The 57,184-nt window shown below is 66.9% G+C and carries 52 protein-coding genes and 1 other RNA gene (2 of these 53 running past the window's edge); 33 read left to right on the top strand and 20 right to left on the bottom strand.

What is annotated here, in order from left to right:
* Window positions 1-568: the 3' portion of an SDR family NAD(P)-dependent oxidoreductase gene (locus ACIA12_RS17170; RefSeq protein ID WP_396367951.1), read on the top strand. Its footprint begins 164 nt before the window's first position; only the last 568 of its 732 coding nucleotides appear in the window; its start codon lies off the left edge, out of view; its stop codon occupies window positions 566-568.
* Here the strand turns inward: ACIA12_RS17170 and ACIA12_RS17165 are convergent.
* On the bottom strand, window positions 565-1,395 hold the full coding sequence (locus tag ACIA12_RS17165; RefSeq protein ID WP_396367950.1) for an NAD(P)H-binding protein: 831 nt from the start codon (window positions 1,393-1,395) through the stop codon (window positions 565-567). The genes ACIA12_RS17170 and ACIA12_RS17165 overlap by 4 nt on opposite strands.
* A gap of 69 nt (window positions 1,396-1,464) precedes the next feature.
* Between ACIA12_RS17165 and ACIA12_RS17160 the strand changes: the two genes are divergently transcribed.
* The 3 genes from ACIA12_RS17160 to ACIA12_RS17150 are packed head-to-tail and all read left to right on the top strand — an operon-like array spanning window position 1,465 to window position 4,046.
* Complete coding sequence (locus ACIA12_RS17160) at window positions 1,465-2,094, top strand: TetR/AcrR family transcriptional regulator (protein WP_396367949.1); 630 nt, start codon at window positions 1,465-1,467, stop codon at window positions 2,092-2,094.
* Window positions 2,095-2,134: 40 nt separating this feature from the next.
* The gene (prfB, locus tag ACIA12_RS17155) at window positions 2,135-3,256 is read left to right on the top strand and encodes a peptide chain release factor 2 (RefSeq protein WP_343980093.1); all 1,122 of its coding nucleotides are present in this window, start codon (window positions 2,135-2,137) and stop codon (window positions 3,254-3,256) included.
* A 4-nt stretch (window positions 3,257-3,260) separates the two neighbouring features.
* Window positions 3,261-4,046 (top strand): pentapeptide repeat-containing protein, encoded by a 786-nt coding sequence (locus ACIA12_RS17150; protein ID WP_396367948.1) that lies wholly within the window; start codon window positions 3,261-3,263, stop codon window positions 4,044-4,046.
* Here ACIA12_RS17150 and ACIA12_RS17145 read toward each other — a convergent pair.
* Entirely contained in the window at window positions 4,039-5,466 is a 1,428-nt protein-coding gene (locus tag ACIA12_RS17145; RefSeq protein WP_396367947.1) for an MFS transporter, read from the bottom strand. The two genes, ACIA12_RS17150 and ACIA12_RS17145, sit on opposite strands and share 8 nt — an antisense overlap.
* Before the next feature lie 113 nt (window positions 5,467-5,579).
* Between ACIA12_RS17145 and ACIA12_RS17140 the strand changes: the two genes are divergently transcribed.
* Window positions 5,580-6,434 carry a helix-turn-helix transcriptional regulator gene (locus tag ACIA12_RS17140; protein ID WP_396367946.1) on the top strand — a complete coding sequence of 285 codons (855 nt, stop codon included), beginning with the start codon at window positions 5,580-5,582 and terminating at the stop codon, window positions 6,432-6,434.
* Window positions 6,435-6,484: 50 nt separating this feature from the next.
* On the opposite strand, the gene ACIA12_RS17135 is transcribed toward ACIA12_RS17140, so the two are convergent.
* Window positions 6,485-8,470 carry a cellulase family glycosylhydrolase gene (locus ACIA12_RS17135; RefSeq protein ID WP_396367945.1) on the bottom strand — a complete coding sequence of 662 codons (1,986 nt, stop codon included), beginning with the start codon at window positions 8,468-8,470 and terminating at the stop codon, window positions 6,485-6,487.
* Window positions 8,471-8,657: 187 nt separating this feature from the next.
* Window positions 8,658-9,566, bottom strand: coding sequence for a LysR family transcriptional regulator (locus tag ACIA12_RS17130; protein ID WP_396367944.1), 909 nt, complete (start codon window positions 9,564-9,566; stop codon window positions 8,658-8,660).
* 74 nt (window positions 9,567-9,640) lie between these two features.
* Between ACIA12_RS17130 and ACIA12_RS17125 the strand changes: the two genes are divergently transcribed.
* Window positions 9,641-10,555: an EamA family transporter gene (locus ACIA12_RS17125; RefSeq protein ID WP_396367943.1), complete on the top strand. Its 915-nt coding sequence runs from the start codon at window positions 9,641-9,643 to the stop codon at window positions 10,553-10,555.
* On the opposite strand, the gene ACIA12_RS17120 is transcribed toward ACIA12_RS17125, so the two are convergent.
* The 3 genes from ACIA12_RS17120 to ACIA12_RS17110 are packed head-to-tail and all read right to left on the bottom strand — an operon-like array spanning window position 10,497 to window position 12,843.
* Window positions 10,497-11,063, bottom strand: coding sequence for an NADAR family protein (locus ACIA12_RS17120; RefSeq protein WP_396367942.1), 567 nt, complete (start codon window positions 11,061-11,063; stop codon window positions 10,497-10,499). The two genes, ACIA12_RS17125 and ACIA12_RS17120, sit on opposite strands and share 59 nt — an antisense overlap.
* Window positions 11,060-11,767, bottom strand: coding sequence for a TIGR03943 family putative permease subunit (locus tag ACIA12_RS17115; RefSeq protein WP_396367941.1), 708 nt, complete (start codon window positions 11,765-11,767; stop codon window positions 11,060-11,062). The genes ACIA12_RS17120 and ACIA12_RS17115 overlap by 4 nt, the downstream gene beginning before the upstream one ends.
* Entirely contained in the window at window positions 11,764-12,843 is a 1,080-nt protein-coding gene (locus ACIA12_RS17110; protein ID WP_396367940.1) for a permease, read from the bottom strand. Before ACIA12_RS17110 ends, ACIA12_RS17115 begins: the two co-directional genes overlap by 4 nt.
* Window positions 12,844-13,192: 349 nt before the next feature.
* Here ACIA12_RS17110 and ACIA12_RS17105 point away from each other — a divergent pair, with 349 nt between their 5' ends.
* Window positions 13,193-14,350 (top strand): serpin family protein, encoded by a 1,158-nt coding sequence (locus ACIA12_RS17105; protein ID WP_396367939.1) that lies wholly within the window; start codon window positions 13,193-13,195, stop codon window positions 14,348-14,350.
* Here the strand turns inward: ACIA12_RS17105 and ACIA12_RS17100 are convergent.
* Both ACIA12_RS17100 and ACIA12_RS17095 read right to left on the bottom strand, forming a co-directional pair.
* On the bottom strand, window positions 14,329-14,877 hold the full coding sequence (locus ACIA12_RS17100; RefSeq protein WP_396367938.1) for a TetR/AcrR family transcriptional regulator: 549 nt from the start codon (window positions 14,875-14,877) through the stop codon (window positions 14,329-14,331). The two genes, ACIA12_RS17105 and ACIA12_RS17100, sit on opposite strands and share 22 nt — an antisense overlap.
* Window positions 14,874-15,293, bottom strand: a complete 420-nt coding sequence (locus tag ACIA12_RS17095) for an SRPBCC family protein (protein ID WP_396367937.1) — start codon at window positions 15,291-15,293, stop codon at window positions 14,874-14,876. The genes ACIA12_RS17100 and ACIA12_RS17095 overlap by 4 nt, the downstream gene beginning before the upstream one ends.
* Before the next feature lie 92 nt (window positions 15,294-15,385).
* Here ACIA12_RS17095 and ACIA12_RS17090 point away from each other — a divergent pair, with 92 nt between their 5' ends.
* The 8 genes from ACIA12_RS17090 to ACIA12_RS17055 all read left to right on the top strand — a co-directional run bounded on the left by ACIA12_RS17090 (window position 15,386) and on the right by ACIA12_RS17055 (window position 30,470).
* Window positions 15,386-15,571: a hypothetical protein gene (locus tag ACIA12_RS17090; RefSeq protein WP_396367936.1), complete on the top strand. Its 186-nt coding sequence runs from the start codon at window positions 15,386-15,388 to the stop codon at window positions 15,569-15,571.
* A 123-nt stretch (window positions 15,572-15,694) separates the two neighbouring features.
* On the top strand, window positions 15,695-16,561 hold the full coding sequence (locus ACIA12_RS17085) for a hypothetical protein (protein WP_396367934.1): 867 nt from the start codon (window positions 15,695-15,697) through the stop codon (window positions 16,559-16,561).
* A gap of 312 nt (window positions 16,562-16,873) precedes the next feature.
* Window positions 16,874-20,290: a LamG-like jellyroll fold domain-containing protein gene (locus ACIA12_RS17080; protein ID WP_396367933.1), complete on the top strand. Its 3,417-nt coding sequence runs from the start codon at window positions 16,874-16,876 to the stop codon at window positions 20,288-20,290.
* Window positions 20,291-20,376: 86 nt separating this feature from the next.
* Complete coding sequence (locus ACIA12_RS17075; RefSeq protein WP_396367932.1) at window positions 20,377-26,490, top strand: RHS repeat-associated core domain-containing protein; 6,114 nt, start codon at window positions 20,377-20,379, stop codon at window positions 26,488-26,490.
* Window positions 26,487-27,116, top strand: coding sequence for a hypothetical protein (locus ACIA12_RS17070; RefSeq protein WP_396367931.1), 630 nt, complete (start codon window positions 26,487-26,489; stop codon window positions 27,114-27,116). Before ACIA12_RS17075 ends, ACIA12_RS17070 begins: the two co-directional genes overlap by 4 nt.
* Before the next feature lie 87 nt (window positions 27,117-27,203).
* Window positions 27,204-28,046 (top strand): nitrilase-related carbon-nitrogen hydrolase, encoded by an 843-nt coding sequence (locus ACIA12_RS17065; protein ID WP_396367930.1) that lies wholly within the window; start codon window positions 27,204-27,206, stop codon window positions 28,044-28,046.
* 12 nt (window positions 28,047-28,058) lie between these two features.
* Entirely contained in the window at window positions 28,059-29,462 is a 1,404-nt protein-coding gene (gene hydA, locus ACIA12_RS17060) for a dihydropyrimidinase (RefSeq protein WP_396367929.1), read from the top strand.
* Window positions 29,463-29,477: 15 nt separating this feature from the next.
* Window positions 29,478-30,470: a TIGR03842 family LLM class F420-dependent oxidoreductase gene (locus ACIA12_RS17055; RefSeq protein WP_396367928.1), complete on the top strand. Its 993-nt coding sequence runs from the start codon at window positions 29,478-29,480 to the stop codon at window positions 30,468-30,470.
* 61 nt (window positions 30,471-30,531) lie between these two features.
* Here ACIA12_RS17055 and ACIA12_RS17050 read toward each other — a convergent pair whose 3' ends face one another.
* From ACIA12_RS17050 to ACIA12_RS17030, 5 genes are all read right to left on the bottom strand, one after another.
* Complete coding sequence (locus ACIA12_RS17050; protein ID WP_396367927.1) at window positions 30,532-31,902, bottom strand: polysaccharide deacetylase family protein; 1,371 nt, start codon at window positions 31,900-31,902, stop codon at window positions 30,532-30,534.
* Between the two features lie 109 nt (window positions 31,903-32,011).
* Entirely contained in the window at window positions 32,012-33,367 is a 1,356-nt protein-coding gene (locus ACIA12_RS17045) for an FAD-binding oxidoreductase (protein ID WP_396367926.1), read from the bottom strand.
* A 22-nt stretch (window positions 33,368-33,389) separates the two neighbouring features.
* Window positions 33,390-34,238, bottom strand: coding sequence for a carbohydrate ABC transporter permease (locus tag ACIA12_RS17040; RefSeq protein WP_396367925.1), 849 nt, complete (start codon window positions 34,236-34,238; stop codon window positions 33,390-33,392).
* A 1-nt stretch (window position 34,239) separates the two neighbouring features.
* On the bottom strand, window positions 34,240-35,160 hold the full coding sequence (locus ACIA12_RS17035) for a carbohydrate ABC transporter permease (RefSeq protein WP_396367924.1): 921 nt from the start codon (window positions 35,158-35,160) through the stop codon (window positions 34,240-34,242).
* Window positions 35,160-36,437 carry an ABC transporter substrate-binding protein gene (locus ACIA12_RS17030; RefSeq protein WP_396367923.1) on the bottom strand — a complete coding sequence of 426 codons (1,278 nt, stop codon included), beginning with the start codon at window positions 36,435-36,437 and terminating at the stop codon, window positions 35,160-35,162. The genes ACIA12_RS17035 and ACIA12_RS17030 overlap by 1 nt, the downstream gene beginning before the upstream one ends.
* Before the next feature lie 239 nt (window positions 36,438-36,676).
* On the opposite strand from ACIA12_RS17030, the gene ACIA12_RS17025 reads away from it, so the two are divergent.
* The 3 genes from ACIA12_RS17025 (at window position 36,677) to ACIA12_RS17015 (ending at window position 38,564) form a co-directional block, all read left to right on the top strand.
* Entirely contained in the window at window positions 36,677-37,858 is a 1,182-nt protein-coding gene (locus ACIA12_RS17025; RefSeq protein ID WP_396367922.1) for an MFS transporter, read from the top strand.
* A gap of 62 nt (window positions 37,859-37,920) precedes the next feature.
* Window positions 37,921-38,130 (top strand): type II toxin-antitoxin system VapB family antitoxin, encoded by a 210-nt coding sequence (locus ACIA12_RS17020; RefSeq protein ID WP_396367921.1) that lies wholly within the window; start codon window positions 37,921-37,923, stop codon window positions 38,128-38,130.
* Window positions 38,127-38,564, top strand: a complete 438-nt coding sequence (locus tag ACIA12_RS17015) for a PIN domain-containing protein (protein ID WP_396367920.1) — start codon at window positions 38,127-38,129, stop codon at window positions 38,562-38,564. The genes ACIA12_RS17020 and ACIA12_RS17015 overlap by 4 nt, the downstream gene beginning before the upstream one ends.
* A gap of 12 nt (window positions 38,565-38,576) precedes the next feature.
* Here ACIA12_RS17015 and ACIA12_RS17010 read toward each other — a convergent pair whose 3' ends face one another.
* Window positions 38,577-39,626 (bottom strand): carbohydrate kinase family protein, encoded by a 1,050-nt coding sequence (locus ACIA12_RS17010; RefSeq protein ID WP_396367919.1) that lies wholly within the window; start codon window positions 39,624-39,626, stop codon window positions 38,577-38,579.
* Between the two features lie 149 nt (window positions 39,627-39,775).
* Here ACIA12_RS17010 and ACIA12_RS17005 point away from each other — a divergent pair, with 149 nt between their 5' ends.
* The 10 genes from ACIA12_RS17005 to ACIA12_RS16960 all read left to right on the top strand — a co-directional run bounded on the left by ACIA12_RS17005 (window position 39,776) and on the right by ACIA12_RS16960 (window position 46,059).
* On the top strand, window positions 39,776-40,156 hold the full coding sequence (locus ACIA12_RS17005; RefSeq protein WP_396367918.1) for a hypothetical protein: 381 nt from the start codon (window positions 39,776-39,778) through the stop codon (window positions 40,154-40,156).
* A complete protein-coding gene (locus ACIA12_RS17000; protein ID WP_396367917.1) occupies window positions 40,149-40,310 on the top strand; it encodes a hypothetical protein in 162 nt (53 codons plus the stop codon). The genes ACIA12_RS17005 and ACIA12_RS17000 overlap by 8 nt, the downstream gene beginning before the upstream one ends.
* Before the next feature lie 197 nt (window positions 40,311-40,507).
* On the top strand, window positions 40,508-41,197 hold the full coding sequence (gene ftsE, locus ACIA12_RS16995) for a cell division ATP-binding protein FtsE (protein ID WP_328320325.1): 690 nt from the start codon (window positions 40,508-40,510) through the stop codon (window positions 41,195-41,197).
* 61 nt (window positions 41,198-41,258) lie between these two features.
* Complete coding sequence (gene ftsX / locus ACIA12_RS16990; RefSeq protein ID WP_343980180.1) at window positions 41,259-42,170, top strand: permease-like cell division protein FtsX; 912 nt, start codon at window positions 41,259-41,261, stop codon at window positions 42,168-42,170.
* A 57-nt stretch (window positions 42,171-42,227) separates the two neighbouring features.
* A complete protein-coding gene (locus tag ACIA12_RS16985) occupies window positions 42,228-43,673 on the top strand; it encodes a peptidoglycan DD-metalloendopeptidase family protein (RefSeq protein ID WP_396367916.1) in 1,446 nt (481 codons plus the stop codon).
* 21 nt (window positions 43,674-43,694) lie between these two features.
* Window positions 43,695-44,165 (top strand): SsrA-binding protein SmpB, encoded by a 471-nt coding sequence (gene smpB, locus ACIA12_RS16980; protein WP_396367915.1) that lies wholly within the window; start codon window positions 43,695-43,697, stop codon window positions 44,163-44,165.
* A 98-nt stretch (window positions 44,166-44,263) separates the two neighbouring features.
* Window positions 44,264-44,821: a DUF1707 and DUF4870 domain-containing protein gene (locus ACIA12_RS16975; RefSeq protein ID WP_396367914.1), complete on the top strand. Its 558-nt coding sequence runs from the start codon at window positions 44,264-44,266 to the stop codon at window positions 44,819-44,821.
* 83 nt (window positions 44,822-44,904) lie between these two features.
* Window positions 44,905-45,281: a transfer-messenger RNA gene (gene ssrA, locus ACIA12_RS16970) on the top strand.
* A 104-nt stretch (window positions 45,282-45,385) separates the two neighbouring features.
* On the top strand, window positions 45,386-45,820 hold the full coding sequence (locus ACIA12_RS16965; protein WP_396367913.1) for a MarR family winged helix-turn-helix transcriptional regulator: 435 nt from the start codon (window positions 45,386-45,388) through the stop codon (window positions 45,818-45,820).
* A complete protein-coding gene (locus tag ACIA12_RS16960) occupies window positions 45,817-46,059 on the top strand; it encodes a hypothetical protein (RefSeq protein ID WP_396367912.1) in 243 nt (80 codons plus the stop codon). The genes ACIA12_RS16965 and ACIA12_RS16960 overlap by 4 nt, the downstream gene beginning before the upstream one ends.
* Before the next feature lie 7 nt (window positions 46,060-46,066).
* Here the strand turns inward: ACIA12_RS16960 and ACIA12_RS16955 are convergent, their stop codons facing one another.
* Window positions 46,067-47,143, bottom strand: a complete 1,077-nt coding sequence (locus ACIA12_RS16955; protein ID WP_396367911.1) for an FHA domain-containing protein — start codon at window positions 47,141-47,143, stop codon at window positions 46,067-46,069.
* 374 nt (window positions 47,144-47,517) lie between these two features.
* Between ACIA12_RS16955 and ACIA12_RS16950 the strand changes: the two genes are divergently transcribed.
* Window positions 47,518-49,824 carry a M4 family metallopeptidase gene (locus ACIA12_RS16950; RefSeq protein WP_396367910.1) on the top strand — a complete coding sequence of 769 codons (2,307 nt, stop codon included), beginning with the start codon at window positions 47,518-47,520 and terminating at the stop codon, window positions 49,822-49,824.
* A gap of 49 nt (window positions 49,825-49,873) precedes the next feature.
* Here ACIA12_RS16950 and ACIA12_RS16945 read toward each other — a convergent pair whose 3' ends face one another.
* Window positions 49,874-50,446, bottom strand: coding sequence for a TetR/AcrR family transcriptional regulator (locus ACIA12_RS16945; protein WP_396367909.1), 573 nt, complete (start codon window positions 50,444-50,446; stop codon window positions 49,874-49,876).
* Window positions 50,447-50,505: 59 nt separating this feature from the next.
* Here ACIA12_RS16945 and ACIA12_RS16940 point away from each other — a divergent pair, with 59 nt between their 5' ends.
* Window positions 50,506-51,156, top strand: a complete 651-nt coding sequence (locus ACIA12_RS16940; RefSeq protein ID WP_396367908.1) for an O-methyltransferase — start codon at window positions 50,506-50,508, stop codon at window positions 51,154-51,156.
* Between the two features lie 448 nt (window positions 51,157-51,604).
* Here the strand turns inward: ACIA12_RS16940 and ACIA12_RS16935 are convergent, their stop codons facing one another.
* The 3 genes from ACIA12_RS16935 to ACIA12_RS16925 form a co-directional block, all read right to left on the bottom strand.
* Entirely contained in the window at window positions 51,605-52,801 is a 1,197-nt protein-coding gene (locus tag ACIA12_RS16935; protein WP_396367907.1) for a hypothetical protein, read from the bottom strand.
* Between the two features lie 133 nt (window positions 52,802-52,934).
* Window positions 52,935-53,651 carry a hypothetical protein gene (locus ACIA12_RS16930; protein WP_396367906.1) on the bottom strand — a complete coding sequence of 239 codons (717 nt, stop codon included), beginning with the start codon at window positions 53,649-53,651 and terminating at the stop codon, window positions 52,935-52,937.
* The gene (locus ACIA12_RS16925) at window positions 53,648-54,220 is read right to left on the bottom strand and encodes an ArsR/SmtB family transcription factor (RefSeq protein ID WP_396367905.1); all 573 of its coding nucleotides are present in this window, start codon (window positions 54,218-54,220) and stop codon (window positions 53,648-53,650) included. Before ACIA12_RS16925 ends, ACIA12_RS16930 begins: the two co-directional genes overlap by 4 nt.
* 42 nt (window positions 54,221-54,262) lie before the next feature.
* Between ACIA12_RS16925 and ACIA12_RS16920 the strand changes: the two genes are divergently transcribed.
* The 3 genes from ACIA12_RS16920 to ACIA12_RS16910 all read left to right on the top strand — a co-directional run.
* Window positions 54,263-55,198, top strand: coding sequence for a DNA polymerase beta superfamily protein (locus ACIA12_RS16920; RefSeq protein ID WP_396367904.1), 936 nt, complete (start codon window positions 54,263-54,265; stop codon window positions 55,196-55,198).
* Window positions 55,188-55,958, top strand: a complete 771-nt coding sequence (locus tag ACIA12_RS16915) for a DNA polymerase beta superfamily protein (protein WP_396367903.1) — start codon at window positions 55,188-55,190, stop codon at window positions 55,956-55,958. Before ACIA12_RS16920 ends, ACIA12_RS16915 begins: the two co-directional genes overlap by 11 nt.
* 96 nt (window positions 55,959-56,054) lie before the next feature.
* Window positions 56,055-57,184 carry the 5' portion of an alpha-galactosidase gene (locus ACIA12_RS16910; protein ID WP_396367902.1) on the top strand. 997 nt of this gene lie beyond the right edge of the window, so the window shows 1,130 of its 2,127 coding nt (coding positions 1-1,130); its start codon is at window positions 56,055-56,057; its stop codon lies beyond the right edge, outside the window.

Below are 57,184 nucleotides of genomic sequence, written 5' to 3'. Positions count from 1 at the left end.
CCAAGATGCCCAGGTGACCGCGATCGCGGCAGACCTTGCGTCAGCAGCCGGTGCGGACGATGTGAGAGCAAAGGTCGGCGAGCTCGACATCCTCGTCAACAACCTCGGGATCTACGGCGCGAAGCCGGTGTTCGAGATCGACGACGACGAGTGGCGCCGGTACTTCGAGGTGAACGTGCTCTCGGCGGTCCGACTGATCCGCCACTACCTGCCCGGCATGATGGAGCGCGGCTTCGGCCGCGTGATGAGCATCGCCGGCGAATCCGCAGTCGCCACCCCGCTGCACATGGTGCACAACGGCGTCACGAAGACGGCGCTGCTCGCGGTGACCCGCGGTTTCGCGAAAGCTGCGGCCGGTACCGGGGTCACAGTGAACTCAGTACTCGCCGGCCCCACGCGCGGGCCCGGTAGCGAGGAGCTAGACAACCCCAACTCGCTCATCCAGCGTCTGATCGAGCCGGTCGAGATCGGCAACATGGTCGTGTACCTCAGCTCCACCCAGGCCTCCGCCACCACCGGCGGCGCCATCCGTGTGGACGGCGGCTACATCGACTCGATCCTGCCCTAGGAGACGTAGACGTTCGGGTTGTCCCGCAGCCAGGTGACAAAGGTGCGGGCCGGGTGGCCGGTGAGCAGTTCGACGTTGGGCTCCAGCGGGTGCGGGCTGCCGACGCGGGAGGCCCAGTAGGCCATGAGTGAGGCGAGCTGCGCGGGGTTGCGCATGGTGTTCGCCATCTCCTCGAAGGCCTGCTCGGAAGTGAGGTCGACGGCTTCGATCGGTACGCCGGTGACCTCGGTGATCAGCTCGATCTGGTGCCGCCGGGTCATCGACTCGGGTCCGGTCAGCGGATACGCGCGACCGTCGTGCGGGCCGCCGGGCCCGTCGAGCAGCACCTTCAGCGCGACGTCGGCGATGTCGAGTTCGTGGATCGGCGCCTCTTCGGCATCCAGGTAAGGCAGCCGGATCTGACCGGTGGCGCGGACCTGGTACGACCAGTAGATCGCGTTGGACATGAAGGTCCCGGGCTGCAGCACCGTCGTCGCGTAGGCGCCGTCGGTGATGACGCGCTCGGCCTGACCGTGTGGGTCGGCGGCGGCATCGTCGTTGTCGGCCTGGGACGCCATCGATGAGAGCAGGACGACCTGCTTGACGCCGGCGTTCTCGGCGGCCTCGACGAACAGTGCGGCTGTGGCCGGGTCGGAGTACAGGAAGACCTGGGAGACGCCGTCGAGTGCGTTGGCGAGCGAGTGCGGGTGGGCGGTGCTGAGCGGTACGGCGCCGGGCAGGTCGGCGGGCTCGCGGCTGGCGAGGCGGACGTCGTGGCCGGCGGTGACCAGGCCGGCGTGAACGGCGCGGGCGATCTTGCCGCGGCCGCCGGTGACGAGGACAGACATGGTGTAACTCCAAACTTGTAGTGACTACAACTATGGAGGGAGTAAAGCATGACGGCTAAGCTGTTGTCCATGGAGATTCAGGAAGTCGGCCGGCGGGAGCGAAAGAAGCAGCAGACGCGCCAGCTGATCTCCGACGTGGCGACCACGCTGTTCATGGAGCGCGGCTTCGAGCACGTCACCGTCGCGGAGGTCGCGAAGGCGGCCGACGTCGCCGTCCAGACCGTCTTCAACCACTTCCCGACGAAGGAAGACCTGCTCTTCGACGAGGACGCCTGGTGGCTCGGGCCGGTGCGGGCGATCCGGGAGGCCGTCCCCGATGCCGCCGTCGTCGAGGTGCTCGAGCAGTACTACCTGGACGAACTCCGGATGCGCCTGCGGTCGGAGCACCTGGCCACCTGGAAGGCGTTCGCCCGGACCATCGAGGAGAGCCCGGCGTTGCTCGCCCGGCGGCGGAAGAACGCCGAGGAGATGGAGACCCTGATGGTGCAGGCCCTCCAGGAGCGAGACCCACAGCTCAGCCCACTGGAAGCGCGGTTGATCGCGGCGCAGTACCAGGCGGCCCAGAAAGTACTGGAGGCCGAGTTCGCCAAGGTCCTGCCCGAGCATCCCGAGGCCGGCCAGGTCGCGCAGTACGAAGTAGCCATGGAGCAGGCTGCCGGTGTCGTGTTCGGAGCGCTGAAGCACGGGCTGCGGGGCTGAATTCCCGGCCTGCGACGCTGACCGGGTACGCTGCTTGGTTGTGGCTGGACCTGATTTCGATGCTGACCTGAAGCAACTCGACGCGACCCTGACCTCGATCGAGAAAGTTCTCGATCTGGAGGGCATGCGCCGCGACATCGCCGACCTCGGCGAGCAGGTCGCCGCGCCCGACCTGTGGAACGACCAGGCGAACGCGCAGAAGGTGACCTCGAAGCTGTCGCGGCTGGAGGCCGACCTCGACCGGGTGGTCAAGCTGCGCGGCCGGATCGAGGATCTGGAGATCATGGTCGAGATGGGCCGCGACGAGAACGACGCGGACACCCTGGCCGAGGCGGACAAGGAGATGGGCTCGCTGGCCAAGGCGATCCAGTCGCTCGAGGTCCGTACCCTGCTGTCCGGCGAGTACGACGAACGCGAGGCACTCGTCACGATCCGCTCGGGCGCCGGTGGCGTCGACGCGGCCGACTTCGCCGAGATGCTGCAGCGGATGTACCTGCGCTGGGCCGAGCGGCACGGCTACCCGACCGAGGTCTACGACACGTCGTACGCCGAAGAGGCAGGCCTCAAGTCCACGACCTTCGGCGTCAAGGCCCCCTACGCCTACGGCACGCTGAGCATCGAGACGGGCACCCACCGGCTGGTCCGGATCTCCCCGTTCGACAACCAGGGCCGCCGGCAGACCTCGTTCGCTGCGGTCGAGGTGGTCCCGGTGCTGGAGCAGACCGACGAGATCGACGTACCGGACGAAGAGCTGCGGATCGACGTGTACCGGTCGTCCGGCCCCGGCGGTCAGAGCGTCAACACCACCGACTCGGCGGTCCGGATCACCCACATCCCGACCGGCACTGTGGTCTCCTGCCAGAACGAGAAGTCCCAGCTGCAGAACAAGGCCTCCGCGATGGTGATCCTGAAGGCGAAGCTGCTCGCGCTGAAGAAGGCCGAGGAGCGGGCCGAGATCGACTCGCTGCGCGGTGACGTGCAGGGCTCGTGGGGCGACCAGATGCGTTCCTACGTGCTGCACCCGTACCAGATGGTCAAGGACCTGCGGACGCTGTACGAGTCGGGCAACACCAGCGGCGTCTTCGACGGCGAGATCGACGAGTTTATCGAGGCCGGCATCCGCTGGCGCCGCACCGGCCAGACGGCCGCCGAACAGAACTGACCGGGTGCTCCGAGAAGACCTGCGTGCGGACTGCAGCAACTGCTATGGGTTGTGCTGCGTCGCGCTGACCTTCTCGAGGTCGGCCGACTTCGCGATCGACAAGGCGGCCGGCGAGCCCTGCCCGAACCTGGCCGAGGACTTCCGCTGTGGCATCCACAGCAAGCTCCGGAGCAACGGGTTCCAGGGCTGCACCGTCTACGACTGCTTCGGCGCCGGCCAGAAAATCTCCCGCCAGGCCGGCAGCAGCTGGCGCGAGCAACCAGGGCAGAAGCTGTTCGAGGCGCTGCCGATCATGCGCCAACTGCACGAACTTCTCTGGTACCTGGCTGAGGCACTCGAATTGCCGCAGACCATGGCGATCCACCCGGCGCTGCACGCGGCGAGCGAGCGTATTGAGCAGCTGACGCTGGTACCGGATGTCACCACAGTTGACCTCGAAGGCGAGCGAGCGAAGGTCAACGAGCTCCTGCTGCAGACCAGCGCCCTGGTGCGCGGCAAGCCCGGCAAGAAGAAAGAACGCCGCGGAGCTGACCTGTTCGGGGCCAAACTCCGCGGCGCGGACCTGCACAACGCCAACCTCCGGGGCGCCTACCTGATCGCGGCCGATCTCCGCGAGGCCGACCTGAGGCAAGCCGACCTGATCGGCGCCGACCTCCGCGACACCAGGCTGGAAGGCGCCGACCTCACCGGCTCACTGTTCCTCACCCAGTCCCAGGTCAACGCTGCCCGGGGCGACTCCAAGACCAAGCTTCCAAAGGCAGTGACCCGCCCGGCTCACTGGACTACTTAGACCGCAGCTGGTGAGTTACCGGCGTCATCAGCAGCGAGATAGCGGTGATGGCCAGCGCTACGGCAGCCAGTGCGCCTCCCTGTCCCCAGGAGGTGCCCGCCAGCGACAGGTACGCCGTACCGACCGTTGCTGCACCCAGTGCGAGGCAGGTCTGCTGACTGGTGAGCAGGATGCCGCTACCGAGACCAGCTTGGGCAGGCGGGACCTGACCGATCACCACACCCATCAGCGGCACCATCACCAGACCGCTGCCAAACCCTGCGATCAGCATGGGGATCGCCAGCGTCCACGGGGTCACATCCGGCCACACGGTGAGGGCAACCACCGCCAGTGCGGCGTACCCGACTGACTGCACGATCCAGCCGCGCAGGATGAGCCCTGCACCGTACTTCTGCTGCAGACGTGGCCCGTAGATCGAGGTGATCAGGAAGCCGACCGACATCGGCAGCAGGCTCAGACCGCCTTGCAGTGGGGACATCCCGGCCTCGCCCTGGGTGGCCAGCGCGAAGACGAACATGAACCCGCCGAAGGTGGTGAAGAACCCTACGGCCAGCAGCAAGCCGATCTGCATCGGGCGCAGGCGTAGTACTGACGGAGGGATGAGCGGCGCAGTACCGGCCTTCTCGGACCGGTGCTGGTGTACGCCGAGCAGCGCGACCGCGGGGATGGTGGCGGCCAGTGAGAGCCAGGTCCAGAGCGGCCAGCCCAGTGGGCGGCCCTCGGTCAGGGGGAGGAGCAGTAGCACCAGTGCGAGCGCCAGGAGGCCGGCACCGACCAGGTCGACCCGCTGGGCCTTGTCGGCGCGAGTCTCGGGCAGGAGCTTCACTGCGGCGACGATCGCGACCAGGCCGACCGGCACGTTGACCAGGAAGACCGCGCGCCAGCCGAGGTCGAACACGTTGGCCTCGACCAGAGCACCACCGAGGATCTGGCCGAGCGCGGCGGCCGAACCACCCGCGACGCCGAACATCGCCATCGCGCGAGCCCGGTGTTCGCCGGTGAGCAGGCTGCTGATCGAGGCGAGCACCTGCGGGGTCATCGCCGCGGCGGCGGCGCCTTGGAGGACACGGGCCGCGAGCAGGACGCCGATGGTCGGCGCGATCGCGCAGATCAGCGACATCACGGTGAAGCCGACGATGCCGATCAGGAACAGCCGTTTGCGGCCGAAGCCGTCGCCGAGCCGGCCGCCGACCACGAGCAGGGTGGCGTTGGCGATGCCGTAGCTGCCGACGACGAGCTGCAGCTCACCGGCGTTCGCCTGCAGGTCCGAGCCGATCGCGGGCAGCGCGACGTTGATGATGAAGAAGGAGAGCATCGGCAGGAAGGCGCCGAAGAGCAAGGTGGTGAGGGCGACGGGGCCGAGAGCTGACTTTGCTGGCGGGGGAGGCGTGAGCCGGGCGGTTTGGAGCTGGTCTGTCATAGGACTCAGCATGCGGCCGCTCGAAGCCTGGTGGTGAGAGCCTGGTTATCCTGGTATTGGCAGCACCCGGCACCAGGCTTTCGTCAGGCGGCCCGGGGCCGCACCATGGGGAGGTGAGTCTGCTGAGCAGTGTGCCAGTCACCACCGACAAGGACGAGCGGCGGCGGGCGTTGTCGGCGTTCCTGCGCAGTCGTCGGGAGCGAATCCAGCCCGACGAGGTCGGCTTCGCGCCGGGCGGACGACGCCGTACTCCGGGCCTGCGGCGCGAAGAGGTCGCCCAGTTGGCGGGCGTCGGCGTGACCTGGTACACGTGGCTGGAGCAGGGGCGCGACATCAACGTGTCGGCCCAGGTGCTCGAGGCGATCTCCCGGACGCTCCGGCTCGACCGGTTGGAGCGCAACCATCTCTACACGCTGGCGGGCATCGCGCTCGGGCCGGCCAAGACCGACTGCTCGGCGCTTCCGCAGTCGGTGCAGAAGATGCTCGACCAGCTCTCTCCGTACCCGGCTCAGGTGCTCAACGCGCGGTACGACGTACTGGCGTTCAACGATGCCTATCGCAAGGTCCTCATCGACATGGCGGCGATCCCGCTCGAGGAGCGCAACCTGCTCTGGCTGACCTTCGCGTCGGACGAGTGGCAGTGCGCTTTCGCCGACGGCGACTCGATCAAACAACACATGGTCGCGGGCTATCGGGCTGCGCTGGCGGACCACCTGGGCGAGTCGAGCTGGCAGGATCTGACCGAGCGGCTGCTCGCCAGTTCACCGCTGTTCGCCGAGCTGTGGGAGCGGTACGACGTGGCCGCACCGAGCGCCCGGATCAAAATCCTGGACAACGAACGGGTCGGCATCCTGCAGATGGAGGCCGTCAATCTCTGGGTCAGCCAGCAGGGTCAGATGCGGATGACCACTTACACCCCGGTCGACGAGGACTCCGAGGCCAAACTCCACCAGTTGGTCAACAGCTGACCCGTACTCCGGTCGTCGGGGCGGAGCGACCGGAGTACGGGTCAGTGGAATCAGCTGACCGGAATGCCCGGGTTGGTCAGGGCCTTGCCGCCGGTGACGGTGTTGGAGCGGTCGATGGTGACCTTGCAGGTGGAGGCGTCGTAGTTGGTGATGTTGAAGGCGTAGCGGCCGGCGCCGGTGGCGCCGGTGAGGTCGGACTTGTTGTTGCGGAAGACCGTGCCGCAACCCCAGCCGTCCTGCTGCATGTGGGTCTCGAAGCCGTTGTTGGTGGTGTTCTTGCCGGTGTTGTTCTCGATCACGTAGTTGTTGCCCTTGACATCGACCCAGCTGTCGTCGTAGTTGGCGCCGGTCAGCCCGCGGCCGTCGAAGCTGTTGCCCGCGACCCGGCCGCCCTGGGTGCCTTCCTTCAGGTCGACCGCCTCGCCGCCGACGTCCGGGCCGATCGTGTTGTCGAGGATCTGCACGTTGTCCGACTTGTCGTCCAGGCCGCCGGCGCTGCCGACGTACACGCCCTCGCCCATCCCGCGGCCGTCGTTGCCGGTGTCGTAGATCTTCGAGTTCCGGATCGTTCCGTAGCTGCTGCTGTTGCGGAAGTGCACGCCTTCCATGTCCAGGCCGTGCACGGTGACACCATCGATCAGCACGCGGGTCGCGTTGTCGATCATGATGCCTTTCTGGCCGCCGGTGACGGTGATGCCCGACACCTGCCAGTAGCTCGCGCCGTTGAGGTGCAGGCCGTAGCCGCCGCCCGCGGTCAGGATCGCGTTCGCCGAGCCGGTGAGCTTGATCGGTGCCGAGGACGTACCGGAGACGGTGGTCTTGAAGTTGCCGGTATAGGTGCCGTCGGCAAGCTTGATCGTGTCGCCCGGCTTGGCGGCGGTGAGGGCCGTCTTCAGCTGGGCCGCGGTGGAGACATTGATGGTCGTGGCGGGATCGGTCGGGTCGGTGGGGTCAGTCGGATCGGTCGGATCGGTTCCGTCGGTCGGGAAGTCGTCGGGCGTGCGGATCCGGTCGCGGATCCAGACACCGGCCTGCTTGAGTACCGACGTACCGGTGAAGTTGCTGCCGGCGCACGTTCCTTCCTTGAACACCGCGCCGGAGCGTTCGTCGTCGGAGAAGTTCCAGTTGGTCCAGCCGATCTTCTTGCTGGCCAGGAAGTCCAGGTACTTCTGCGAGTAGGCGAAGTCGTTGGCGCCCTCGCCCTCGTAGTTCTGGGTGCCGAACTCGGTGACGAACAACGGGATCTTGTCGGCCGCCCGCGACAGCGCGTCGAAGTACTCGTCGTGATGCGACGCGGCGTAGAAGTGGAAGGTGTACATCAGGTTCGTCGCGTTGACCGGGTTGTTGATCACGTCGGCCTCGGTCCGGCTGTCGGAGACGCCGAGCGACGCCCAGCCGTGGGTGCCGACGAAGACGACGCCGTCGGGGTCCTTGGCCCGGATCGTCGGGATCACCGCCTCGGCGTACGTCTTGATCTTCGCCCAGCTGACGCCGTTCGGCTCGTTGGCGATGTCGTAGATGATGTTGTTCTTGTCCTTGTGCCGCTCGGCGATCTCGGCGAAGAACGTCTTCGCCTTGGCGGTGTAGACGTTGGGGTCGCCGGGCGTGAGCTGGTGCCAGTCGACCAGCGCGTACATCCCGCGCTTGGTGGCCTCCTCGATGTAGCCGTGCACGAGGTCGGTGAACTTGCGTGGGTCGGTCTCGTAACCGTCCTCGCCGCGCGCGACGTACATCGAGATCCGCAGGATGTCGGCGTTCCAGTCGGTGGCGAGCGCGTCGAGGGACGCCTTCTTGATGCAGTTCGCGTACCACTGGATGCCGTGCGTGCTCATACCGCGGAGCTGGATCGGCTTGTCGTACTGGTTGCAGAGCTTGGTACCGCAGACATGCAGCTGTCCGTTGATCGACACCGGCGTGGCTGCCGCGGGTCCGGGCTCGGGGGTGGGGGTCGCACTGGCGGTTGCGCTGGTGGTGACGAGGGCTGTCGCGGCGAGCGCGAGAGTCGGCACCAGAGCGAACCAATGGGGGCGGTTCATGGTTCCTCCTACTGCGTCAGGGGCGGGGACGAGAGAGGTGCTGGTTAGTTATTAGGAAAGTTTCCTAATAGATTTCTCGGAAAGTTAGCCGCGATGCGGAGTGCTGTCAATTGGTTGCGAGCAGTGACCGCGATAATTCCCGTGGGGTGGAACGGGCGTGCTCGGCCAGCCGCTGAGGCGGGAGGAATCAGGCGGTGTCGCGAGCGGACCAGCCGGACTTGAGGGCTGCCAGCGTGACGGCGATGGCGGGGCGGCGGGCGGTGGCGGTGCGCCAGACGGCGTACAGGCGGCGGCTCGGTGCCGGTTGGAGGGGAAGGGCGATCACTCCGTCCGGCAACGGGCCGCGGCCGAGGCGGGGGAGGAGGCCGATACCGATGCCTCGGGCAAGCATTGCGAGCTGGGTCTGGTACTCCGCGATGGAGTAGGCGACCTCTGGTTGCACGCCGGCCTTGCGCATCGTCCGGACCAGCCACTCGTGGCAGATGGACCCGGTGGGCTGGCAGATCCAGCGCTCGCCGACGAGGTCCTCGGCGCGTACGGACTCCTTGCCCGCCAGCCGATGTGAGGCGGGGACCAGGACGTCGGCGGGGTCGGTGCCGAGCTTGACCCTGGACAGCTCGTCGGGGATCGCGAGCGGGGTGTTGTGCCAGTCGTGCACGATGGCGATCTGGATCTCGCCGCGGGCGACGGCGGCGACGGCGTCGACCGGGTCGCTCTCTATCACCGTGACGTCGAGTGCGGGGTTGTCGGCTATCAACTTGGGCAGCACTGCCGGCAGCAGCCCGCGCGCGGCGGTCGGAAAGGCGGCGATCGCCAGCGAGCCGATCGCTTGGCCGCGCTGCTCCTCCAGTGTCAGCTCGGCGGTCTCCACCAGTTCGAGGACCTTCGATGCGGTGGCCGCCAGTTGCAGGGCGGCGTCGGTGAGGACGATCCCGCGACCGCGCTTCTCGATCAGGATCGTGCGGGTCTCGCGCTCCAGTTTGGCGAGTTGCTGCGAGACAGCCGACGGGGTGTAGCCGAGTGCCTCGGCGGCGCTGCCGACCGAGCCGTACATCGCGACGGCATGCAGCGCGCGTAGCCGGCCCAGATCAATCATGTAGCACTCCTACACTGTCAGCGGTAGTAATCTTCGCTGGTCCTTAACTGTAGCTCAACCCCAGACTTGAGCACATGAACCCTCGTCACGTGCTCCTCGCGCTCGCCGCCGTGGTCGTCTGGGGCGTAAACTTCGTCGTCATCGAGGTCGGCCTGGAGGGCTTCCCGCCCTTGTTCTTCTCCGCGTTGCGGTTCTTCTTCGCGGCGGTACCGGCGATCTTCCTGCTCGGCAGGCCGCGGGTCGCCTGGCGGTACGTGGTCGCGGTCGGTCTCGCGCTCGGGGTGGCGAAGTTCGGCCTGCTCTTCATCGCGATGGACCACGGCGTCCCGGCCGGCCTGGCCTCGCTGGTCCTGCAATGCCAGGTCGTCTTCACGTTGCTCTTCGCCATCGTCGTACTACGAGAACGCCCACGCCCGGCCCAACTCGCCGGCATCGCGATCGCCTGCTTCGGCCTCGGCCTGATCCTCGTCGACCATCAACTCGCCGCCCCCGTTGGAGCCCTTGGCCTGGTGATCCTGGCCGGCGCCAGCTGGGGTGTCGCCAACGTCGCGACCAGGCTGGGAAAGCCCAAGGACACCCTGCGCTTCATGGTTTGGGTCAGCGCGGTCGCCGTTCTGCCCCTGCTTGTGCTCTCGTTGCTGACCGAAGGCCCGAGCAACGATCTGGAAGCCCTGCGCACCATCGACCTCTCCGGAGTAGGCGCGCTCGCCTACCTCTCCTTCGCCTCCACCCTCTTCGGCTTCGGCATCTGGGGCTTCCTCCTCCGCCAGTACGACGCCACCACCGTCGCGCCGTTCTCCCTGCTGGTCCCCGTGGTGGGCATGGCAGCAGCCTGGCTCCTGCGCGGCGAACAAGTAGGCCTCCAACAAGCAATCGCAGCAGCCCTGATCATCGGCGGCATGGCCTGCACTGTCGTCCGCAAGCGGGTGTTCAGACCGACTGCGACAGCTCCGCGCGAACCCGCATTAGTGCGAAGCCCAACAGGTTGAGGCCTCGCCATTGGGCGGGGTGTTCGGCTCGGGGGTCATCGGCGGCGAGGCCGATGCCCCAGATGCGGTCGACCGGGCTGGCTTCGACCAGGACCCGTTTGCCGGTGGTCCGGAGGTAGTCCAGGAGGGGCTGGTTCTGGCGGAACTTGTGGAGGTTGCCTTCGGCAACCAGCTCGACGCGGCGGTCGTGCCAGGTTTCGGTGCTGAAGCCGGCGACCTCGCGGCCGAGGGCTTTGGCTTGCTGGGGATGGCCGGCGGCGAGGATTCGGCGTACCGAGTCCTCGTCATTGAAGAGGCGGGCCTTGGCGGCCATCATCCAGTGCTCGGCGGTGGGGTAGCGGACGCCGTCGACGGTGAAGGGCGCGTGGTACCACTGGCTGAGGCAGCTGGCGTCGACGCGGCCGTCGCGGTTCGGGGTATCGCCCCAGAAGAAGACGTACTTGTAGCGCTGCTTCTTCGCCAGACCGTCGAGCAGGTCGGCGGTCGAGAGCGGAGTGCCGGTGGTCACTCGTACTGGTTGGCCGGCGGAGTGACGTTGCGTACTCCGGTGATGGTCAGCGCGGCGACGTCGCCGTCGGTGCGCTTGGTCGGCTCGGCCCACTGGCCGGTCACGGTGACCCACTGGTTCTTGGGTGGCGACGCCTGACCGCGGGCCTCGACCATGAACGCAGTACCGTCGGCGACGCAGCAGGTCAGCCCGATCCGGGAGACGTACCAGGTGCCGTTCTTGCCCGGCGTGACGAATCCGGTCAGCTGGAATTTGCGGCCCTTCATGCTCTCCTTCTCCCAGACGGCCCAGACGGCGTAATCCCGCACCGCCAACGGTACCGGGGCTGTGCTGTCGGCGCTCTGCGCGAGGAAGGAGTTGCCTTTCGGTGCGATCGGTTTGGCCGCCACCGGCGACTGCCGCTGGGCCGCGTCGGCGCCGAGCGCGGGCGGATCGACGACGAGCAGCGCGAAGATCGGTACTACGAGCAGCCAAGCCGCTCGTGGCAGCAGGTGCCCGTGGCCGTGACCGTCGTCGGCGAGCGGCTTCTTGCGGGTGTCGGCGAGGACGTCCGCGACGGCGAGGATGATCAGGATCGCGCCGGCCGCGAGCAGCATCCAGCGCATACCGGGCTTCACGTACCGCAGATAGGTGTTCGAGGTGGCGAGCTGCACCACCGCCGCACCGACGAACACGACGACCAGACCCGCGACATTGCGCCTCACAGCAGCCACCACCCGACGAGAAGACTGGACAGGATCGCGACCACGAAGGTGGCCGGCGCGAATCTGACGGCGAACTTCGGCCCGAAGGTCCCGGTCTGCAACGCGATCAGCTTCACGTCGACGATGGGCCCGACCACCATGAACGCCAGCCGTGCGGTGAGCGAGAACTGGGTCAGGCTGGCGGCCACAAACGCGTCGGCCTCGGAGCAGATCGCGAGCAGGACGGCGAGCAGGCCGAGCACGACGACGGAGATGAGCAGGTTGCTCGCGACGTGATCGAGCCATTGCCGCGGTACGACGACGTTCAGCGTGGCCGCGGCGGCCGCGCCGACCACCAGGAACCCGCCCGCGTGCAGGAAGTCGTGCAGCATCGACGAGCGGAACACCTCGAGCTTGCCGGTGCCCTCGGCGTGCCGGTTCTTCGGCATTTTCAGCCAACTGCTGCCCTTGCCGGTCAGCAACCACAGCCAGCCGAGCATCATCGAGACGGCGAGCGAGGTGACCGCCCTGGCGACGACGACCTTCGGCTGGCCGGGGAAGGCGACGGCGGTTGACGCTAGTACTACTGGGTTGATCGCCGGCGCGGACAGGAGGAAGGCGATCGCTGCCGCGGGGGTGACGCCGCGGTTCATGAGGGCGGCCGAGACGGGGACGGAGGCGCACTCGCAGCCGGGCAGGACGACGCCGGACATGCTGGCGACCGGTACTGCGAGAGCCGGGTGCTTTGGCAGCGCCTTGGCGAAGAACGAGGCGGGGACGAAGGCGGTGAGGGCGGCGGAGAGGAGCACGCCGAGGACGAGGAACGGCATCGCCTGGACGGTCACCCCGACGAACATGGTCGCCCAGGTCCGTACGCCGTCGTCGGTGAACAGCCCCGCGAAGATCTTCCGGCCGAAGAGCGCGAGCCCGACCAGCACGACCAGCGTCAACGTGAACGCGATCGACGACGCAGCCGGCTCCTTCTCCTCGGGCGTCGCCGGCTCGGCGGAGGGCTCGGGTGGCGGGCCGAGCGGCGCGGCGGGATCTGCCGTCGGGGCGGCGGAATCCCGCTCCTCGGTGGCCTCAGGCGTCGTCATGGGCGGCATCCTGACACAGCGGAACGCACCCGGACGAGCACACACCGCACCCGCGAAATGAAAATCACCGTCATCCCGCCGAATACTCGCAACCCCCGATTCACCCCACACCCACTCGCCCGCCACACCCACACCGCCCCGCCACACCCACACCGGCCCGCCACACCCACACCGGCCCGCCACACCCACACCGCCCCGCCACCCTCACCTCGCCCGCGGCATTTCGGGGGTTAACCCCTGGGATGGTGGGTTGCCACCCGTGGTTCAGGGGTGGCAACCCACAACTTGAGGGGTTGACCCCCGAAATGCGGGCGAGGTCGCGGGGGCGGGGGCGTGGCAGGGTGGGGGGATGGATGCAGAGGTTGTACGGGCGGTCAATCGGCTGACTTCGCGGTGGGTGCGGGAGTTGCCAGCCGGCAACACCGTCGTGTCCGGGCTTGGGCTCTGGCCGTTGCTGGCCATGTTGGCGACGGCGGCCGATGAGCCGGGCCGGAGTGAGCTCGCGGAGGCGGCTGGAGTCGATGCCGCTCGCGGTGCTGCTCAGGCGGTCGAGTTGATGGCTGCCGTCGACAGTGCGGCTGATCTGCACGCGGCGCTCGGGGTGTGGGTGCATGAGCAGTTGAAGTTGAGTGAGTCGTTCGACTCCGTAGTACCGGCTGCTTTGAGTGGGACGCTGACGGGGGATCAAGCGGCGGACAAGGCGAAGCTCGACGCGTGGGCGGCGGAGCATACGGACGGGTTGATCCGGGAGATGCCGCTCGACGTGACGCCTGACCTGACCGTCGTACTGGCGTCGGCGTTGTCGCTGCGGACGACGTGGGTGCGGAAGTTCCAGGAGCAGGTCAAGCGGCTGCATGACGGGCCGTGGGCGGGTGGGTCGTGGCATTGGCTGGAGCGCAGTGATCGCGAGCTGGATTCGGTACGCCTGTACGACGGGGTGACGGTGGTGACCGTCGTCGGCGATGCGGATGTCGATGTGTTGCTCGGGATCGGGGCTGCTGAGGCGTCACAGGGCGAGGTACTGGCTGGGTTGCTGGCGGCGTCGCTGGCTGTGGACGACGGTGTGGGTGGCGCGGAATTGCTCGCTCGCGGCGGGGCTGCGCCCGGGGTGACGATCGGGACGGCGACTGCGCCGGCGGCTGAGGTTCGGGTGTCGCTGCCTGCCTTCAATGTGCAGGTTGAGCATGATCTGCTGGCGTCGCGAGAGCTGTTCGGGCTGTCGGCGGTGACGGCGCCGCCTCGGGGTGCTGGGCATTTCAGTGCGATCAGCCCGGAACAACTGGTGGTTGGGCAGGCTCGGCAGACCGTGCTGGCTCGGTTCTTCGCCACTGGGTTCGAGGCGGCTGCCGTGACGGCGATCGGGTTGATGCGGGCGTCGATGCAGACTTCGCAGTCGCAGCGGCTGGAGGTGTCGCTGGATCGGCCGTTCGGGTTTGTCGCCGTGCATCGGTCGTCGCGGCTACCAGTGGTGGCCGGATGGATTGCTCAGCCGACCGAGCCGGCGTAGAAGAGCTTGTTGAGCAGGGCGGATGCCTCGTCGACTCCTGTTCGATCGCCGGTCAGCAGCAGGTCGAAGAGGAGTCCTCGGGAGGCGGCCAGGCCTAGGCGGGCATACGCCGGTGCCTGGTCTGCTGGGAGGCCGGCGCGGATACAGAGCTCGATCAGGGGTGGCAGCCAGACGTTGATCAGGTCCGCTTTGAGCGCCTCGGTGTGCGGGAGGTCCTGCATGGCGTGGGCGGACAGCTCGAAGAACAGCGGGCCGTAGATCAGGGCAGCCTCGGTGACTTGGCGCCAGAATCGCTCGGACAGCTCTTCGATCGGTACTTCGGTGTCGAGGGTCGCGAGCAGGTCGCGCTGCTGGGCCTCGACCGTGCGGACCACTTCGGCGAGCAGGCCCTCGCGGGAGCCGAAGTGGTAGATCAGCATCCGGTGGCTGGTGCCGATGCCGGTCGCGATCGAGCGCAGGCTGGCGTCGCCGATCCCGTTCTCGGCGAAGTACCGGACCGCGTCGGTCAGCAGGGTCTCGCGGCTCACGCCTGCTCGCTGACCTTCTTCAGGCTCTCGCCTTCGATGGCGATGTACTCCTTGGTCAGTTTCGCGAGCAGCTTGCCGAACACCCAGCCGAGCGGGCCCTCCTGGATGATCGTCGAGGTCGCCACAGTGCCCTCGGGTGTGCTGACGACGCGATGGCCGCCGGTGGTCTTGACGCCGGGGGCCTTGGAGACCCATTCGAAGTACTCGCCCTCGACCAGCTCGGTCACCTCCCAGACGGCGACCGGGAGCTTGGGCTGGCGGATCCGGGTCCGGGCGCCGAGGTGGATCCGGCCCTCGTCGAGCCGCTCGACACTGGTGATCGTCGGGGTCCACTCGGGCCACTTGGCGACGTCGCTGAAGATCGCCCAGACGCGGTCGGCCGGAGCCTGGACGGTGACGGAATGATCGAAGCGCATGTACCAAATGGTACATCTTTTCGGTTAGATGTCGATCAGATCCCCGGGTGGTGAGGTGCTGGTGATCCGGGCGGCCGGGTAGGGTCTGGCGCATGGCTGACCACAACGTCACGGAAAACGAGCAGGACCCGGGAGCGAGCACGCAGATGTTCCGCGCGTTCGTCAACGAGGCCCAGGCCGAGCCGGCCGCAGCACCGAAGATCAACGGCCGGACGCTGGCGATCGTCGGCGGCGTCGTCGTACTGATCGCGATCATCGCCGCAATCCTCGTCCTCTGACCCTCGCTCGCTGACTCCCGTCCGCCCCACCGGCTGACCTGAGCCCCCAATGCCCACCGTCGATATCCACGTCGCACGGTCCTTGATCGACCCTTCTCGCCGCGCTGACCTCCCAACGGCCGAATGAACGCCGCCTTCGTGGTCAGCCCCCGCCCCGACGGGCTGGAGATGGTGGTGAGGGGTCCGTGGTCAGCGGACGCCGCGGACGCCTGCAGAGCGCAGTACGTGGAAAACCTGGTCCTCAACCACGGACTAGGCTTCGAGGAACCGGACCTGGAGTTCCTCCGTGACCTGCCGGTACGCCGCCTGACGGTGATCGCCCGTTGGCTGGCTTCCCTGGACCCGATCCACACCCTGCCGCTCGAATCCCTCCAGCTGGTCACGGATCCCAAACTCCCCATCGACCTGCGCCGGCTGCCGCACCTCACCCGCCTCTCGGCCGACTGGCGCCAGGTCCGCGCCACCGTCAGCCACGGCACTCTCCTCGAGGACCTGTACCTCGGCCGGTACTCCGAACCGAACCTGTTGCCACTAGCAACCTCCCCGCAGCTGACCAGGCTGGTCATGAAGGACCGCCCCAGGCTGACCTCGCTGCAGGGCCTCGAGAACTTCTCGTCCCTGACGACGCTGGGCATCCAGCTCGCGTCCTTCCTGACGGACTTCTCAGCCCTCCGCACCGCGCAGTCCCTGCGAGAACTCCAACTGGAGTCCTGCCGCCACCTCACCAACCTCGACGACCTCATCAATCTGCACGCCGTCGAGTACCTCAACCTCGGCGACTGCCGCGAGATCGCAACGGCCGCCCCACTCCGCCACCTGACCAACCTCCGCACCCTCCACCTCTACGGCACCACCAACTTCCTCGACGGCGACCTGACCCCACTGACGGCCCTCCCGCACCTGACCGACCTGCGCCTACAAAACCGCCGCCACTACTCCCCAAAGGCGACCGACATCCGCCATGTTCGAGGCGAAGCAGGTAGTCAGTGAAGCTCAGGCGGTGGCTGCGATGAAGGTGTTCTGGGAGGACGGCCGGCTGGAGCCAGGGCAGGTGTGGGAAGTTCAGTAAGGGCCGCTAGAAGCACAATGTGTGGCTGCTGGCCAGTGGTTGGGGGCGGGATGTCACTTGCTGCAAGTTCGTTGACTGGCTGGTTGTGCGGCGGGGACTCTTGGGGCGCCGCCGGCATCGCTGGTAGGCGCACCTCGGGGGTGCTCGCAGTTTCGCGGTCGTGACTTCAGGGGTGGGCTATGCCTTCAGGTACTTTTGCGCGCGCTCTTTCGCGCCCAGTCAGTGTGTTCGCGGTGTTGTCGGTCGTTGTGGCGGGCCTGGTGACCGTTCCGGTCGCGACTGCGGCCAAGCCGGTACCTGCGCCCAAGTCGGCCAAGAACGCCGCCGAGGCCGGCCGGCTGGCGGCGCAGTTCAAGACCGACGTCGAGGTCGCGGACAAGACGAACGAGTACGCCCGGACGGTCGCCACCCCCACGGGAACACTCCGGACCGAGCTGTCGAACACGCCGGTACGCGCCCGTAGCAGCGCGGGCTGGGTCCCGGTCGACCGCACCCTCGCAGTACGGGCTGACGGGATGATCGCGCCCAAGGCGGCGACCACCGACGTCGCGTTCTCCAACGGCGGCGGTACGTCGCTGGCGAAATTCGCGGAGAACGGTGGCGTCTTCGAGCTGAAGTCCCTGTGGAAACTGCCGAAGCCGGTCCTCGCCGGATCGAAGGCCACGTACGCCGGCGTCCTTCCCGGCGTCGACCTGGTGGTCGAGGCAACGGACCAGGGGTTCAGCTACAACCTCGTCGTACAGACCCGCGCAGCTGCCGCGAACCCCGCGTTGCGGAGCATCCAGTTCCCCGTCACCACCAGCAAGCTGGCCTTGCGCACCACGGACACCGGCCGTTCGTCGTACACCGACCCGTCCGGCCGGGACGTCCTGTCGGTCGGCGAGGCAGTGATGTGGGACTCCACCGGCCGGGCCACCGCGAAGACGAAGCTCAGCGCGGCCGCCGCGGTCGGTGACGGACCCGCCGACAAGGCGAAGCGCACGATGATGCCGTTCACCGGCAGTCGCGCCGGCCTCACCATCACGCCGGACCAGAGCCTGCTCACCGACCCCGCGACCGTGTACCCGGTCGTCATCGACCCGACGATGACCGGCACCAGCAACCGCAACGGCTGGACCGCGGCCTGGGAGCTGTACCCGACCCAGTCGTTCTGGAAGACCGAGCACAGTCTCGGGGTCGGCTACGAGGGCTTCGAGCAGAACAAGATCGTCCGCTCGTTCTTCCAGTTCGACGTGGCTTCGTTCACCAGCAAGAAGATCATCGCCGCCTCGCTGCGCACCTACGAGACCCACTCGGCCAGCTGCACCGACCGCCGGGTGATCGTCAGCCGCACCGCCCCGATCTCAGCGGCGACCACGTGGAACAACCAGCCCGGTGGCCAGGCCGATGTCGCGACCTTCGACGGCGCCAAGGGCTGGAGCTCGGCCTGCCCCGCCGGGTACGTCGAGTTCGACGTCACCAACTCGGTCCAGTACACGTCGAGCGGCAACGGCCGAACCGCGACCTTCCGCCTGCGCGCCGCCACCGAGAACGACGAACTCGGCTGGAAGCAGTTCGACAGCACCGGCCTGCTCACCATCGAGTTCGTCGCCAACCCGCTGCCGGCCAACAATCTCGGTGCCGCGTCGGACTCCGACTTCGCCGACGACTGTGCGCCGTCGTCGGATCCGACGTACGTCGCGGTGGTCCGCCCGAATGTCTTCGCCACCGGCCGGATCGGTGCCGGCGACACCCAGTCACGGGTGGTAGTGCAACTGCAGATCGTCAGTCCCTCCGGCTCGATCTGGACGATGAACAGCCCGGAGGTCGCACCCAACACACAACAGAAGACCACGCCGGCGTCGAACCTGGCGGAGAACGTGCTGTACCGCTACCACGCCAGGACCCTGCTCAACTACCCCGGCGGTCAGCTGGCCTCCGCCTGGTCCGGCGACTGCTACTTCATGATCGACCTGCACATACCGCCGCCGCCGACGATCACGGCCAGCTACAACGGGCAGGTGCTGACGGACTGCCTGGGCCCAGGCGCAACGCCCGGTGTCTGTCCTGAGTCCGTTCCCTTCGGTGCCCGCGTCACCTACACGATCACCTCGTCGACGGCTGATGTCGTTGCCTTGAGCTACGGCTTCAACGGCAAGCTGACCAGGGTCAACGGCAAGTCGGTGACCGTCAACCTCGAGACGCCCGGCCAGGGCTACATGACCCTGGGCGCGGTCGCGCACGACGCCGGCTCGCACCCCAGCGAACCCCGCTATCACCGGATCAACGTGGGGCCCGGCCTGCCACCGTCCGGTTCCTGGAACCTTGATGACGACGCCTTGAGCCCAACGGCTGCGGACGCCTCCGGCCAGAACCATCCGCTCTCGATCGTCGGGCCCGACTACGACGACAACGGCCGGATCGGTGGCTCTCGGGTCTTCAACGGCATCGCGGACCGGATGACCTCGACGGCCCCGGTCGTCGACACCTCGAAGAGCTTTACCCTGTCCGCCTGGGCGCGCCTGACCGACTTCTCCGAGGGCGCTGTCGTCGGGATCTTCGGCAGCCAGGGCATCGCCGCCCAGCTGTACTACTCCCAGAACGCCAACCGCTGGCTCTTCATGCAGTTCGCGTCCGACTCGACGACCGCGGCCCAGACCCGCTCGGACTCCGTGGAGCCACCGATGTGGGGGGTATGGACTCACCTGATCGGCGTGTACGACGCGAACGCCAAGACGATGACGCTGTACGTCAACGGTCGCTCACAGGGAAGCACCTCCTTCACCTACGCCCCATGGAAGGCGACCGGCCCGCTGGAGGTCGGCTGGTACAAGGTCGGCGCCAACCACGGCGCTGCCTTCACCGGCTCGATCGACGACGTGAAGGTCTACCCCCGGATGATGTCGGCCACCGAGGCGAAGAAGGTCGCCGACCCACGTTCCGGTCCCTCCGGAAATGACGAACCGGTCGCCGGCCTGGCCGCCGACTACCCGTTCGAGAGCGTTGTCACCGGCGCTGATCAGGTAGCGCGGACAAGTGAGACCGTGTACGCCGCCAAGATGATCGTCTCCGGCTTCGGCCCGACGACGGACCAGAGCGCCGCGATCGTCCAGGACCCGGAGCGGGGATACGTGTTGTCCACCTCGGGTGCCAGCGGCGAGGTGGTCTCACTGCCCCGTCCGGTGGTCGATGCCACCGGCAGCTTCACGGTCCTCGTCTGGGTCAAGTTGAGCGACACCTCGAAACCCCGCGTCATCGTCCGGCAAGCCGGTACGACGAAAGACTCCTGGCGCCTCGAGTACAAGCCGACCATCGGCGACGAAGCCGTCTGGGCATTTTCCAGATCGACTAGCGACTCGGCCGGCGGCACGGTCGCGACGGCTACTCAACAGACCACCCTCAGCTTGGCTGACGACTGGACTGCGCTGGCCGCTACCTATGACGCCTACAACGGCAAGATCAGTCTGAAGATCGCCGATCGCGAGACCGATGGTGCAGAGGCCGGCTTCACCACCCCCGTCCGAACCGGTAGCACTGTGATCGCCGGCCCGCCCTTGAACGGAACCTCCCTGCCCTACACAGGTCTGATCGACAACCTCCGCATCTATGCCGGCGTCGTCCCCCAGCGCCTGCTCTGCACCGAGGTCAAGGGTGCGGAGAACTGCTCCTGATCTGACACCGAGGTGGACGATGCTCAGCGGCATCGTCCACCTGTTCGGCTCTCCACCGTCCGCGGCGATGAAATGAGTTGTTTGCGATGAGGCGAAGTCTCCGGATCCATGTTCTGCCCACCATGCTGTGCCTGTCGCTGGCAGCGACGGCATTGATCGCCGCCCCGGCGACGCAGGCCGAGGCCAAGCGGAGCCCCGGCGTCCACAAGCCCGCGGATGTGAAGGACGCCGACGTCCGGGCGGTCAAACCCGTCGCTGTACCGGCGGAGTCGGCGGCGATGAGGAAGGCGGTCGAGAAGACCGCGGCGGATGCGGCGAAACCGGTGGTCTGGCCTGCACCTGGACATCGGTCCGTCGCAGTCGGTACGCCGACGTCCAAGGCAACCGGCGCCGTGTCGGTCCGCTCGACGAGGCCCACCCCGGCGACGAAGGTGGACCTGACGTTCCTCGACCAGGCTGCCAGTCAGCGAGCCGGCCTCAGCGGTGTGCTCGTCACGGCCAAGGCGCCGGTCCGGCTGGAGGTGGATCTCACGTTCGACTACTCGGGCTTCGCCACGGCCTTCGGCGCTGACTGGGCCGCGCGTCTGACTGTCGTGTCGCTGCCTGCTTGTGTCCTGACGACCCCGAATGTCCCGGCCTGTACTACGGTGACGCCGGTCACCGCGTCCAACAACAAGGCGACCCGGAGCGTCACAGCCAGAACGCCGGTCGGGCCGGACGCTACCGTTCTAGCCGTGACCGCGGGCTCGGAGTCGAGCGCCGGGGACTATGCAGCGACCCAACTGTCGCCCTCGGCCACCTGGTCAGGCGGTGGCGTCAGTGGCGACTTCACCTGGTCCTACCCGCTGCGGGTACCGCCCACGGCGGCCGGGCCGACGCCGAATCTTGCGTTCCAGTACTCGTCCCAGTCGCTGGATGGCCGCACCGCAGCCTCGAACAACCAGGCCTCGTGGGTCGGTGACGGGTTCGAGCTCGGCCAGTCCTATGTAGAGCGTAAGTACGACAGCTGTGACGCGGACGGTCATACCGGCAAGTTCGACCTGTGCTGGAAGTACGACAACGCCACGCTGACGCTGAACGGCAACTCCAACGAACTCGTGCGCAGCAGTGGTGGCACCAATGGCCCGAGCACGTGGAGGCTGAAGAACGATGACGGCTCACGAGTGGAGAAGGTCGTCGGCACCAACACCAACGGCGATGCGAAGAAGGAGTACTGGAAGGTCACTACGACCGACGGTACTCAGTACTACTTCGGCATGCAGGCGGTGACCAATTCGGCCTGGACCGTGCCGGTGGCCAGCGACGATGTCGACGAGCCCTGCTACAACGCGGTGTTCGCGAGTTCGTTCTGCAACCAGGCCTGGCGCTGGAACCTCGACTACGTGGTCGATCTGCACGGCAACGCGATGACGTACACGTATGTCAAGGAGACCAACAACTACGCGAAGAACGGCGTCGCCTCACCTGGCACGCCGTATGTGCGTGGTGGCTATCTGGAGCGGATCGACTATGGCCAGCGCGCGGACAATCTGGCCGCGAATGCGCCGCAGCAAGTGGTCTTCACGACTGCGGAGCGGTGTCTTGCCAACTGCTCGATACTGAATGCCACGACGAAGGCCAACTGGCCCGATGTCCCGTTCGACCAGGTGTGTGAAGGAACGACGGCCTGTACGAACAAGTTGTCGCCGACGTTCTTCTCCCGCAGGCGGCTCTACCAGATTCAGACCCAGGTGTGGAACGGTACGACGTACCAGCCGGTCGACTTCTGGCAGACCAACCTCTCCTTCCCGTCGACTGGCGACGGTAGTACTGGCGCTCCTATGTGGTTGGCCGGGATCTCGCACAGTGGCAAGGTGGGTGGATCCCTGAGCGTTCCCAACGTGACCTTCACGGGGACGCAGCTGGCCAATCGGGTGGACTCGGGCGACGACGGTTTGAACGGGTTGATCCGGTACCGGATCGGGCAGATCGGCACCGAGACCGGCGCGAAGGTGACCGTGAACTACGCGCCGAAGCAGTGCCTGGCCGGTGTCAAGCCGGACAAGGACACCAACACGCAGCGCTGCTACCCGGTGAAATGGACGCCGCCCCGTGAGGTGGAGCGGGAAGACTGGTTCCACAAGTACGTCGTGGACAACGTGCTGACCGATGACCCGACGGGCAACGGCGCGTCGCTGATGACGCAGTACGTCTACTCAGGCGGTGCGGCCTGGCATTACCAGGAGACCGCGCTGGTCAAGGACAAGAACAAGACCTGGTCGGACTGGCGTGGCTACGGCACGGTGACGACGCTCACGGGCGATCCCGCGAAGCCGTCCCAACGTGGCAAAGCCGTGGCCGAGTACTTCCGCGGTATGGACGGCGACAAACTCGAGGACACGACGACCCTGAGAAACGTCGACATCACCGACTCGGAGGGAGTGACTCGGGCGGACTCCGCCGCATTGGCCGGCCGGCCGCGAGAAGAGATCACCTATCTGAACTCCGGTAGCGCGGTCGAGGTGACAGGGGAGATCACCGACTACGGCGCGCGGCAGACGGCCGCCCAAACGGTGCCCTGGGGCACTTTGCGATCGAACTTCGTCGGGGAGTCGGCCAAGAAGTCGAGGACCACCCGGGACGCCGGCCGGCCGGACCAGGTCAAGAGCATGACCACCGAGTACGACCCTGACAACGGCCTGCCGACCAAGGTCGCCGACTATGGCGACTCCGCGAAGGTGGACGAGACCTGCACGATCACGAACTACGCCAAGAAGACGGCCCCCTGGCTGGTGGCCCTGCCGATCCGGGTGGTGAAGTCGTCGGGGAGTTGTGACGCGTCCTCCGCGAACCCGCCGGAAAACCGCGTGCTGTCGGACGTCCGGACCTTCTACGACGGGCTCGCGTACGGCGATGCCTCGAAGGGCGACGCGACCACAGTCCAGCGCGTACACCATTACAGCGGCACGGTTCCGGTCTACCAGACCACCGGGACGAAGACGTATGACGCGTTGGGCCGGGTAAGGACGTCGGGCGACTCGATCGGTCGCGTGACAACGACCGACTACACACCGGCCGGTGCAGGACCCGTCACCCAGACTGTCACCAAGCAGCCGACCGTTACGGTGCAGGGTGGGGCAGCAGCGAACTTCGCGACGACGATCAGCTACAAACCTGAATGGGGACTGCCGTCGAAGACGTCCGATCCGAACGGCAAGGTGACCGAGATGGCGTACGACCCACTGGGACGCCTCACGAGCGTGTGGCTTCCCAGTCAGGCACCTGCGTCGACGAAACTGGCCAGTACCAAGTACACCTACACGCTCTCGCAGAGTGCGGCCTCCACGGTCCGCACGGATCGACTGAATGTCGAGGCGGACGGTTACGTCACCTCCTACGCGCAGTACGACTCGCTGCTCAGGCAGCGCCAGACCCAGACGCCCGGTGTGAACGGCGGCCGGGTCATCGCCGAGTCGAGATATGACTCTCGTGGTCTGGTGACCTATGAGAACAAGGACATCTGGGACTCGGCTGCTCCTGGGCCGGCTCTGGTCGAGGTGCCGAACTCGTCGGTGCCGAATCAGACGTTCAACGAGTACGACGGGGCCGCTCGTATCGTCACATCGACGTTCATGACGGCATTGCAGGCCAGGTGGTCGACATCGACGCGGTACGGCGGCGACTCCACGACGGTGCTTCCGCCCACGGGCGGCAGCGCAACAACCACCGTGACGGATGTCCGCGGTCAGACCATCGAGAAGCGTGAGTACGACGGAAACACTGTGAGCGGTACTCCCGACGTCACGAAGTACACGTTCGACCTGGCCGGCCGGATGACTCAGATGGTCGGTGCGGGTGGGACCTGGACGAACAGCTATGACCTGATGGGCCGGAAGTCGCTGGGTACGGATCCGGATTCCGGTACGACGACGTTCGCCTACGACGAGGCCGATCGTCAGGTGTCGACGACGGACTCCGAGCAGAACAAGCTGATCACGACGTACGACGCGTTGGACCGCAAGACCGGGCTGTACCGAACGGACACGACGCCCGCGAACCTGCTGGCTGAATGGACCTACGACAAGTCGGGTCTGTTGGGGCAGGCGTATGCGTCGACGAGCTATCCGGAGGGTAAGAGCGGTCCGGCGTACAAGTCGTCGGTGATGGCGCGGAACGTGTTGTACAAGCCGACGGTCGTGATGACCGAGATCCCTTTGGCTGAAGGGATCGAGCTGGAGGGCAACTACCAGACGAACTACGGCTACAAGCCTGACGGAACCACTCCCTCCCTGATCTCGTACTCCGACGGTGGTGGCCTTGGTGCCGACGACGTGAAGTTCGACTACGGCCCGACCGGTCTGCCGACCCGGATGTACAGCACCCGTGGCACGTATGTGAACGAGGCTCAGTACAACCAGTTCGGTGACCCGGCGTTGTACGACCTCGGCTCGAATGCGGACATGTTCATGGCGAAGCTCTACGAGAACGGCACCCGGCGCCTTGCTCGTAGTACGGCTGGGGATGCGGTGGTCGTGTCGGACAACGTGTACAGCTACGACGCCGTCGGCAATGTCGTCAAGGACCACAACCTGGTGGGTGGCGGCGACGCTCAGTGCTTCGACTACGACGGTCATCGGCGGCTGACACAGGCATGGACGCCGGCCAGCAGTGATTGCGGTGGCGCGCCGGCAACCGCCGCTTTGGGAGGCCCTGCTCCGTACTGGCAGTCCTGGACCTACACGGGAACCGGGCTGCGCAAGACCCAGACCGACCATGCGGCGGCCGGCGACGTCACCGGTACCTACTTCTACAACGCGACTCAGCCGCACACGCTCGCCAAGGTGAGCGAGACCGGTTCGGCCGCCGACCCCGACAAGGCATACAGCTACGACAGTCGTGGGAACACGATCTCGCGGCCGGGTCAAACGCTGACGTGGACTCCGCAGGGCAAGCTCAGCAAGGTGTCCTCGGCAGGCGGAGACACCAGTTACGTGTACGACGCATCAGGTTCGTTGCTGGTCCGGCGGAGCCCGTCCGAGACGACCTTGTTCCTCGACGAACTCGAACTGACGCTGAACAAGGCCACCCGGCAGGTGCGGGGCAAGCGCCAGTACTCGTTCAACGGCCAAGCGATCGCGGTCCGCTCGAGCAACGGTACGACGCAGTCGGATCTGTCGTGGCTGGTGAACGACTACCACCAGACGACGCATGTGGCGGTCGATGCGGCGACCTTGACCGCTACCACCCGCTACACCAAACCGTTCGGCGAGGCACGAGGCATCACGCCGCCAAGTTGGCCGAACAATCATGGCTTCCTGGGCAAGCCCGAAGACAAGGACACCGGCCTGACAACAGTCGGCGCCCGGGAGTACGACCCGGCCACCGGCCGCTTCCTGTCCGTCGATGCGCTGCTCGACAAGACCGATATGCAGTCGCCGCTGGGCTATCCGTACGCTGCCAACAACCCGGTCTCGATGTCGGATCCGGAAGGCACCTGTGCGCTCGAAGAAGGCGAATCTCGCTGTAGCAGCCACCCGACAGTGACGCCCCCGGTCGTCAATCCGGAGGCTCCGGGCGATCATGAGGGCCAGGTCGGCAAGACCCAGGGCTGGAATCGGGAAGAGCCCAACACCAACGTCGGTGGGCAGAAGAACTGGTCGTCATTGTCCCGGAGCGAGGGCGAGGCTCGTTTCCTGCAGACGCAGCGCTACATGTTCGACGAGATTCACCGGAACTCGCGGTCATGGACGGTGTACAAGCTGCGGCTGGAGCAGTTCGGTGAACTCATGTATCCGGCCTCCTACCGCAATCTGGAGATGTTGCGGTTGGCGCAGTGGGCACTGAGCGTCTGCCCCGATTACTGCAAGTGGGATCACAAACCGAAGCTCGAGGCGAGGTACAACATCAGGAGCGCCTCGCAGGCGTACTGGGCGGTTCCGGGAAGACCGAATGCCGTCAGCTACGACATCTGGTCCAATATCCACTATGGCTATGTGGGCGCCAAGGCAGGCTTCGGTTCTTTCACACTCCAGATGGGGGCCAGGTTCCCCGTTCTGTCGGGCAAGAACGACTTCGGGGACGCCATGTCGATCGCTGCTGGAATCAAGATGTACCGCAGGTACGGTGCGGACATGACCGAGTCCGAGTTCCAGGAAGGGGTCAGCAACCTTGTTGACGCCATGATCGCGGAGAAGGCGCCGCAGGTCGCGAGCCTCCCGTGACAGCACGGACGACCGACGACCGGCCGCGCGCGAGTGGGCGGAGACGGCCGGTCTGGCGATGGATTGCGGGGGGCGCCGCGCTGATCGTGGTGCTGGTCGTGGTCGCCATCGTGGTCGTCATGACAGCGGGTGCGCGCCCGGCAGTCGCCCCGACCGAGTTGCTGGCGGGCGGTGACCTGTCCGGAGAGCGGACGGTCTGGACCAACCCGACCGACACACCGTCGCATCACGATGGTTATTGGTCAGGTGACGTAGCGGGCAGGGGCTGGGAGAGCACGGATGGCCAACTCGTCGAACGGGTGATCCGCTACGGCTCGCCCGGGGCGGCACGCTGGAAGTCGCTCCTGGCTGATCCCGTGCGGAACCATTGCGAGCCACCGGAGTGTGACCAGAGCCGGGAGATCGCGGTCCCGGCCGGCTTCGCGGCCGATTGGGCCCGGATGGCTTGTTACGACAGCGAGCACCGATGCTTCCAGTTCTATTACGTGGCCCGCTACGGTCAGTACGTCGTTGAGTTCCGCTACGACGCTCCGCTGACGGCGGCCGGAAATCCGTTGAGCGATGACGAGTTCACTGCGCTGGCAGCCCAGATCGACAAACACCTGAAGAGCAGGCTTGGCGGGTAGAAGGGCCGGGGTCGGCGCGGATTCCGGGTGATCGTTGACGGGGGACGGTCGGCGGATGGAGCATGGGGGCTTGGCTAGGGAGGTCTGATGGCGGATGTGGTCAGGGCGGCGTTGGTTCAGACGAACTGGACCGGGGACCAGGAGTCGATGACCAAGGCGCATGAGGAGTATGCGCGGCAGGCTGCGGCTGCTGGGGCCAAGGTCATTTGCTTCCAGGAATTGTTTTACGGGCCGTACTTCTGTCAGTTGCAGGATCCTAAGTTTTACGAGTACGCCGAGTCTGTGCCGGGGCCTACGACTGAGCGGTTTCAGGCGTTGGCCAAGGAGCTCGGCATGGTGATGGTGCTGCCGGTGTACGAGCTGGAGCAGGCGGGGGTGTTGTACAACACCGCGGCGGTGATCGATGCTGATGGCAAGTACCTCGGGAAGTACCGGAAGAACCATATTCCGCAGGTGAACGGGTTCTGGGAGAAGTTCTACTTCCGGCCGGGGAATCTGGGGTATCCGGTGTTCGATACCGCGGTGGGGCGGATCGGCGTTTATATCTGTTACGACCGGCACTTCCCTGAGGGGTGGCGGGCTTTGGGGCTGGCGGGGGCGAAGATCGTGTTCAATCCGTCGGCTACCAGTCGTGGGTTGTCGTCGTACCTGTGGAAGCTGGAGCAGCCGGCGTCGGCGGTGGCCAACGAGTACTTCATCGGGGCCATCAACCGGGTGGGGATCGAGTCGGAGTTCGGGGACAACGACTTCTACGGGTCGTCGTACTTCGTCGATCCGGAGGGGAAGTTCGTGGGGGAGGTCGGGCACGATCACGACCCCGAACTGATCGTCCGGGATCTGGATCTGAGCCTGCTCGACACCGTGCGGGACCGGTGGCAGTTCTACCGGGATCGCCGGCCGGACGCCTATGGGGATCTGACCAAGCCGTAGAGGGGACAGTCGATGTCGTTGCTGGTCAAGGGCGGGACCGTCATCGGGCCGACGGGTGCCCAGAAGGCCGATGTGCTGGTCGACGGGGAGAAGATCGTCGCGCTCTTCGACCCGGAGTACCGGCAGGAGGTGACCGCCGACGAGGTGATCGATGCCACCGGCAAGTATGTGATCCCTGGTGGGATCGACGCGCACACCCACATGGAGATGCCGTTCGGCGGTACGTCGGCCAGCGACACCTTCGACACCGGGACCCGGGCCGCCGCGTTCGGCGGTACGACGACCATCGTCGACTTCGCGATCCAGCGCACCGGTGAGGTCGTCCAGGACGGGCTGGACGCCTGGCACGGCAAGGCCGACGGCAACTGTCACATCGACTACGCGTTCCACATGATCCTGGGTGGCGTCGACGACGAGTCGCTGAAGGCGATGGACTCGCTGGTCGGTGAGGGCATCACCAGCTTCAAGCTGTTCATGGCCTATCCGGGCGTCTTCTACTCCGACGACGGCCAGATCCTCCGGGCGATGCAGCGGGCCCGTGAGAACGGTGCGATGATCATGATGCACGCCGAGAACGGCATCGCGATCGACGTCCTCGTCCAGCAGGCTCTCCAAAGAGGCGAGACCGACCCGATCTACCACGGCATCACCCGGCCGGAGGCGCTGGAGGCCGAGGCGACCAGCCGGGCGATCTCGCTCGCCTCAGTGGCGAAGGACTGCCCGCTCTACATCGTCCACCTCTCGGCCAGCAAGGCACTGGAGGCGGTCGCCGCGGCGCGCAACGACGGCCGCAACGTCTTCGCGGAGACCTGCCCGCAGTACCTGTACCTGACCCTGGAAGACCAGTTGGGCGCGCCCGGTTTCGAGGGCGCCAAATGGGTCTGCTCGACGCCGCTGAGAAGCAAGCACGAGCACCATGCCCGGGACCTGTGGAAGGGCCTCAAGACCAACGACCTGGCCGTTGTCTCGACCGACCACTGCCCGTTCTGCTTCAAGGACCAAAAAGAGCTCGGCCGGGGCGACTTCTCCAAGATCCCGAACGGCATCGGCGGCGTCGAGCACCGCGTCGACCTCGTCTACCAAGGCGTCGTGGACGGTCAGCTCAGCCTCGAGCGCTGGGTCGAGACGATCGCGACGACGCCGGCCCGGATGTTCGGGCTGTACCCGCGCAAGGGCATCATCGCGCCCGGCTCGGACGCCGACATCGTGATCTACGACCCGAACGGGCACACCCGGATCGGCGTCGAGACGCATCACATGAACATGGACTACTCGGCGTACGAAGGGGTGGAGATCGCGGGCCGGGTGGGCACGGTGATCTCGCGCGGCGAGGTGATCGTGGCTGACGGCAACTACCATGGCCGCAAGGGTCGCGGCCGGTACCTGAAGCGCGGCCTCTCGTCGTACCTGCTGTAGAAGAAGGGGGAGACCGTGGACTTCGGAGTGGTGTTCCAGTGTGATCCGCCCGCGTCCGCGGTGGTGGACCTCGCGGTGAAGGCCGAGGCGGCCGGGTTCGGCTACGTCTGGACGTTCGACTCGCACCTGCTCTGGCAGGAGCCGTTCGTCATCTACAGCCAGATCCTGGCCGCGACCGAGCGCGTCGTCGTCGGCCCGATGGTGACGAACCCGGGCACCCGCGACTGGACCGTGATCGCCTCGCAGTTCGCGACGCTGAACGAGATGTTCGGCAATCGTACGGTCTGCGGGATCGGCCGCGGCGACTCGGCGTTGCGCACGCTCGGGGCCAAGCCCGGGACGCTCGCCGAGATGAAGCAGTGCGTCGAAGTGGTCCGCGAACTGGCATGCGGGCGGACGGTCGAGTACCGGGGCCAGCAGCTCAAGTTCAGTTGGGTCGAGGACGGCAAGCTCGAGGTCTGGGTCGCGGCGTACGGTCCGAAGGCGCTGCAGGCGACCGGCGAGGTCGGCGACGGCTACATCCTCCAGCTCGCCGACCCCGACATCGCCGCCTGGATGATCTCGGCGGTACGCCGCTCCGCCGAGCAGGCCGGCCGTGATCCCGACCAGATCACCTTCTGCGTGGCGGCCCCGGCGTACGTCGGAGACGATCTGCAGCATCAGCGCGACCAGACCCGGTGGTTCGGTGGCATGGTCGGCAACCACGTCGCGGACATCGTCGAGCGCTACGGCGCCGATGGTGGCGTGCCGAAGGCGCTGACCGACTACATCGCGGGCCGCAAGGGCTACGACTACGCCGAGCACGGCCGGGCGGGCAACACCCACACCGATTTCGTGCCCGACGAGGTCATCGACCGGTTCTGCGTCCTCGGGCCGGTCGAGAATCATCTCGCCCGGCTCGAGGAGCTCAAATCACTCGGCGTCGACCAGTTCGCGGTCTACCTCCAGCACGATGCGAAGGAAGAAACGCTAGCTGCCTACGGCAAGCAGATCATCCCGAGCTTTTAGCCGCAGGTTTACTGCGGGGTGGGTTGGGGTGGGCCTATGGCAAGCAGATCATTCCGGCCTTCTAGCGTCTGGTGATGTTGACCGTTACCGGCTCCGAGGTGAGAGTGTTACCGGCGGCATCGGTCGCCACTGCCGTCAGGACGTGACTGCCGGTCCGCGTAGTGCTCCAGTTCCAGCTGTACGGCGCCGACGTGTCCGTTCCGAGCGTCGTCGAACCGTCCCGGAAGACGACCCTCGCAATGCCTGAGCCGCCGGAGTCGCCGGCCGTCGCGGACAACGCGATCGAAGTACCCCGCCGGTACGACGAGTTGGCGAGCGGACTCGTCAGCGCGACGGTCGGCGCCACCGCGTCGAGCCGGACCGTCTGAGACTTCACCGACTCGGCATGGCCGTCCACGTCCGTGGAGTAGTACTGCACCGTCCCCGTCTGCGTCACCGCGAAGGGACCGGTGTAGTCGAGAGCCGTCGGGCTGCTCGTCGGGTCGCTCCCATCGGTCGTGTACCGGGTCGAGGCAACGGCCGAGCCGTCGGGATCGAAGGTGCTGAGCGCAACGTTCACCGACGTACTCCGGTACCACCCGGTCGAGCAGGTCGTCCCACCACAGGCGATGCTGGTGATCGGCGGGCCGGCCGGCGGCGGAGTGCCCGAGCCGCCACCCATCACCTCACCGACAGTCCGTACGACGGTGCCCTGAGCCTCCCGTGCCTTCAACCAGTCGAGGAACGCGGTGAACTTCGCCGTGTCGAACGACAGCTCGTCAGTACACCTGTTGGAGCAGATCCCGTGGAAGGTGAGCACCACCCAGCCGCCGCCATGGGTCTCAGCCGCCGTCACGTACGACTCGATCTCCGCGAGGGTCGTGTTCACGTCGGCCGACTGCGGGGTTTGCAGTGCCATCGCATCCACCGGCGGCACCGATTCGGCGTAAGGGCAGTCGTCGCAGCCGGCCTCGCTGACCCCGCCGACGGCGCGGGCGCTGGACATGCCGCAGCTCTGGACGACCTGCTTGGCGGTGGTGTTGTACTCCGCCTCCGGGTACGCGAACGACACCGGCGCGGGGAAGCCCTGGGCAACGATGTTCGCCCGGTCGTCGCACACCTCGTGCGTCGCGGTCGTGGTGCTGACCCTCGTCAGCACCGTGTGATGCACGGTATGGCTGCCGATCTCGTTGCCGGCGTTCGCGAGCTGATGGATCTCCGGCCAGGTCATGTAGTAGTCGGAATCCCCGACCCAGCCGGAGTTGATGTAGAAGGTGCCGCGCAGGCCGCGGGACTGCAGCATCGGCAGCGTCGAGATCTGCGAGGCCTGGCCGTCGTCGAAGGTCAGGCTGACGACGGTGTTGGTGGCCCCGGTGGCCGGCTGGATCAGCGCGACGAGCGATCCAGCCGCCAGCGTGAGTGCGGCGCCGAGCAAGGCCAGGCGATGACGCATGGTAGTTCCCCCATTGCTTACCGGGTCCCGCTCCTGCCCCCAGGGGGACCCACACAGCAGAGGTTACGACTTGGCAACGACACCGGCCAGACCTCAGGGCACCCGAGGGTTACGCAGGGCCGTAGGGGAACAGCTGGTTCGGGTCGTAAGTGGCCCGTACTTCCGCCAGGCGCGCGAAAGTCTCGGCCGGCCAGGACGCCTCGTACGAGCCTGGCACGGTCAGGCCGCCCGCGTAGTTGATGGTCGTTTCGGCAGCCGTCCAGGGACCGATCGCAGTGAGGATCACGTCGGCTGCCGGGGGCAGGACGGTCGCGAACAGGCTGGGGTCGGGGACGCCGGCCATGAAGAACGTGTAGGCGCCGCCCCGGCCCCCGACCGCACTGCCTTCCGGTACGTCGCGCCGGGTCGCCCCGCCGAGATAGCGGATCTCGATGGCGACAAACGGAACTTGCTGGTCCGGCCCGGCCGCGTCGAGGAACGCCTTGGCGAAGTCCGCGTCGAGTTCGTCCAGCAGCAGCCCGCGGTCCCAGGACGGGCTCGGGTCGGTCGGGTCGTTGTGAATCGTCGCGATCGCCGTCGTCGGCAGCTCGCCGACCGCGTCGATGACGGCCGGGCCGAGGTCGCGGATCGGCTGGAAGAGCCGCTCACCCTCGGTCGTGTCACCGACGAAGGCGAAGCGCACGCTGATCACGGTCTTGCCGCGCAACGGCTCCGGGATGAACTCCAGCGGTGGCAGCCGCAGGATGACGAACGACGTGTTCGCCGTCTCCGGGAGCGTCTTGGTCCACTCGATCCAGGCCGGGACCGCGCTCGCGATCAGCGGAGCGTCGAAGAACACCGACCCGCCGTAGATGGTGGACAGCTCGACCAACTCGAAGTCCATCGAGGTGACGATGCCGAAACCGCCCTTGCCGCCACGGAGCGCCCAGAACAGGTCCGGGTTCTCGGTCGCGCTGGCTGTGACGACCTCGCCCGAGCCGGTGGCCACGCGGAAGCCGCGAGCCCAGTCGGAGGAGAATCCGTACGTCCGGGAGAGCGGGCCGAGGCCGCCACCGAGCGTGTAGCCGATGCAGCCGACGTTGGCTGAGGCGCCTGCGATCGGGGTGAGGCCGTGCTCGCCGGCCGCCTCGATCACGTCGGCCCAGCGGCAGCCCGCGTTGATGTGCGCGATCCGCTGGTCGGCGTCGATGGTCACGCCGGTGAGACGCGAGGTGGTGGCGAGGATGCCGTCCGTGACCGGGACGGCCGAGCCGTGGCCGGTGGCGAGCACGCGTACCGGCGTACCGGCTGCTGCTGCGAGGCGGACGAGGGCTGCCGCGTCCTCCTCCGAGGTGAGGCCGACGGCGATGTCGGGTGTGTGCTGGGTGCTGAGGACCCAGGCCGCGACCTCCTTGGCGAAGTCGTCGTCGGCCGGGCCGAGAACAGGGCCGGAGATGGAGTCGCGGAGCTGATCGATCAGGGTCATGATGCCTCTCCTGTGCAGGGGGTTACTCGCTGATGCCGGAGCGCTCGACGCCTTCGACGATCCAGCGCTGAAGGAACACGAACATCACCACCAGCGGCAGGATCGCGACACTGGCCGCGACGAACAGCTGGGGCAGATTGATGGTCTGGGCGGTGAGGAAGGTGGACAGCGCGAGCTGCACGGTCCACGCGGACTGGTCCGGCGCGATCACCAGCGGCCAGAGGAAGGCGTTCCAGGAGCCGATGAAGGTGATCGTGGCGATGGCGGCGATGAAGCCCTTCGAGTTCGGTACGACGATCCGCCAGAACGTGCCCCAGTACGCCGTGCCGTCCAGCGCCGCGGCCTCTTCGAGCTCGCGCGGGAAGTTGAGGAAGTACTGGCGGAACAGGAACGTCGCGAACGCTTGGAACAGCCCAGGGATGATCAGGCCGCGCAGCGTGCTCACCCAGCCGAGCGACGAGACCAGCACGAAGCTCGGGACGAACGTCACCGCCGCCGGGATGAGCAGCGTCGCCACGATGAAGTAGAAGACCGCGTTGGCGTAGCGGAACGGGATCCGCGCCAGGCCGTAGCCGGCGAGGCCGGAGATGACCAGGACGCCGATCGTCTGGACGACCGCGATCACGAGTGAGTTGAGCAGCGATCGGAGCATCGGCACGGCCGGATCGTTGAACAGGTCCGCGACATTGCTCCAGTGCAGCGTCGACGGGAACAGCTTCCAGTCCGGAGAGGTGATGTCCTGCTCGGTCGACAAGCCGTTGCGGACCAGGAGATAGAAGGGGAGCAGGAAGAGCAGCGCGCCGATCGCCAGGACGACGTACCGGAGAACGCTGCCCGTCTTGTCCGCGCGCGAGCGCTGGATCACCGCCATCTCAGTCCTCCCTCCGGCCGAGTCCGAGGAAGCGTCCTTGGCCGAGCGCGACCAGGGCGATCAGCAGCGTCAGGATGACGGCGCCCGCGCTGCCGTGGCCGAAGTCCTGGCCTTGGCCGAGCGCTGCGTAGTACAGGTAGACGAGGGGCGGGCGGGCGTACGGCGGGTATTGGCCAGAGCTGGAGAGCAGGTTGTAGAACTCGTCGAAGGCCTGGAAGGCGTTGATCAGGAGTAGCAGCAGTACCGCGGTCGAGGTGGCGCGCAGTTGGGGGAGGGTGAGGAAGCGCAGCACCTTCCAGCCGGTCGCGCCGTCGATCGCGGCGGCTTCGTAGAGCGACGGCGAGATCCGTTGCAGTCCGGCCAGGAACAGGATCATGTAGAAGCCGGCCTGCAGCCACATCCGCGCGGTGACGATGACCAGCCAGTACCACGGTGGTTGCGTCACGGAGAGCCAGGCGATCGGGTCGATGCCGAACCAGCCGAGCATGGTGTTCATCAGGCCGAAGCGGACGCCGGAGAAGATCGAGAGCTTCCAGATCAGCGACGCGACGACGTACGAGCAGGCGGTCGGCAGGAAGAAGACGGAGCGGAAGAAGGTCCTGGCGAAGCGGGCGCGGTTGACCAGCAGGGCCAGGCCGAGGGACGCGACGAAGGTGGCCGGCACGATGAAGAGGGCGAAGACGACGAAGGTGAGCAGGCTGGAGCGGAAGGCGGAGTCCCGCAGCATGTCCAGGTAGTTGCCCAGGCCAACGAACTCGGTCGGGGTGACGGTGTTGTGGGCGTTGAAGAAGCTCAGCCAGATCGACCACAGGATGGGGATGTAGACGAAGACGATCAGCCCCAGGACGAAGGGGCCGACGAAGATGGCGAACCAGAGATTGCGGTCGTACCTACCGCGCAACCTGGTGGCTAGGGCAGACATCAGCCGGCGACGCGCTTGAGTTCCGCCTCGACGATGGCTTTGACGGCCTTGATCTCGGTGGCTGGGTCGGAGCCGTTCTTGATGATCCGGTTGAGCGCGTCGGAGTACGCGGTGGCGGATTTGGGGGTCCAGAGCAACGGTGTCTGGGCGTGCCCGTTCTCGTTGACGAACTTGACCGCGTCGGCGGCCGGGCCCGACTTCAGCTTGTCCGCCTTCACCGCCAGGCTCTTGCGGGCCGGGATGTGGAAGCCGTACGACTGGGCGAAGTCGAGCTGCTTGTCGGTCTGATCGACCCACAGCCACTTGACGTACTTCTTCGCGGCATCGACGTTCTTCGACTTGGCGCTGACCACCGAGCCGTACGCGCCGACCGGCACGCTGGGAGCGCCGGTCGAGCTGTTCAGCTTGGGCCAGGGCAGCACGCCGAAGTCGTCGGGCAGCGCCTTCTGGATCTGCGGGAAGGTCCACAGCCCGGTGAACTGCATCGCGGTCAGGCCCTGGGTAAAGGCCGACGGGTCGGACCAGTCGGTCGGTGCCCCGAGCAACAGAGCCTTGCTGGTGAAGAGTTCGCGCAGCTTGCGCAGCGACTCGACCGCGGCCGGGTCGTCGAAGCCGAAGGTGTTGTCGTCCTTGAGATAGTCGAGGCCGGCCGACCAGAGCGCCGGTCCACCGAGAATGCCGACGCCGCCGTCGTTGCCGACGAACAGGCCCTTCATCTTGCCGGTGGTGAGCTTCTTGGCGGCGGCGATCAGCTCGTCGACGGTCGTGGGCGGCTGGATGCCCGCGGCGCTGAGCAGGCTCTTGCGGTAGACGAGCAGCTGCATGTCGGTCACCTGTGGGATCGCGTACAGCTTGCCCTGGTACGTCATCCGCGCGATCAGCGACGGGGTGAAGTCGTCTTTGGTGTCGCCGAGCAGATCGGTGAGGTCGACAACTTGGCTGCCCTTGATCATGTCGATGCTCGGGCCGTTGACGTACTCGAAGACGTCCGGGCCGCCGTCGGTGAGCAGCGCCGAGGCGGTCTTCTTGTCGTAGTCGCCGGGTGACCACTGCACGGTCACGGTGGCGTCGGGGTAGTCCTTGGCGTACTTCTCCACGGCTTGCTGGGTGCCCGCTTCGCCGTACTGGTGGTACCACTGCGCCAGCGCCGGCTTCCCGCCGCTTGATCCACTGTCCGATGCCCGTCCGGTGTTGGAGCCGCAACCCGCGACCGCCATCGCGGCCAGTCCGCCGCCTACAGCCAGGAACTTTCGACGGTTGAATCCCGCGCTTGGCATCTCGACGTACCTCCGCAGTCCCGGCGCGGTCCCACGAGCCGCGCAGCCCTCCGACCCTACGACCGTCGGGGGGTGACGTCGCGGCATTTCCGGTGGTGAAAAACCAACTTCCTCGGCGGGTTCGTCCGCTAGGCTCTGTGCCGTGTCAGCTCCCCGTGCCTAGAGAGCGCTCGCAGTCGCCGAGCCCATTCGCACCCCGCTCCGCTGACGGAGCCGGGGCTCTCTAGGAGCGCCTTCACATGCCTGGCACCACTCGTGCCGGGAGCTACCGCGATGTCCTGCTGCTGCCGCACGCGCTGCGCACCTTCGTGCCTGCGCTGTTCGGCCGGCTGGCGTACGGTCTGCTCCCGCTGTCTGCCCTGTTCACCGTTCAACAATCAACCGACTCGTTCGCGACCGCGGGCGCCGCCGTCGCGGCCTTCGGCCTGGCATCACTGTCGATGCCACTCAAGGCCCGCCTGGTCGACCGCTTCAGCCAACGCCGCGTCCTACCGGTCCTGGCTCTGCTCTGCGCAGTAGGCCTGGTGCTGGTGGCCTCAGCCCGTACTACGAACGCCGCGTTCCTGATCACCCTCGTCGGCGTCACCGGCCTCTTCGCCCCACCACTCGGCCCATCCATGCGTGCCATCTGGCGACTGATCACCGAAGGCTCGGAACTCAAGGAACGGGCCTATGCCCTCGACGCGATCTGCGAGGAGACCCTCTACCTCTTCGGGCCGCTGCTGACCGGAGTACTGATCAGCCTGTGGTCCCCACGCGTCTCACTCACCTGTACCGCGGTCCTGCTGCTCGTCGGCACTGTACTGATGGTCGCGAACCCCCTCGCCCGGCACACCAGCCCCACCCCGCCGAAGCAGCACCTCCTGGGCCCACTCACCATCGGGGGCCTGCGCCGCATCCTCCTGATCATCATGACCACAGCGGCCGGCATCAGCGTCGCGTACATCTGCCTGGCCGCAGTAGCCCAATCCCAAGGCCACCCGGGAGCCGCTGGCTACCTAGAGGCAGGCATAGGCGTAGGCAGCGTCATCGGCGGCCTCCTCTGGGCTCGCCGCAAACACACGCGCTCGCACTCCACACATCTGGCGGGCCTGATCGCAGTACTGGCCGCAGGCCTCCTGGCAGCCTCCCTGACCACCAACCTGCTAGCCCTAGGCGCAGTCATGGCCTGCACCGGCCTGGCGGTAGCCCCTCTCTACGTCGTCTCCTACCTGGCCTCAGACGACCTCACCCCACCCCACCAACGCACCGAAGCCAGCACCTGGATCAACACCGCCAACAACGCAGGCAGCTCAGCCGGCTCAGCCCTAGTCGGCCTAACCCTCGACCACACCACCCCCTCCCACAGCTTCCTCGCAGGAGCTGCATTGCTTGCGACCGTTGCGATTCTCATTGCTGTTCGTCGAAAGCGAGCCGGCTGACAGATGCCGATTTGGTCACGAGGTATATCCGGGTATATATACGACGACATATCCTCGTCTATATGAAGACGATGATCGATCTGGATGACGAGGCGCTGTCACTCGCGGCGAAGGAGCTGGGGACCGTGACCAAGAAGGACACCGTGAACGCGGCACTGCAGTTCGTCGCCCGGCGTCGCGAACGGATCGAGGCGTTGCTCGACGATCCGTACGCGCTGGGTGTCGGACCGGACATCGCCGATCCCGAGATCATGCGAGGAGCCGATCGTTGAGCACAGTCTCAGGTGTCGGCAAGCTCTACCTGGTCGACACCTCGGCACAGGCCCGCAGCGGTCACCCCGCTGTGCGGACTGTACTCGCCGGCCTGATCGTCGATCGGGCGGCAGCTACCTGTGTGACTCTCGATCTAGAGGCGGGCTACTCCGGGCGGGATCTGAACGACGTCCAGAACATCACGGCACGCCGGAAGTCCTTGTACACCGTCCTTCCTATGACCGAGGCCATCGCGGAACGAGCTCGCGAGGTGCAGGTCCGGATGGCGGCGCGAGGACATCATCGGGCTGCAGGTGTGGCTGATCTGTTGACCGCTGCCGTTGCAGAACAGTACGACGCGGTGATCTTGCACTACGACGCGGACTTCGAGCACATCGCGGCGACCACCGGGCAGCCGCATTTGTGGGTGGCACCGCGTGGGTCGCTGGACTGACTGCCAGTAGCTCTATGCGTCCGAGAGGCGGGCGATGGTGGCGCTGGCTCGGCGGACTATGGGGACTGGGCCGGCGGGGAGGATGTCGCCGATGAAGGTGTAGCGGCGGAGGATTTCGGGGTCTACGTCGCCGGGGTGGGAGCGGCTGTGGTCGCGGACCCAGTCGATGATGTCGCCCCAGCCGGGGGCTGCGAGCGAGCCGCCGAAGTGCTGGACCGAGAGGCCGGCGCAGAGGTTGCCGAAGGCTAGGCGGTGGGCTAGGGGCCAGCCTCGGAGGGTGCCCAGGACCAGCGAGGCCAGGAATACGTCGCCTGCGCCGGTGGGGTCGTAGGAGCGGACCGGGAGGGCCGGGATGTGCTCTTCCTCGCCGGTCAGGGAGTCGATGGCCAGTACGCCGTCGGAGCCGTTGGTGACGACAGCGAGGGGGACCCGGTCGGCCAGCTTGTGGAGAGCGGCCTTCGGGTTGTCGGTGCGGGTGTAGGCCATCGCCTCGCCCGCATTCGGCGTGAAGGCGTGGAAGCCCTCCAGTACGTCGAGGACGGCGGGGGACCAGGTGTCGGTCGGATCCCAGCCGACATCGCCGAAGAGCAGCGCGCCCGACTCGCGGGCCTCGGCGGTCCAGCTCGGCAGTTCCTCCGCGACCGGCACGATCGCAGACCGCGTCCGCAGGCCCGGGCCGACCAGCTTGCTCGGGTCGCCCGGTGCCTCGTGCGAGTGGGTGACCATCGCGCGGTCCCGGTCGATCGACATCGACACCGTGACGGGCGAGTGCCAGTGCCCGATCCGGCGCGAGTGCGACAGGTCGACCTTCTCCTGGTCGGCCAGCGTGCGCCAGCAGAAGTCGGCGTACACGTCGTCGCCGAAGACGGCGGCCAGGCCGCTGCGCAGGCCGAGCCTGCTGGCGGCGATGGCGAAGTTCGCGACGCCGCCGGGGCAGGAGCCCATCCCCTCGGCGAAGATCTCGGTCCCGGTGGTCGGGGCGGACTCCAGACCGGTCAGCACGATGTCCAGGAAGACGGTGCCCTGTACGAACACGTCGTAGCAGTCCGGTTCGTCCTTCACGGTGACACTCGCTCCTTCGTTGACGGCAGGGGGCCGGGCGGTGGCGGGGCGGCATTGTCGGTGGCTGATGATGTGCTGTCCTTCGTAGCATCATCGACCGGCCATCACCATGGATTTGGGAGGAACGCGATGAGTTCTGGGGTGTGTTCGTGATCCCGACCTGGATCGGCGTGATCGGCGTGATCGCGACCGTGCTGAGCCCGTTCATCGCGCTCGGCGGGGTGGCGCTGGGCGGCTACCTGACCCGCAAGTCCGATCGCGAGCTGGACACCTGGCGGCACCGCGAGGAGACGATGCGGATGGTCCGCTGGGCGGTCGAGCAGATCCTGACCGGCGACGAGGCCGGCACCGACGCCGGAGTGGTGACGCTGCGCTCACTGATGCGCTCGGAACTGTTACAACCCGAGGACTACGACCTGGTGGCCGCGCTGACGGCCGCTGTTGCGATCGACCGGATCGGCTCGGCCGCGTACGCTGATATTGCCGAAGAGGGCGCGGACGTGATCGAGGGAGACAGTGCCGATGGGTGAGAAGAAGACCGTCAGGGTCTCCCGCCAGGCCGTCGAATTGGCCCGCCTGCACGTGGAGGCCGCCCGCAAGGCCGGCCGCAAGCCCGACGCCGGGGTGGCCCGGATCGCCGGCGCGCGTCCCGAGACCGGTCCCGGGGCCCCAGCACCTGCCTGACCTGTACCACGGAGGCGGCCGGCTGGTGCGTCTCGTAGTACCGGAGCAGCTACACCGGTTAGCGGACGGTGCGGCACGCCTGGTCTGACCAGGCTTGCGCAGCCCCTACACTGATCGACGGCCGCTCCGGTGGCGTACGGTGCCTTCGTGGTTACCGTTGTGTCACTCCCTGTTCCCGACCACGGCCGGAATCTCACGTGATCCGCTTCGAGAATGTTTCCAAGACGTACGAGGGCCAGTCCAAGGCTGCCCTGCTGAACGTCGACGTCGAGATCGAAAAAGGCGAGTTCGTCTTCCTGGTCGGTACCTCCGGTTCCGGCAAGTCGACGTTCCTGCGCCTCGTCCTGCGCGAGCACCGGACCACCAAGGGTCACATCATGGTGGCGGGCAAGGATCTGAACCGGCTGGCCAGCTGGCGGATCCCGCAGATGCGCCGGCAGATCGGCACCGTCTTCCAGGACTTCCGGCTGCTGCCGAACAAGACCGTCGCGGAGAACGTCGCCTTCGCCCTGCAGGTGATCGGCAAGCCGCGCTCGCACATCCGCAAGACGGTGCCCGAGGTGCTCGAGCTGGTCGGCCTGGACGGCAAGGAGGACCGGATGCCGGACGAGCTGTCCGGCGGCGAGCAGCAGCGGGTCGCGATCGCCCGGGCGTTCGTCAACCGGCCGATGATCCTGATCGCCGACGAGCCGACCGGAAACCTGGACCCCGGTACGTCGGTAGGCATCATGAAGCTGCTGGACCGGATCAACCGGACCGGGACGACCGTGGTGATGGCCACCCACGACGTCTCGATCGTCGACCAGATGCGCAAGCGCGTGATCGAGCTGGAGAACGGCCATGTCGTCCGCGACGAGTCGCGGGGCGTCTACGGCTACCAGCACTGACCGCTGCCTGACCTGCCCGGGACCGGGCCGATCAGGGCTGATTACAGGGACTGACTGACTGATGCGCTTGAACTACATCCTCTCCGACCTCGGCATCGGCCTGCGCCGGAACCTCTCGATGACGATCGCCGTCGTGGTCACCATCTGGGTCTCGCTGTCGCTGTTCGGCAGCGCGCTGCTCGCCCGCGAGCAGGTCGACCTGATGAAGGGGAACTGGTACGACAAGATCCAGATCTCGGTCTTCCTCTGCACCAAGGACTCCGGCGGCCGCGGTTGCTCGGGGGCCGAGGTGACCACGGAGCAGAAGAACCGGATCAAGCAGGTGATCGAGTCGAACCCGGACACCGCGCCCGAAGGCGTCTTCGGTGAGTCGAAGAAGGAAGCCTTCGATCAGTTCAAGAAGCTCTACAAGGACTCGCCGATCGTCTCCACGGTGACCGAGGACCAGATGCAGGAGTCCTTCCGGGTCAAGCTGAAGGATCCACAGCGGTACCAGAACCTGGTCAGCGCGGTGGCCGGGTTGCCCGGCGTCGACACGGTGCAGGACCTGAGACAGTATCTCGATCCACTCTTCAAGGCGCTGAACCAGCTGAAATGGGCCACCCTGGCGGCGGCCGGGTTGCTGCTGGTGGCCGCGCTGATGCAGATCTCCAACACGATCCGGCTGGCGGCGTACGCCCGGAGACGGGAGATCGGGATCATGCGCCTGGTGGGCGCCTCGAACTTCTACATCCAGTTGCCGTTCCTGCTGGAGGCGATCCTGGCCGCCCTGCTCGGCGCGGTCCTTGCCTGCGGCACCTTGTGGCTCGGCGTCTTCCTGTTCGTGAAGAGACAGGCGGAGGAGACATTCCGGGTCTGGCAGTGGGTCGGCGCGGCCGAAACCTTCCGGGCCACCCTGATCATGGTCGTGGTCGGCCTGGTGCTGGCGATCATCCCGACATTCCTGACAACGCGGAAATACCTCAAAGTCTGACCTGGGTGACTTATCGTGCAGTAGCACGTCACCATCACCCATAGCAAGGGGTCGACTGTGGTCCCGCACTTCCCCGGTGCGAACCCGCGCAAGCGGGGGAGCATCAAGCGAGACGACAGCATCGGCGCCGCCGCCGTACCGGTTCAGCGCTCCGCCAGGCAACGCCTGCGCGGTTCGCCGCATCGGCAGACGGTCATCGCCGCTTGCTGCGTTGTCCTGTCCCTCTCCGCCGGAGCACTGGCGGTGGTCCCGTCTGCCCAGGCGGACCCACCGGACCCCGCCGCCAAGAAAAAGCAGCTCGACTCGCAGATCAACGAGTCCCGCGCCGACCTGAAAGAGTCCACCGACCAGGTCGCCCAGTCCGTTGCCGCGTACAACCAGGCCGAGGCGCGGTACAAGGCCGTCCAGATCCGGTACGCCGTTGCGCAGGGCAAGCTTGCCGCCGCGAAGGCCGCCGATCAGGTTGCCGCGGGCAAGCTCAAGGAAGCCGAGGCGGCGCTGCAGACGGCGATCGCCGACGTGGACGACGGTGAGCTGGCGATCTACAAGCAGCGCCAGCTGGCCGGCCGTGCCGCGCAGTCGGCGTTCCAGCAGCAGAACAGCCTGGTCGGGCTGTCCATCGTGCTGCAGGGCGCCTCGCCGGCCGATGTCGCCAACGGCATCCAGGTGCAGCGCAACGTGTTCGGCATCCAGAGCAACACGATCACCCGGCTGAACGACGCCCAGGCGCAACTCGCGAACAAGCGGGCCAAGCTGGTCGCAGCCGAGAAGGTCGTGTCGGCTCAACGCGCCGAGGCGGCCCGTACGGTGAAGGACGTCACCGCGCTGACGCTGCAGGTCGCCGCCGACAAGGCCGAGGCCGCGCGACTGGCCCAGGCCAAGCTGACGACGTACCAGGCGGCGCAGCGGGACAAGAACGCCGACCTCGCGCAGTACAACTCGCTGGTCGCGGAGCGGAACCGGGTGCAGCGCATCCTGGTCGCCCGGGCCAAGGCGGAGCGGGAGGCCGCGGCGCGTCGCAAGGCCGCCCGGCAGAAGGCCGAGCGGGAGAAGGCGCGCAAGGAGCACCGGCCGCCGAGGAGCATCCCGGACGATCCGCCGGACAACTCGTCGGGGCTGAGCTACCCGATCGACACCTACATCACCTCGCCGTTCGGGATGCGGTTCCACCCGATCCTGCACATCTGGAAGCTGCACGACGGCACCGACTTCGGCGCCGGCTGCGGTACGCCGATCCATGCGGCGGCCAGTGGGCGGGTCACGGACAAGTACTACAACGGCGGCTACGGCAACCGGTTGTTCGTGTCACACGGTGTGATCGACGGGTCGTCCATCACCACGGTCTACAACCACTTGTCGAAGTACAACGTCCACGTCGGCCAGCGGGTGAAGAAGGGCCAGGTGATCGGGTACGTCGGTACCACGGGTTACTCGACCGGCTGCCACCTGCACTTCATGGTCTATCAGGACGGCAACGTGGTTAATCCGATGAAGTGGCTGTGAGTGGTCTGAGATACTGGTCGGATGGTGAAACAGACCGGCCACAAGCCGATCGCGCAGAATCGTAAGGCGCGACACGACTACCACATCGACGACGTGGTGGAGGCCGGACTCGTGCTGACCGGGACCGAGGTGAAGTCCCTGCGGCTGGGTCGGGCCTCCCTCGTCGACGCCTTCGCGGCGGTCCGCGGTGGCGAGCTCTGGCTGCAGAACATGCACATCCCGGAGTACACGCACGGCACGTGGACCAACCACGAGCCGCGGCGGACCCGCAAGCTGCTGCTGCACAAGGACGAGATGCAGAAGCTGATCAAGGCAGTCGAGCAGCAGGGCGTCTCGCTGGTCCCGTTGTCGCTGTACTTCAAGGACGGCTACGCCAAGGTCGAGCTGGCCACCGGGCGCGGCAAGAAGGACTACGACAAGCGGCACGCGCTGGCCGAGCGGCAGGCTGATCGCGAGGCGCAGCGCGCGCTGAGCGACCGCCGCCGGGGGTAGTACGGGCGGCTTGGCTGAGGCTGGGCGGGGGTCTGGTCAGGGGTGGCTCCGGGCGTCACCCGATGGGGTGGCCGTCCGGTGCGGGGCAGGCTGAAGGCATGTCCACTTCAGACCTGCTGGTGACGCCGGCCCAACGGGACCGCGCCGTCGAGATTCTTCAAGAGATGTTCGCCGACGGGCGGCTGGACCGGTTCGAGTTCGACACCAGGCTGGAGCTGGCGCTCAAGTCGCGGACCCGGGCCGAGCTGAACAGCACCTTCGACGGCCTGGTCTCCCGGCCTGTACCGACCTTCGCCCCGGCGGCCTTCACCCGGCCGCCGCTGCCGGCCCGGCAGTCGGAAGGGCGGGGGATGGGACTCGTCACGCACTGGCTCGGGTTCCCCACCTTCTTCGTCGGCCCGGCGCTGGTCGCGGCCGGCGCGGGCAAGCAGAACCCGGTCGTCCGCAAGCACGCGGTGGAGGCCCTGAACTTCCAGCTCAGCGCGTTCGGCCTGTTCGCCCTGCTCGGTATCGTCACCGGGGTGACCGGCGGCTTCACCGGCTTCCTGTTCCCGCTGCTCGGCCTGGTCTGGTTCGTCCTGACCGGCATCGGCGGCATCGCGGCCCTGCTCGGCTCGGACTTCCGCTACCCGTTCACCCTGCGGATGATCCGCTGAGGGAATCCCACGTGCGGGCGACTGGTTGTACTTGGTAGTGTGGGTGGTCTGCGGTCAGGCCGCAGATGTTTGACAACTCAACAGGGGGTGAACGGTTTCGACTTTGGCTGTACGTTTCGAGGGAAGCGGGCCGAGGATCCAGGGTTATCTCGTAAACGATCTCTGGAAACCAATAACTGCCAAATCACAGCGCAGTAGCTTCGCTCTCGCCGCCTGACGGCCTGAGCTAAAAGAAGCGGTCAGCCCGGGGTTGCTTCCGACCCGGTTCCTGGCCTCAGCTAGGAAGCTTGCTTCGTTAACCCGGTCGCGGGGTTAACGCGGGACATTTACAGCGACTGAGCCTGTCAGCAACTTGTCTGCGAGAGTGCTGAGGCTGAGAAAAGCGACTATGCAGACTGCGCCCGGAGAAGTCTCGAGTCGACACTGAAGGACGCGGGTTCGATTCCCGCCACCTCCACCCCTATGAGTTGAGAAGGCCGGTCCCCTCGGGGGCCGGCCTTCTCGCGTGTCCGGGGGAGATCCATCGGGATTGACGATGGATTCGTCCCGGTGGAGATTGCTGGTGTGAGCACTGCTGATGAGGACGCTCAGGCGTTCGCTGAGCTGTTTCGGGAGACGTACCTGCGGTTTCACCGGCGGGACGGCAAGCGCAGCGAGATGTCGGGGGCCAGCCGGGCCGTGCTGCAGCATCTTTCGCAGACCGGGCCGTTGACCGTCGGCGACATCGCGCTGCACCTGGACCGGGCGCAGTCGGTGGTCAGCGACATCGTCACCCAGCTCGAGTCCAAGGGCGTGCTGGAGCGGGAGCGCGATCCGGCGGACCGGCGCCGCACGCTGGTCTGGTTGTCACCCGATGGCTTCGCCGTACTCCGCGCCGACCGCGACGTGCTCAGCGTGCCCGCGCTGGCCGAGGCGTTCGCCGCCCTGGACCCCGGCGAGCGAGCCGGCCTGCTCACCACACTGTCCACCTTGGTACGTACGAACGGAGACCCGCGATGAGCACGACCACCACCTGCGAGAGCTGCAGCATGCCGATCGAGAGCGGCCGCTACTGCGAGCACTGCGTCGATGCCGACGGCAACCTTCAGGACTTCGACACCCGGTTCGCCTCGATGGTGTCCTGGCAGGAACGCCGTAACCCGGACGACCCGCGCGACAAGATCGAGGCCGACACCCTTGCCTACATGGCCCAAATGCCGGCCTGGCGCGACCATCCCCGCGTGTCCGCCTACCGCTGACCGAGTCCTACGCCGGTTTGAGTTTGATGCCGGGGATGGTGAGTGAGCTGCCGCCGGGGCCGAAGACCTGGCTGAAGCTGAGGGAGGCGGTGGTGAGGTTGTCGGGGAGGTGGCCTCTGAAGGTGATGGTGCCTCGTTGGAAGGCGCCGGGTGGGACGGTGTCGGTCCATTGGCTGCGGAAGGCGTCGACCTGGAGAGTGGTGCCGTCGGAGCCGGTGAAGGTGCAGAAGCCGAACAGGGGCAGGCTCAGCGACGTTTGCGTGCTGTTCCGCACGGTGAGTTCGACGCGGGTGAAGTGCGAGGTGTAGGCGACGTGCACGACCGTCGCGGTCAGCCCACTGCCGCTCTTGGCGACAGGTCGGACCAGGCGGTCGTCGCCGGACTCTTTGCCGGTGAGGTAGCCGGCGGCGTACTGGACTCCGGCGGCGACGGCGAACCCGCCGAGGCCGACCACGGCCAGTACCACGAGGATCGCGACGGCGGCCGGCGTACCGCGGCGGCGGGTGGGGACTGCCGTGGTGCTGGTGCTCGAGGCCGCGGGTTCTTTGGAGACGGCCTGAATCAACGCCGTGACCATCGCCGCGATGAGGGCGACCGCAGGTGCGGCCAGCCAGCGGGCGATCCCGCCGACGTGGTCGGCGACGAAGGCGGCGATCCCGTTAGCGGCCAGCCCGACGCCTTGGACGACGGCCGCCACCGTCATGACCTTCACCAGCCGGACCCGGCTGCCGCCCCCACCGCTCGAACCTGTTGGCCTTGCGGGCGGCGCCTCGGCCGGCGGCGCGGCCGCCTCAGGTCCGTGAAAGGTCAGTACCGCGTCGCCGATCTGGATCCGGTCGTTGTCGTGCAGCGGAACGGCCACCGTTACCGGCCGGCCGTTGACCCGGGTGCCGTTGCGCGATCCGTCGTCGCTGATCGACCAGCCCGCGCTCGAAAGCCACAACCGGGCGTGCAGCCGGGAAGCGAGGTCGTTGGCGTCGAGGTGGATGTCGGCCGCCGGGTCCCGCCCGATGGTCAGGCTCGGCCGCCCGGCGGGCAGCACCCAGCGCTGCTCGCCGAGGGACAGAAACGATTCGTTCCCCACCCGCGCCTCCCCAAGGCACCTCTGCACCGAGTGTGCGCGGACAGCGACGCCGAGGCCATGGCCAACCGGAAAACCGCCGCTGAACTGGCGGTTTCGACCGGGCTATGTCCTGTCCAAAGGGTCAGGAAAGCGATGTCCGGACCGTGACAACGTGGTCACTTGGCGTGTTGGTGCCAGCGGCATTTCCGCGCCTTGCCGGGGAATATGCGCGGGCATAGTGTCCGTCCGCGCGCTCTACCGGGCGGTAAACGATTGTGAGGACCGTAGTACGCAAGGTGGGGAGCCGGAGCGTTCCAGGCGGAGCTGGTGCAACTGCCTGCCAGCCCGGCGTTGCGCGATCCGCCCAGCACCATTTTCGCGAAGGGACCACACCGATGGTCTTGTTTCAGCGTTCCCGTAAACCCGCCACCGTTCTGGCGATCCTCAGCCTCTCGGTAGCCACCGCTGCCGCGCTGGGGACCTCGGCCTCCAGTGCCGCGCCGAGCGCGGCACCACCGCCAAGGCCGACACAGGCCCAGTCGAAGGCGTTCGCGGCCAAGACCGCGACGTCGCTGGTGGCGGCCCGGCCGGCCGCGTTGCATGCCGGCCGGTCCGACAGTTTCATCGCAAAACCCGTGATCTCCGAACCGTCCGGGCTGCAGTACGTCCCGTACGAGCGGACCTTCAAGGGACTTCCCGTCGTCGGCGGTGACTTCGTCGTCGTCACCGACGCCGACGGCGCAGTCAAGGCAACCTCGGTCGCCCAGACCACAGCAATCCCCGACCTGGCGACGAAGGCCGGTATCAGTGCCGCGACCGCCAAGGCGACCGCGACCAAGCAACTCAAGGTCGTCACCTCCAGCACCACGCCGACGCTCGCCGTGTACGCCCTCAGCGGTACGCCGAAGCTGGCCTGGGAATCCCGTGTCACCGGCAGCAACGGCCACGAGCCGTCCAGCCTGTCGGTGTACGTCGATGCGGCCAGCGGCAAGGTGCTCGGTACCAAGGAGCACGTGATGGCCGGCACCGGTACCGGTGTCTACAGTGGACCCGCCCCGTTGCCCCTGGCAACCACGCAGTCCGGCAGCACCTTCACCATGAAGGACCCGGGCACCACCAACCTGTCCTGCCAGGACGCGGCGAACAACACCACCTTCTCCGGTCCGGACGACGTCTGGGGCAACGGAGTCGCCACCAACAAGGAGACCGGTTGCGTCGACGCGCTCTTCGCCGCGCAGACCGAGAAGAAGATGCTGACCGACTGGCTCGGCCGCAACGGCATGGACGGTTCTGGTGGAGCCTGGCCGATCCGCGTCGGCCTGAACGACCAGAACGCGTACTACGACGGTTCGCAGGTCCAGATCGGCAAGAACACCGCCGGTGGCTGGATCGGTTCGATCGACGTCCTGGCGCACGAGATGGGCCACGGCATCGACGACCACACCCCGGGTGGCATCTCGGGTTCGGGAACGCAGGAGTTCGTCGCCGACACGTTCGGCGCGGCCACCGAGTTCTACAGCAACCAGGGCGCGTCGTACGACCCGCCGGACTTCCTGGTCGGTGAAGAGGTCAACCTGGTCGGCAGCGGCCCGATCCGCAACATGTACAACCCGTCGGCGCTCGGCGACCCGAACTGCTACTCGAGTTCGATCCCCGGTACCGAGGTACACGCCGCGGCCGGCCCCGGTAACCACTGGTTCACGATGCTGTCCCAGGGCAGCGGCGGCAGCCCGAACGTGCCGACCTGCAACAGCTCGACGGTGACCGGTCTGGGCATCCAGAAGGCCATGAAGATCATGTACAACGCGATGCTGATGAAGACGAGCAGCAGCTCGTACCTGAAGTACCGCACCTGGACGCTGACCGCTGCCAAGAACCTGTACCCGGGCAGCTGCACCGAGTTCAACACCGTCAAGGCGGCGTGGGACGCGGTGAGTGTTCCGGCTCAGGCCGCTGACCCGACCTGCAGCGTCAGCGGCGGCGTCACCGTCGGCAACCCGGGCAACAAGTCCGGCGTCGTCGGTACCGCGATCGCGTCGTTCACGCTGTCGGCCACCGGCGGCACCGCGCCGTACACCTGGTCGGCCACCGGCCTGCCGGGTGGCATCACGATCGGCTCTTCGACCGGCACCATCTCCGGTACGCCGACCGCCGCGGGCACCTTCAACGTCACCGCAACGGCGACCGCGAGTGCCGGTGGATCCGGCAGCACCTCGTTCACCTTCACCATCACCGGTGGCGGCGGCGGATGCTCCGGTCAGGTGCTGGGCAACCCGGGCTTCGAATCCGCGACCGCGGCGCCCTGGACTGCCTCGTCCGGAGTGATCGACAGCTCGTCCAGCCAGCCGGCTCACGGCGGCGCCAAGAAGGCGTGGCTCGACGGCTACGGAACGACTCACACCGACACGCTGAGCCAGTCGGTCACCATCCCGGCCGGCTGCCACGGGACACTGTCCTTCTGGCTGCACATCGACACGGCCGAGACGACCACCACGGTCCAGTACGACAAGCTGACCGTGAAGGCCGGCTCGACCACCCTGGCCACGTACTCCAACCTCAACAAGGCCGCGGGCTACACCCTGCGGTCCTTCGACGTCTCGTCCCTCGCGGGCACCACGTCCACCATCACCTTCACCGGCACCGAAGACAGCTCCCTCCAGACCTCGTTCGTCATCGACGACACAGGCCTCAACCTGAGCTGACCTGAGTAAACGAGGCCCCGGCAATCCCCAATGGATTGCCGGGGCCTCTTCATGCGTGGCTCAGGTACTGGGTGACCAGGTGGTTGGTGTAGGGGCGGGGGACTGGTTCGCCGGTGATGAGGACTCGGTAGTAGATGGGGCTGACTAGTTGTTCTACGGCTGAGTCGACGTCTGTGGTGGTGGGGAGGTCGCCGCGGGCTATTGCGTTGAGGAGGGGTTGGCGGTCTCTGGCTCGTTGGTGGGTCAGGTGGTCGGTGCGGAGGCGGTCGGCGACGGTGGGGTCGTGCTGGGCTTGGCCGGCCAGGGCGCGGAAGACGGCGCCTTCGTCTGTCTTGGTGAGGAAGTCGGCCAGTCTGGCGAGGTGGCGGCGGAGGTCCGTGGCCAGGTCGCCGGTGTCCGGCGGGGTCAGGTACTGCGCCGCGTCGTCGACGAACGCCTCCATCAGGATCTCGATCTTGGACGGCCACCAGCGGTAGATCGTCTGCTTCGCGACGCCGGCCCGGGTCGCGATCCCTTCGACCGTCAGGCCCGCGAATCCCTTCTCCACCAGCAGATCGTCGGCCGCATGGAGTACCGCCTGCCGTGCCTCTTCGCTCCGCCCGTGCCTGTTCCCGTGGTGCACAGCCCTGCCTCCTCCATGATCCCTTGCCTAGACCATACGTTGCGTCTAGCCTAGCGATCATGACCAACACGCTGCATAGTCCGGCGGTCCAGAAGGTTCTCGACCGCCTCTTCGAAGATGCCAAGCGCGACGACGACGTGCGTACGGCGGGCGGTGACGGTTTCTCCTACGAGTCGGCGACCGCGCAGGAACGCGCCGACGCGCTTGCCGACATCTACATGCCGATCTCCGCCGCCGGCGGCCAACTGCTCTACTCCCTGGTCCGAGCCGCCCGTCCGACGACGGTGGTCGAGTTCGGTACCTCGTACGGCATCTCCACCATCTATCTGGCAGCAGCCGTCGCCGACAACGGCACCGGCCAGGTGCTGACGACCGAGCTGAGCGCGACAAAGATCGCCGCCGCCCAGGCAAACCTGAACGAAGCCGGCGTCGCCGCCCCGGTCACCATCCTCCCCGGCGACGCCCTCACAACCCTCGCCGACGTCCCAGGCCCGATCGGCCTGCTCCTGCTGGACGGCTGGAAAGACCTCTGCCTCCCTGTACTACGCCTGCTGGAAGACCGTCTCGCCCCCGGCGCCCTGGTAGTCGCCGACGACAGCTCCTTCCCCAGCATGTCCGACTACCTCGCCTACATCCGCAACCCCACCAACGGCTACGTAACCACGTCGTTCCCAGTAGAAGACGGCATGGAAATCAGCTGCCGCACCTGATCCCACCAGCAGCCGGCCCCACCCCCGCGAGCGCAGCTGTAGGAGGCCGGGCCTCGGCGCCACATGCGCAGCGGCGGCTGCCCGCCCGTCGCCCTCACCAAGCAGGCGATGGGAAGCCCGCGTGCCGAGGGGTGGGTAGCGTTAGCCGATGCGGACGCGACGACGGAGCGTTCGGCGAGCCTGGCGTGTGGGCTGCTTTCGCAGGGATGGGTGGCAGCTAGCGGACGGCGACGCCGGCGTGGGCGCACTCCATTCGCGTCCGGCGACGACGGCTCTGCGCGACACCGCACCACACCAGCCCCCGGGACGGCGGGCTCCCACCCATCGCTTTCACCTAGCGGGCGACGACGGAGGAGCCCGCGTTCAGGGTGGGTGGGAGCTAGCCGATGCGGTCGCGACGAAGGAGCGGGCGGCGAGGCCGGCGTGGGGAGTACTTGGTGGGTGAGGGTTAGTTCAAGGTCATTCGGGGTTCGCCGTTCAGCAGGCCGGTTCCCGCGATGGTGCAGGTGCCGCCTCGGTTTTGGGTGTAGGTCTGGCGGAGGCAGGAGCGGAGGGCCAGTTGGCCCCAGTAGTTGGGGTGGATGGATTCCTGGATGTAGTAGTTGGAGCCGGCCGTGGTGACCGTGCGGATCTGGTTGATCCATTCGGTTCGGTCGACGGCGGTGGGTTGGGTCCAGGAGGAGAGGCCTACCTCTTCGTACAGGCCGACCGTCTTCTCGCAGAGGCGCCGGCCGTTGAAGGTCGACTGGAGTTCGAGTAGACGCGTGTTGGTCAGGCCGGATTGGCCGATGGCGGCGCGGACTGTGCTGTTGATGGTCGGCAAGGCAGTCGCGTTGGCCCAGTCGGCGTCCGCGTTCCAGAAGCCGCAGCCGCCGACGCTCTGCCGGGTGAAGCCGGATTGCCCGTACCGGAAGCCACTAGCAGAAGGGATGGGAGACGGGTACGTCTGCACGAGCAGCGTCCACGCGTTGTCTCCGTAGCCGGCGTTGCGCATCGCCGTCCGCACGTTCTGGAAGGCGGAAGCGATCCGGCCGCGAACAGCAGTCACGTTGGCTGCGGTGAAGTTGGCGACGACGGAGGAGTCGTCGCGGCAGTAGTCGGGGTTCCAGGAAGGTGAGAGCAGGAAGTCGGTCACGCAGGACTGGACGACCGACGCGAAGTTGAAGTCGTTGCCGCCGATCGACACGACCACCTGCTTGACGTTGTGCGCGGCCGCGAACTGCTGCAGCAGCTTCGCCTGGCCCAGATGACCGGCGCCGTCGTCGTAGAAGTCGAGCCCGGGTTTGAAGTTGTCCCCAGTGGTCGTGCCGGTCGTCGCGCCCGAGCAGGCGAGGTTGAGTCCGCCGACTCCGCCGCCGATGTAGGCCTCGGCCGACTTGCTGCGGTGGCAGCGCGGGATCGTCTCCGCGGTACCGGTCGCGTTGTCGTGGTAGGCGTGGGCGCCGAGCGCGTCGGCGGGTGCCTCGGAGTCGTTGGAGCTGCCGGCCCAGCGGCCTGCTTCGCCGGAGATGTACGAGTCGCCGACGGTGACGACATACGGCGTACCGGAGCCGGGGCCGTCCGCGTGGGCTGCTGGGGCGGTGACGACCAGGCTGCCGGCCGTCAGGGTGAGCGCGGTGATGGTCAAGGACAGTCGTCTGGGCACAAGGGCCTCCTCGCCGGGGCGGCGGCGACCATTCGGACCCCGTGATGGTCACCGTGCAGCGAGAATGTACTCCCGAGTAATCAAGGAAAACAGACCGAGAGTGCTGGCACGTTTGCGCCCTGTCACCACCGGGTCAATCATTGCCGGGCTGAGGCGGAGCGGGGTAATGCGTTGACCACCAGGACTGCCAGCGTTCGCCGAGTCGTTCGCGCTCGTTGTCGTCGAGGCCGTACAAGGTGAGGGCTGCCATCGCCGCCCCTGACGGCTTGGCCTCACCGGGCGCGATGTAGCTGAGCACGAGCAACCCATCGCCCCACTGGTCCACCGTCAGCCCGACCTGATGCTCCGACCGGAACCACACCGACCCGCTCACCGCCTCGCCCACCACCTCAGCCCGGTACTCCGAACCGACGGCCCCGTCGAGCCCGAGCAACTCGGCTGGACCCGTACTACGACCACCGATCCCCGAGTAGAACAAAGTTCGTCGCCCCGACCCCGGGTGCCGCTCCAAAGCGAACCGCAACTGGTGGAGGAACGTGATCCACCCCTCGGTGATGTCGTCGTAGTACGCGTCCCAGTCCGGATTGGCCCCGTACGCCGCCCGCGTCAACGTGACCCTCGAGCCACCCTCCCAAGGCTCCACCACGAATCGATCGCCGTTCGGGCTGGTCAGCGTGTGGCCGTCCTCGACGGTGCCGTCGCTGAAGTAGATCAGGTCGATCTCGGCATCCAGCTGCGGATCCTCCCAGCCATGCCAGTGCCGGATCTTCTCCTTGTCCCGCAGGGCATCCCAGACCGCGTCGACCGGCGCGGCCACGACCACCACGATCTCGGGCGTTTCCTTGCTCATGCCTTCTCTCCTTCTGTACTACGAGGCGCCGGGTGCCCGCCGGCGATCAAGCGATAAGGCCGCCCGTCAGGGTTGTCAAAGGTCTCGACCACCTGCCGTACCGCCTCGGTCAGCGCATCGGTGAAGCGATGCAGATCGCCCGGCTCGGCGAACCGCACCGATGCCTCGAGCGTGAAGGTCAGCAGACGCTTGCCCTCGGCATCAGCCTTGTTCTGCATCCGGGCCACGTCGCGAACAGTCCCGGCAGCCACCTCCACCAGATGCTCAGCCGCGTACTGATCACCGATCCGGCTGAACGCCCGCCCCATCACCGCCGGGTCCACGACGAAGGAGCCCGACGTCGCGCGCAGGATCCGCTCGACGCACCCTCGCCGCTGCCGCTCCTCCACCAGCTCGACCAGCCCGGCCTTCTCAAGCTCGCGCAAGTGGTAGTTCACCCGCTGTCGAGGCAACTCCAGAGCCGCCGCCAACTGCGTCCCCGACGCAGGCTCCTGCAGCAGGTCGAGCAGCTTCCGCCGCAACGGCGACAGCGCGGCCCGCACCTTCTCCGGCTCCTCCAGCAGCTTCATGCCCAAACTCTCGTATTGACAGTTTCGTTTGTCAATACGGAGATGAGGGAGCATGAGCGCATGGTGATCGAGGGGCCGCAGCTGCCGGTGGGGACTCAAGTGGTGTTGCGGGTCGAGCGGCGCGACCAGGCCGGCGGTACTGCGCAACGCGGCGCGACCGGACGGGTCACCGGGGTCACTCCCGACGGCCAGTACGTCGTCACGCTGGTCGACGGGCGGGAGGCGACGGCCAAACGCGACCAGCTCAGCCTGCGTACGGCGTACCAGAGTGAAGCGGTTGCCGTGGATCAGCCGGACGGGGATCGGCTGGTGCTGGAGCACACGATCTATGCGGCCGTCGTCGGGTCGCGGGCGTTCGGGCTGGACACGGATGCGTCGGACACCGACACCCGTGGCGTCTACGTCGCGCCGACCGAAGCGTTCTGGTCGCTCGGCAAGCCGCCGATGCATGTCGACGGGCCGGCGGAGGAGTGGTTCTCGTGGGAGGTCGAGCGGTTCTGCGAGCTGGCGCTGAAGGCCAATCCGAATCTGCTCGAGGTGCTCCACTCGCCGCTGGTGGTCAAGCAGACGCCGCTCGGTGAGGAACTGGTTGCCCTTCGCAGGGAGTTCCTCTCGCAGCTCGCCTATCAGACGTACTCCGGGTATGTGCTGAGTCAGTTCAAGAAGATCGAGGCGGACTATCGGCGTGACGGGGCGCCCAAGTGGAAGCACGTCATGCACTTACTCCGCTTGTTGCTCGCCGCCCGCACCCTCCTGACCGAAGGCGAGTTGGTGGTCGATGTCGGCATCAATCGCGAGCGGCTGCTGGCAGTGAAGCGCGGTGAGGTCGCGTGGGCGGAGGTCGAGCGCTGGCGGCTCGACCTGCACCACGAGCTCGAGAACGCCTTGCAGAAAACAGTTCTCCCCGCGGTACCGAAGGTGGCTAAGGTTGACGCTTGGCTCAGATCGGTCCGAAGGAGGAGCATCGGTGACGCGTGACATGCGTGAGCTGGACTACCCCGAGCTCCAGGCGATCATCACCGGCCAGCCGTATCGCTTGCTCTTCGCAACGGTCTCCGGCGCCCATCTGTACGGCTTTCCAAGCCGCGACTCCGACGTCGACCTCCGCGGCGTCCACCTGCTCCCGGCCACGGAAGTCGTCGGGCTGACGACCGGCCCGGAGACGCTCGACCGGACCTGGTTCGAGAACGAGGCCGAGGTCGACCTCGTCACGCACGACCTGGCCAAGTTCCTCCGGCTGATGCTGCGTCGCAACGGCTACGTGCTCGAGCAACTGCTGTCGCCGCTCGTCGTGGCGACCAGCCCTGAGCATGAAGAGCTGATCGCGCTCGCCGAAGGCTGTCTGACGCATTGGCACGCGCATCACTACCGCGGGTTCGCGACGACTCAATGGGACTTCTTCCAGAAGAACGGTGAGCTCAAGCCGCTGCTCTACACCTTCCGGGTGCTGCTCACGGGCATCCACCTGATGCGCGCCGGTGAAGTACAGGCCGATCTCCGTGTACTACGGACCGAGGTCGGCGAGGCGCCGGAGTATCTCGGGGAGCTGATGGCCGCCAAAGCCGAGGTCGAGCACGGCCCGGCTGTCGGCCCGTCGACAGCGCAGCTCGAGCGGGACGTCACCATGCTCCGCGAGGCGCTCGACCAGGCCGAAGCCGAGTCGAAACTGGGCGACGAGCCCACTGCCGCGGCCGCGCTGAACGACCTGCTGGTCCGCACCCGTCTGAGAGCACGCTGACCAGGTATTCCTTAACTCTGTGAAGCTATTGACATCTGCTCTGCGCCAGGAAATAGTTTCGTCCTGAAAACAATCAGAAAGCAGAGTGAATCAACAGTGTCGAACGCCAAGGTGCTGCAGCTCCGCTCGGCGGGTGTCAGCCTGGTCCTGGACTGCTCCGGTCCGGCTCTTCCGTCCGTCCTGCACTGGGGCGCTGATCTCGGCGCGCTGGATGAGGCGGCACTGGCAGACCTGCGCGAGGGAGCGGGCGCGGTCCAGGCCGGCAACGGTCTCGATGACAACAAGCCGGTCGCCATCATCCCGGAGTACTCCGCGGGCTGGTTCGGGCTGCCGGGGCTCAACGGTCACCGCGACGGGCAGGACTTCTCCGCGTCCTTCCAACTCACCGAAGTCGCCCAGTCCGGCAACGCGGTCCAGGTCACCGCGGCCGACCCGCAGGCCGGGTTGAGCCTCGCTCTGGTGATCGAGCTGACCGACTCGGGCCTGGTCCGGGCCAAGGCTGAGCTGACCAACACCGGTACGTCCGTCTACACGGTCGACCAGTTGCTGCTCGCCCTGCCGGTGCCGACCGAGGCGACCGAACTGTTCGACATGACCGGTCGGCACATCGGCGAGCGGCACCCGCAGCGGCACGCGTTCACCCAGGGCGCGCACATCCGCGACAACCGCCGCGGCCGCACCGGTGCCGACGCAACCCTGCTGCTGATCGCCGGTACCCCCGGCTTCGACTTCGGCACCGGCGAACTCTGGGCCGTCCACACCGCCTGGAGCGGCAACCACCGCTCGTACGCCGAACGCGGCATGAGCGGGTACGCCGTGATCGGCGGCGGCGAACTACTCCTCCCGGGTGAAGGCCGCCTCGAACCCCAGGGCTCCTACGGCACCCCGTGGATCTACGGCTCGTACGGCATCGGCCTCGACCAGATGTCGACCCGCTTCCACGAGTACCTGCGGTCCCGCGAGAGCCACCCGAAGACCGATCGCCCGGTGGTGCTGAACACCTGGGAGGCCGTGTACTTCGACCTGGACCTCGACAAGCTCAAGGCGCTCGCCGACGCGGCCGCCGAGGTCGGCGCCGAGCGGTTCGTGCTCGACGACGGCTGGTTCCGCGGCCGTCGCGACGACCACGCGGGGCTCGGCGACTGGTACGTCGACGAAGGCATCTGGCCGAAGGGCCTGCACCCGCTCGTCGACCATGTCACCGGCCTCGGCCTGCAGTTCGGTCT

The organism is Kribbella sp. NPDC051620 (genome assembly GCF_044453825.1).
GTDB lineage: Bacteria > Actinomycetota > Actinomycetes > Propionibacteriales > Kribbellaceae > Kribbella.
The sequence above is the reverse complement of the archived record's forward strand: the minus strand, read 5'-3'. Positions and strand labels throughout refer to the sequence as shown.

Coding starts and splice junctions, on each gene's coding strand:
- ACIA12_RS17165 (WP_396367950.1), bottom strand. CDS start 1,395: ATGTCTGTCCTCGTCACCGGCGGCCGCGGCAAGATCGCCCGCGCCGTT.
- ACIA12_RS17160 (WP_396367949.1), top strand. CDS start 1,465: ATGGAGATTCAGGAAGTCGGCCGGCGGGAGCGAAAGAAGCAGCAGACG.
- ACIA12_RS17145 (WP_396367947.1), bottom strand. CDS start 5,466: ATGACAGACCAGCTCCAAACCGCCCGGCTCACGCCTCCCCCGCCAGCA.
- ACIA12_RS17135 (WP_396367945.1), bottom strand. CDS start 8,470: ATGAACCGCCCCCATTGGTTCGCTCTGGTGCCGACTCTCGCGCTCGCC.
- ACIA12_RS17130 (WP_396367944.1), bottom strand. CDS start 9,566: ATGATTGATCTGGGCCGGCTACGCGCGCTGCATGCCGTCGCGATGTAC.
- ACIA12_RS17125 (WP_396367943.1), top strand. CDS start 9,641: ATGAACCCTCGTCACGTGCTCCTCGCGCTCGCCGCCGTGGTCGTCTGG.
- ACIA12_RS17110 (WP_396367940.1), bottom strand. CDS start 12,843: ATGACGACGCCTGAGGCCACCGAGGAGCGGGATTCCGCCGCCCCGACG.
- ACIA12_RS17105 (WP_396367939.1), top strand. CDS start 13,193: ATGGATGCAGAGGTTGTACGGGCGGTCAATCGGCTGACTTCGCGGTGG.
- ACIA12_RS17095 (WP_396367937.1), bottom strand. CDS start 15,293: ATGCGCTTCGATCATTCCGTCACCGTCCAGGCTCCGGCCGACCGCGTC.
- ACIA12_RS17090 (WP_396367936.1), top strand. CDS start 15,386: ATGGCTGACCACAACGTCACGGAAAACGAGCAGGACCCGGGAGCGAGC.
- ACIA12_RS17085 (WP_396367934.1), top strand. CDS start 15,695: ATGAACGCCGCCTTCGTGGTCAGCCCCCGCCCCGACGGGCTGGAGATG.
- ACIA12_RS17075 (WP_396367932.1), top strand. CDS start 20,377: ATGAGGCGAAGTCTCCGGATCCATGTTCTGCCCACCATGCTGTGCCTG.
- ACIA12_RS17065 (WP_396367930.1), top strand. CDS start 27,204: ATGGCGGATGTGGTCAGGGCGGCGTTGGTTCAGACGAACTGGACCGGG.
- hydA (WP_396367929.1), top strand. CDS start 28,059: ATGTCGTTGCTGGTCAAGGGCGGGACCGTCATCGGGCCGACGGGTGCC.
- ACIA12_RS17050 (WP_396367927.1), bottom strand. CDS start 31,902: ATGCGTCATCGCCTGGCCTTGCTCGGCGCCGCACTCACGCTGGCGGCT.
- ACIA12_RS17045 (WP_396367926.1), bottom strand. CDS start 33,367: ATGACCCTGATCGATCAGCTCCGCGACTCCATCTCCGGCCCTGTTCTC.
- ACIA12_RS17040 (WP_396367925.1), bottom strand. CDS start 34,238: ATGGCGGTGATCCAGCGCTCGCGCGCGGACAAGACGGGCAGCGTTCTC.
- ACIA12_RS17035 (WP_396367924.1), bottom strand. CDS start 35,160: ATGTCTGCCCTAGCCACCAGGTTGCGCGGTAGGTACGACCGCAATCTC.
- ACIA12_RS17030 (WP_396367923.1), bottom strand. CDS start 36,437: ATGCCAAGCGCGGGATTCAACCGTCGAAAGTTCCTGGCTGTAGGCGGC.
- ACIA12_RS17025 (WP_396367922.1), top strand. CDS start 36,677: ATGCCTGGCACCACTCGTGCCGGGAGCTACCGCGATGTCCTGCTGCTG.
- ACIA12_RS17020 (WP_396367921.1), top strand. CDS start 37,921: ATGAAGACGATGATCGATCTGGATGACGAGGCGCTGTCACTCGCGGCG.
- ACIA12_RS17000 (WP_396367917.1), top strand. CDS start 40,149: ATGGGTGAGAAGAAGACCGTCAGGGTCTCCCGCCAGGCCGTCGAATTG.
- ftsX (WP_343980180.1), top strand. CDS start 41,259: ATGCGCTTGAACTACATCCTCTCCGACCTCGGCATCGGCCTGCGCCGG.
- smpB (WP_396367915.1), top strand. CDS start 43,695: ATGGTGAAACAGACCGGCCACAAGCCGATCGCGCAGAATCGTAAGGCG.
- ACIA12_RS16975 (WP_396367914.1), top strand. CDS start 44,264: ATGTCCACTTCAGACCTGCTGGTGACGCCGGCCCAACGGGACCGCGCC.
- ACIA12_RS16960 (WP_396367912.1), top strand. CDS start 45,817: ATGAGCACGACCACCACCTGCGAGAGCTGCAGCATGCCGATCGAGAGC.
- ACIA12_RS16950 (WP_396367910.1), top strand. CDS start 47,518: ATGGTCTTGTTTCAGCGTTCCCGTAAACCCGCCACCGTTCTGGCGATC.
- ACIA12_RS16940 (WP_396367908.1), top strand. CDS start 50,506: ATGACCAACACGCTGCATAGTCCGGCGGTCCAGAAGGTTCTCGACCGC.
- ACIA12_RS16930 (WP_396367906.1), bottom strand. CDS start 53,651: ATGAGCAAGGAAACGCCCGAGATCGTGGTGGTCGTGGCCGCGCCGGTC.
- ACIA12_RS16925 (WP_396367905.1), bottom strand. CDS start 54,220: ATGAAGCTGCTGGAGGAGCCGGAGAAGGTGCGGGCCGCGCTGTCGCCG.
- ACIA12_RS16920 (WP_396367904.1), top strand. CDS start 54,263: ATGAGGGAGCATGAGCGCATGGTGATCGAGGGGCCGCAGCTGCCGGTG.